This is a genomic window from Nonomuraea sp. NPDC004702 (assembly GCF_053601695.1).
Genome location: NZ_JBSGCE010000048.1, coordinates 1 through 57,671, shown reverse-complemented (window position 1 = coordinate 57,671; position 57,671 = coordinate 1). Strand labels below are relative to the sequence as shown.

The 57,671-nt window shown below is 72.4% G+C and carries 49 protein-coding genes (1 of these 49 running past the window's edge); 17 read left to right on the top strand and 32 right to left on the bottom strand.

What is annotated here, in order from left to right; translation table 11 throughout:
• Positions 1 to 358 carry the 3' portion of a hypothetical protein gene (locus ACWEJ6_RS39830; protein WP_452430657.1) on the top strand. It extends 155 nt beyond the left edge of the window, so 358 of the gene's 513 nt are visible here — the last part of the coding sequence; its start codon lies off the left edge, out of view; it ends in the stop codon at positions 356 to 358.
• Here ACWEJ6_RS39830 and ACWEJ6_RS39825 read toward each other — a convergent pair.
• Both ACWEJ6_RS39825 and dnaE read right to left on the bottom strand, forming a co-directional pair.
• Positions 355 to 1,725, bottom strand: a complete 1,371-nt coding sequence (locus ACWEJ6_RS39825) for an amidase (RefSeq protein ID WP_387666473.1) — start codon at positions 1,723 to 1,725, stop codon at positions 355 to 357. The two genes, ACWEJ6_RS39830 and ACWEJ6_RS39825, sit on opposite strands and share 4 nt — an antisense overlap.
• A 150-nt stretch (positions 1,726 to 1,875) precedes the next feature.
• Positions 1,876 to 5,403, bottom strand: coding sequence for a DNA polymerase III subunit alpha (dnaE, locus tag ACWEJ6_RS39820; protein WP_452430655.1), 3,528 nt, complete (start codon positions 5,401 to 5,403; stop codon positions 1,876 to 1,878).
• 169 nt (positions 5,404 to 5,572) lie between these two features.
• On the opposite strand from dnaE, the gene ACWEJ6_RS39815 reads away from it, so the two are divergent.
• Both ACWEJ6_RS39815 and ACWEJ6_RS39810 read left to right on the top strand, forming a co-directional pair.
• Positions 5,573 to 6,937 carry an amino acid permease gene (locus ACWEJ6_RS39815; RefSeq protein WP_452430653.1) on the top strand — a complete coding sequence of 455 codons (1,365 nt, stop codon included), beginning with the start codon at positions 5,573 to 5,575 and terminating at the stop codon, positions 6,935 to 6,937.
• A gap of 189 nt (positions 6,938 to 7,126) precedes the next feature.
• A complete protein-coding gene (locus ACWEJ6_RS39810) occupies positions 7,127 to 8,305 on the top strand; it encodes an SGNH/GDSL hydrolase family protein (RefSeq protein WP_452430651.1) in 1,179 nt (392 codons plus the stop codon).
• A gap of 35 nt (positions 8,306 to 8,340) precedes the next feature.
• Here the strand turns inward: ACWEJ6_RS39810 and ACWEJ6_RS39805 are convergent, their stop codons facing one another.
• Positions 8,341 to 9,258, bottom strand: coding sequence for a chorismate mutase (locus tag ACWEJ6_RS39805; RefSeq protein ID WP_452430649.1), 918 nt, complete (start codon positions 9,256 to 9,258; stop codon positions 8,341 to 8,343).
• Between the two features lie 286 nt (positions 9,259 to 9,544).
• Between ACWEJ6_RS39805 and ACWEJ6_RS39800 the strand changes: the two genes are divergently transcribed.
• From ACWEJ6_RS39800 to ACWEJ6_RS39775, 6 genes are read left to right on the top strand one after another with little or no spacing between them, the layout of a single operon-like run.
• Positions 9,545 to 11,380: a serine/threonine-protein kinase gene (locus ACWEJ6_RS39800; protein WP_452430647.1), complete on the top strand. Its 1,836-nt coding sequence runs from the start codon at positions 9,545 to 9,547 to the stop codon at positions 11,378 to 11,380.
• A gap of 10 nt (positions 11,381 to 11,390) precedes the next feature.
• The gene (locus ACWEJ6_RS39795; protein ID WP_452430645.1) at positions 11,391 to 13,208 is read left to right on the top strand and encodes a protein kinase domain-containing protein; all 1,818 of its coding nucleotides are present in this window, start codon (positions 11,391 to 11,393) and stop codon (positions 13,206 to 13,208) included.
• Positions 13,205 to 14,068, top strand: coding sequence for an AraC family ligand binding domain-containing protein (locus ACWEJ6_RS39790; RefSeq protein ID WP_452430643.1), 864 nt, complete (start codon positions 13,205 to 13,207; stop codon positions 14,066 to 14,068). Before ACWEJ6_RS39795 ends, ACWEJ6_RS39790 begins: the two co-directional genes overlap by 4 nt.
• 10 nt (positions 14,069 to 14,078) lie before the next feature.
• Entirely contained in the window at positions 14,079 to 14,741 is a 663-nt protein-coding gene (locus ACWEJ6_RS39785; RefSeq protein WP_452430641.1) for an AzlC family ABC transporter permease, read from the top strand.
• Positions 14,738 to 15,049, top strand: a complete 312-nt coding sequence (locus ACWEJ6_RS39780; RefSeq protein WP_358293921.1) for an AzlD domain-containing protein — start codon at positions 14,738 to 14,740, stop codon at positions 15,047 to 15,049. The genes ACWEJ6_RS39785 and ACWEJ6_RS39780 overlap by 4 nt, the downstream gene beginning before the upstream one ends.
• Before the next feature lie 9 nt (positions 15,050 to 15,058).
• Entirely contained in the window at positions 15,059 to 16,363 is a 1,305-nt protein-coding gene (locus ACWEJ6_RS39775) for a protein kinase domain-containing protein (RefSeq protein WP_452430639.1), read from the top strand.
• Between the two features lie 8 nt (positions 16,364 to 16,371).
• Here ACWEJ6_RS39775 and ACWEJ6_RS39770 read toward each other — a convergent pair whose 3' ends face one another.
• The 3 genes from ACWEJ6_RS39770 to ACWEJ6_RS39760 are packed head-to-tail and all read right to left on the bottom strand — an operon-like array spanning position 16,372 to position 18,279.
• Entirely contained in the window at positions 16,372 to 17,301 is a 930-nt protein-coding gene (locus ACWEJ6_RS39770) for an RluA family pseudouridine synthase (RefSeq protein WP_358293923.1), read from the bottom strand.
• The gene (lspA, locus tag ACWEJ6_RS39765) at positions 17,294 to 17,926 is read right to left on the bottom strand and encodes a signal peptidase II (RefSeq protein WP_452430636.1); all 633 of its coding nucleotides are present in this window, start codon (positions 17,924 to 17,926) and stop codon (positions 17,294 to 17,296) included. Before lspA ends, ACWEJ6_RS39770 begins: the two co-directional genes overlap by 8 nt.
• On the bottom strand, positions 17,890 to 18,279 hold the full coding sequence (locus ACWEJ6_RS39760; protein WP_357705396.1) for a TraR/DksA family transcriptional regulator: 390 nt from the start codon (positions 18,277 to 18,279) through the stop codon (positions 17,890 to 17,892). Before ACWEJ6_RS39760 ends, lspA begins: the two co-directional genes overlap by 37 nt.
• 439 nt (positions 18,280 to 18,718) lie before the next feature.
• Between ACWEJ6_RS39760 and ileS the strand changes: the two genes are divergently transcribed.
• From ileS to ACWEJ6_RS39745, 3 genes are all read left to right on the top strand, one after another.
• Entirely contained in the window at positions 18,719 to 21,859 is a 3,141-nt protein-coding gene (ileS, locus tag ACWEJ6_RS39755; protein WP_452430634.1) for an isoleucine--tRNA ligase, read from the top strand.
• Positions 21,860 to 21,958: 99 nt separating this feature from the next.
• A complete protein-coding gene (locus ACWEJ6_RS39750; RefSeq protein WP_452430632.1) occupies positions 21,959 to 22,465 on the top strand; it encodes a hypothetical protein in 507 nt (168 codons plus the stop codon).
• Positions 22,466 to 22,529: 64 nt separating this feature from the next.
• On the top strand, positions 22,530 to 22,949 hold the full coding sequence (locus ACWEJ6_RS39745; protein ID WP_452430630.1) for a hypothetical protein: 420 nt from the start codon (positions 22,530 to 22,532) through the stop codon (positions 22,947 to 22,949).
• Positions 22,950 to 22,996: 47 nt separating this feature from the next.
• Here ACWEJ6_RS39745 and ACWEJ6_RS39740 read toward each other — a convergent pair whose 3' ends face one another.
• The 18 genes from ACWEJ6_RS39740 to mraZ form a co-directional block, all read right to left on the bottom strand.
• Entirely contained in the window at positions 22,997 to 24,742 is a 1,746-nt protein-coding gene (locus ACWEJ6_RS39740) for a hypothetical protein (RefSeq protein WP_452430628.1), read from the bottom strand.
• Between the two features lie 41 nt (positions 24,743 to 24,783).
• Positions 24,784 to 25,659 carry a DivIVA domain-containing protein gene (locus tag ACWEJ6_RS39735; RefSeq protein ID WP_352325076.1) on the bottom strand — a complete coding sequence of 292 codons (876 nt, stop codon included), beginning with the start codon at positions 25,657 to 25,659 and terminating at the stop codon, positions 24,784 to 24,786.
• 108 nt (positions 25,660 to 25,767) lie between these two features.
• Complete coding sequence (locus ACWEJ6_RS39730) at positions 25,768 to 26,061, bottom strand: YggT family protein (RefSeq protein WP_125630468.1); 294 nt, start codon at positions 26,059 to 26,061, stop codon at positions 25,768 to 25,770.
• Between the two features lie 80 nt (positions 26,062 to 26,141).
• Positions 26,142 to 26,642, bottom strand: coding sequence for a cell division protein SepF (locus tag ACWEJ6_RS39725; RefSeq protein ID WP_357968056.1), 501 nt, complete (start codon positions 26,640 to 26,642; stop codon positions 26,142 to 26,144).
• A gap of 138 nt (positions 26,643 to 26,780) precedes the next feature.
• Positions 26,781 to 27,473, bottom strand: a complete 693-nt coding sequence (locus ACWEJ6_RS39720) for a YggS family pyridoxal phosphate-dependent enzyme (protein ID WP_364331409.1) — start codon at positions 27,471 to 27,473, stop codon at positions 26,781 to 26,783.
• A 151-nt stretch (positions 27,474 to 27,624) separates the two neighbouring features.
• The gene (gene ftsZ / locus ACWEJ6_RS39715; protein ID WP_452430624.1) at positions 27,625 to 29,130 is read right to left on the bottom strand and encodes a cell division protein FtsZ; all 1,506 of its coding nucleotides are present in this window, start codon (positions 29,128 to 29,130) and stop codon (positions 27,625 to 27,627) included.
• A 335-nt stretch (positions 29,131 to 29,465) separates the two neighbouring features.
• Complete coding sequence (locus tag ACWEJ6_RS39710; RefSeq protein ID WP_452430622.1) at positions 29,466 to 30,128, bottom strand: cell division protein FtsQ/DivIB; 663 nt, start codon at positions 30,126 to 30,128, stop codon at positions 29,466 to 29,468.
• A 73-nt stretch (positions 30,129 to 30,201) separates the two neighbouring features.
• Entirely contained in the window at positions 30,202 to 31,599 is a 1,398-nt protein-coding gene (murC, locus tag ACWEJ6_RS39705; protein ID WP_352358436.1) for a UDP-N-acetylmuramate--L-alanine ligase, read from the bottom strand.
• Positions 31,596 to 32,672 (bottom strand): undecaprenyldiphospho-muramoylpentapeptide beta-N-acetylglucosaminyltransferase, encoded by a 1,077-nt coding sequence (murG, locus tag ACWEJ6_RS39700; protein ID WP_452430620.1) that lies wholly within the window; start codon positions 32,670 to 32,672, stop codon positions 31,596 to 31,598. Before murG ends, murC begins: the two co-directional genes overlap by 4 nt.
• A gap of 12 nt (positions 32,673 to 32,684) precedes the next feature.
• A complete protein-coding gene (gene ftsW / locus ACWEJ6_RS39695) occupies positions 32,685 to 33,995 on the bottom strand; it encodes a putative lipid II flippase FtsW (RefSeq protein ID WP_397162155.1) in 1,311 nt (436 codons plus the stop codon).
• The gene (murD, locus tag ACWEJ6_RS39690; RefSeq protein ID WP_452430618.1) at positions 33,985 to 35,355 is read right to left on the bottom strand and encodes a UDP-N-acetylmuramoyl-L-alanine--D-glutamate ligase; all 1,371 of its coding nucleotides are present in this window, start codon (positions 35,353 to 35,355) and stop codon (positions 33,985 to 33,987) included. The genes ftsW and murD overlap by 11 nt, the downstream gene beginning before the upstream one ends.
• On the bottom strand, positions 35,352 to 36,410 hold the full coding sequence (gene mraY / locus ACWEJ6_RS39685) for a phospho-N-acetylmuramoyl-pentapeptide-transferase (protein ID WP_352325068.1): 1,059 nt from the start codon (positions 36,408 to 36,410) through the stop codon (positions 35,352 to 35,354). Before mraY ends, murD begins: the two co-directional genes overlap by 4 nt.
• Entirely contained in the window at positions 36,407 to 37,837 is a 1,431-nt protein-coding gene (locus ACWEJ6_RS39680; RefSeq protein WP_452430615.1) for a UDP-N-acetylmuramoyl-tripeptide--D-alanyl-D-alanine ligase, read from the bottom strand. The genes mraY and ACWEJ6_RS39680 overlap by 4 nt, the downstream gene beginning before the upstream one ends.
• Entirely contained in the window at positions 37,834 to 39,366 is a 1,533-nt protein-coding gene (locus ACWEJ6_RS39675) for a UDP-N-acetylmuramoyl-L-alanyl-D-glutamate--2,6-diaminopimelate ligase (protein WP_387667465.1), read from the bottom strand. The genes ACWEJ6_RS39680 and ACWEJ6_RS39675 overlap by 4 nt, the downstream gene beginning before the upstream one ends.
• 40 nt (positions 39,367 to 39,406) lie before the next feature.
• Positions 39,407 to 41,137, bottom strand: coding sequence for a peptidoglycan D,D-transpeptidase FtsI family protein (locus ACWEJ6_RS39670; RefSeq protein WP_452430668.1), 1,731 nt, complete (start codon positions 41,135 to 41,137; stop codon positions 39,407 to 39,409).
• Between the two features lie 1,079 nt (positions 41,138 to 42,216).
• Positions 42,217 to 42,708 (bottom strand): hypothetical protein, encoded by a 492-nt coding sequence (locus ACWEJ6_RS39665; protein ID WP_387666400.1) that lies wholly within the window; start codon positions 42,706 to 42,708, stop codon positions 42,217 to 42,219.
• Positions 42,698 to 43,663, bottom strand: a complete 966-nt coding sequence (gene rsmH / locus ACWEJ6_RS39660) for a 16S rRNA (cytosine(1402)-N(4))-methyltransferase RsmH (protein ID WP_452430613.1) — start codon at positions 43,661 to 43,663, stop codon at positions 42,698 to 42,700. The genes ACWEJ6_RS39665 and rsmH overlap by 11 nt, the downstream gene beginning before the upstream one ends.
• Before the next feature lie 219 nt (positions 43,664 to 43,882).
• Positions 43,883 to 44,314, bottom strand: a complete 432-nt coding sequence (mraZ, locus tag ACWEJ6_RS39655) for a division/cell wall cluster transcriptional repressor MraZ (protein WP_352326976.1) — start codon at positions 44,312 to 44,314, stop codon at positions 43,883 to 43,885.
• A gap of 466 nt (positions 44,315 to 44,780) precedes the next feature.
• Between mraZ and ACWEJ6_RS39650 the strand changes: the two genes are divergently transcribed.
• From ACWEJ6_RS39650 to ACWEJ6_RS39640, 3 genes are read left to right on the top strand one after another with little or no spacing between them, the layout of a single operon-like run.
• On the top strand, positions 44,781 to 45,758 hold the full coding sequence (locus ACWEJ6_RS39650; protein ID WP_352326975.1) for an AAA family ATPase: 978 nt from the start codon (positions 44,781 to 44,783) through the stop codon (positions 45,756 to 45,758).
• Complete coding sequence (locus tag ACWEJ6_RS39645) at positions 45,755 to 47,017, top strand: DUF58 domain-containing protein (protein ID WP_358293949.1); 1,263 nt, start codon at positions 45,755 to 45,757, stop codon at positions 47,015 to 47,017. The genes ACWEJ6_RS39650 and ACWEJ6_RS39645 overlap by 4 nt, the downstream gene beginning before the upstream one ends.
• Positions 47,014 to 49,440, top strand: a complete 2,427-nt coding sequence (locus ACWEJ6_RS39640; RefSeq protein WP_397162159.1) for a transglutaminase family protein — start codon at positions 47,014 to 47,016, stop codon at positions 49,438 to 49,440. The genes ACWEJ6_RS39645 and ACWEJ6_RS39640 overlap by 4 nt, the downstream gene beginning before the upstream one ends.
• A gap of 103 nt (positions 49,441 to 49,543) precedes the next feature.
• On the opposite strand, the gene ACWEJ6_RS39635 is transcribed toward ACWEJ6_RS39640, so the two are convergent.
• From ACWEJ6_RS39635 to ACWEJ6_RS39600, 8 genes are all read right to left on the bottom strand, one after another.
• Positions 49,544 to 49,939 carry a DUF3040 domain-containing protein gene (locus ACWEJ6_RS39635; RefSeq protein ID WP_358293952.1) on the bottom strand — a complete coding sequence of 132 codons (396 nt, stop codon included), beginning with the start codon at positions 49,937 to 49,939 and terminating at the stop codon, positions 49,544 to 49,546.
• Between the two features lie 240 nt (positions 49,940 to 50,179).
• Positions 50,180 to 51,421, bottom strand: coding sequence for a DNA polymerase IV (dinB, locus tag ACWEJ6_RS39630; RefSeq protein ID WP_452430610.1), 1,242 nt, complete (start codon positions 51,419 to 51,421; stop codon positions 50,180 to 50,182).
• Between the two features lie 32 nt (positions 51,422 to 51,453).
• Positions 51,454 to 52,209, bottom strand: coding sequence for a methyltransferase domain-containing protein (locus ACWEJ6_RS39625; RefSeq protein ID WP_364331452.1), 756 nt, complete (start codon positions 52,207 to 52,209; stop codon positions 51,454 to 51,456).
• 94 nt (positions 52,210 to 52,303) lie between these two features.
• Positions 52,304 to 52,642 (bottom strand): MmcQ/YjbR family DNA-binding protein, encoded by a 339-nt coding sequence (locus ACWEJ6_RS39620; protein ID WP_452430607.1) that lies wholly within the window; start codon positions 52,640 to 52,642, stop codon positions 52,304 to 52,306.
• Between the two features lie 232 nt (positions 52,643 to 52,874).
• Positions 52,875 to 53,285: a transcription antitermination factor NusB gene (gene nusB / locus ACWEJ6_RS39615; RefSeq protein WP_387666389.1), complete on the bottom strand. Its 411-nt coding sequence runs from the start codon at positions 53,283 to 53,285 to the stop codon at positions 52,875 to 52,877.
• Between the two features lies 1 nt (position 53,286).
• A complete protein-coding gene (efp, locus tag ACWEJ6_RS39610) occupies positions 53,287 to 53,847 on the bottom strand; it encodes an elongation factor P (protein ID WP_352326968.1) in 561 nt (186 codons plus the stop codon).
• A gap of 25 nt (positions 53,848 to 53,872) precedes the next feature.
• On the bottom strand, positions 53,873 to 54,946 hold the full coding sequence (locus tag ACWEJ6_RS39605) for a M24 family metallopeptidase (RefSeq protein ID WP_452430604.1): 1,074 nt from the start codon (positions 54,944 to 54,946) through the stop codon (positions 53,873 to 53,875).
• Positions 54,947 to 55,029: 83 nt separating this feature from the next.
• Positions 55,030 to 56,586: a protein kinase domain-containing protein gene (locus ACWEJ6_RS39600; protein ID WP_452430602.1), complete on the bottom strand. Its 1,557-nt coding sequence runs from the start codon at positions 56,584 to 56,586 to the stop codon at positions 55,030 to 55,032.
• Positions 56,587 to 56,765: 179 nt separating this feature from the next.
• Between ACWEJ6_RS39600 and ACWEJ6_RS39595 the strand changes: the two genes are divergently transcribed.
• Positions 56,766 to 57,365 carry a DUF2975 domain-containing protein gene (locus tag ACWEJ6_RS39595; RefSeq protein WP_452430600.1) on the top strand — a complete coding sequence of 200 codons (600 nt, stop codon included), beginning with the start codon at positions 56,766 to 56,768 and terminating at the stop codon, positions 57,363 to 57,365.
• Positions 57,365 to 57,574, top strand: a complete 210-nt coding sequence (locus tag ACWEJ6_RS39590; protein ID WP_357993401.1) for a helix-turn-helix domain-containing protein — start codon at positions 57,365 to 57,367, stop codon at positions 57,572 to 57,574. The genes ACWEJ6_RS39595 and ACWEJ6_RS39590 overlap by 1 nt, the downstream gene beginning before the upstream one ends.
• Positions 57,575 to 57,671: the final 97 nt, after the last annotated feature.

Genomic DNA, 57,671 nt, shown 5'->3' with positions numbered 1-57,671 from the left:
GATCGCGGCCGACGGCTGGTTCGCGGTGATCACCGGCGCGCTGGGGCTGCTCTGCGGCGGTCTGGCGTGGTTCGCCGGGCGGCGCTGGATGCTGGCGGTGCTGCTCGGGCTGTGCGCGGGCGGGGTGGCGGGCAGCTTCCTCACCTTGTGGGCCGGGTCCACGTTCACGGTCGGCGCGGTGGTGGTGGAGGCCGCGGCCGAGCCCGGGGTGCGGATCGTGCCCGGGGCGCTGAAGCTGACCGCCGAGGGGGTGCTGGTGGCCTGGCCGCTGCTCGCGGTCGGCCTGTTCGGGCTGCTGGAGGGCATGCACGGCTACCGAGAGTCGCCGTTGCGGCACCCGTACGGCCTCGAGCCCTAGACCGGCGGGCGGCGCAGGCCGTGGCCGGTGGCCTGCTCGAACGCGCGGGCCACGCGCAGCACCCGGGCGTCGGCGAACGGCCGCCCGACGATCTGCACCCCGACCGGCAGCCCCTCGGGCGTGAACCCGGCCGGCACCGAGGCCGCCGGCGCGTGCAGCACGCTGATCCAGTACGCCGAACGCATCCAGGCCAGGTAGTCGGGCAGCCGCTCGCCGTTGATCTCGCTCACGTGCGGCTGCTCCACCGGGAACGGCGGCACCTGGCTGACCGGCGCGAGCAGCACGTCGTAGGTGTCGAAGAAGCCGGCCATGCGCTGGTAGAGGCCGCTGCGCAGCCGTTCGGCGCGGGCCAGGTCGGCGCCGGTGACCGTGCGGCCCCGCTCGACGTTCCAGCTCGTGTTGGGGCCGAGGCCGGTCAGGTCGCCGAAGGACAGGGCGTAGTACCAGGCGCGGTAGATCCGGAAGGCGTCCTCGGCGTCGGACAGGTCGAGCGCGACCTGCTCGACGTGCGCCCCCAGCTCCTCGAACACGGCCGGCGCCGTCGCGGTCACCGCGGCCGTGCGCGGATCGACCGGCAGCCCGCCCAGGTCGGGGCTCCATGCCACCCGCAGCCCGCGCACCCCCTGCTCGGGCTCGGGCGCGAACTCCTCCTTGATCGCGAACGGCGACCGGGCGTCGAACCCGGCGACGGCCCCGAGCATCAGCGTGAGGTCGTCGACCGTGCGCGCCATCGGCCCCGGCACCGCCAGCGTGTACCAGGCGGCCGTGTCGGAGGGGTCGGGGACGCGGCCCGGCGTGGGGCGCAGGCCCACGACGTTGCAGAACGAGGCGGGGTTGCGCAGCGAGCCGCCCATGTCGGAGCCGTCGGCCAGCGGGACCATGCCGGTGGCCAGGGCCGCCGCGGCCCCGCCGCTGCTGCCGCCGGCCGACCTGGCCAGGTCGTAGGGGTTCCTGGTGGCGCCGAACACCTCGTTGACGGTGTGCGAGCCGGTGCCGAACTCGGGCGTGTTCGTCTTGCCGATCGTGATCGCCCCGGCGGCGCGCAGCCGGCGCACGATCAGGTCGTCCTTGTCGGGGACGTTCCGCGCGAACAGCGGCGAACCGTACGTGGTGCGGATGCCCGCGGTGTCCACCAGGTCCTTGTGGGCCACCGGGACGCCGTGCAGCGGCCCCTCGGGCTCGGCCGCGTCGGCCGCCCTGGCCGCCTCCAGCGCCCGCTCGGCCACCAGCGTCACGATGGCGTTGACCTGGGGGTTGACCTGCTCGATGCGGTCGAGGTGGGCCTGGAGCAGCTCCACGGCGCTCACCTGCCCGGCCCTGATCAGGCGGGCCATCTCGGTCGCGGTCAGGTAGTGCAGTTCGCTCACCCTGCGATCCTGCCCCACCCGCGCGCCGGGACACGACGGCGACCTTTGCCCACCTCCCCCGCCCGCCTTGGCACCCGCCCACAAGCCGGTCCGGCGAGCCCCGGCGCGGTCACGCGCCGAGGCGGGCCGCGCCGAGGAGGCTCCGGAGGGTCAGGCGCCCAGGCAGGCGGGGCCGAGGAGTTGCTTGAGGTCGCCCATCAGCGCCGGTGACGGCGACACCCGCAGGCGGTCGTCGACCCGCATGACGGTCGTCTTCGGCCCGTTGTGCACCTGGAGGTGCACCTCCGAGGTGCCCGGATGCGTGGTGAGGATCTCCTTCAGCCGCCCGACCACCGGCGGCGTGCACCGGGTCAGCGGCAGGCTCACCAGCAGCGGCCCGCCCGCCTCCTGGGTGAGGTCGGGCGCGGTCACCTCCATGGCGATGACCTTCGCGACGTCCTCCCGCTTGTCGATGCGCCCCTTGACGAAGACGATCGCGTCCTCGGCCAGGATCGTCGAGCACAGCTGGTACGCCGACGGGAAGATCATCACCTCGATCGCGCCTTCGAGGTCCTCAAGCTGGGTGAGCACCCACGTGTCACCCTTCTTGGTGACCTTGCGCTGCACCCCGCTCAGGATGCCGCCCAGCGTCACGACCTGCCCGTCGGCCCGGCTCTCGTCCTGGACGGCGGCGATCGAGCAGTCGGCCCCCGCGGCCAGGATGTGCTCCACGCCGAACAGCGGGTGGTCGGAGACGTAGAGGCCGAGCATCTCCCGCTCGAACTGCAGCAGCGTGTTCTTGTCCCACTCCCCGGGCGGGATCTGCACGTCGAAGGTCTGGTCCTCGCCGCCGTCGATCGCGCCGAACAGGGAGTCCTGGCCGATGGCCTCGTTCTTCTTGATGTCGATGATCGCGTCGACGGCCTGCTCGTGCACCATGACCAGGCCCTTGCGCACGTGGCCGAGCGAGTCGAAGGCCCCGGCCTTGACCAGCGACTCGATCACGCGCTTGTTGCACACGATCGCGGGCACCTTGCGCAGGAAGTCCTTGAAGTCGGCGAAGCGGCCCTTGGACTTGCGCGCCGAGATGATGCCGTCGACGACGTTGCCGCCGACGTTGCGCACCGCCGAAAGGCCGAAGCGGATGTCGGTGCCGCGCGGGGTGAAGTCGAAGTCGGAGTCGTTGACGTCGGGCGGGAACACCTTGATGCCCATGCGGCGGCACTCGTTGAGGTAGAGGGCCGACTTGTCCTTGTCGTCCTTGACGCTCGACAGCAGCGCCGCCATGTACGCGGCCGGGTGGTTGGCCTTGAGGTAGGCCGTCCAGTAGGAGACCAGGCCGTAGGCCGCCGAGTGGGCCTTGTTGAAGGCGTAGTCGGAGAAGGGCAGCAGGATGTCCCAGAGCGTCTTGACGGCGTCGGCCGAGTAGCCGTTGTCCTTCATGCCGCTCTCGAAGGACTCGAACTGTTTGTCCAGCTCGGCCTTCTTCTTCTTGCCCATCGCCCGGCGCAGCAGGTCGGCTTTGCCGAGCGAGAACCCGGCGACCTTCTGCGCGATGGCCATGACCTGCTCCTGATAGACGATCAGGCCGTAGGTCGTGTCGAGGATCTCGGCCAGCGACTCCTTGAACTCCGGATGGATCGGGGTGATCTCCTGCTGGCCGTTCTTGCGCAGGGCGTAGTTGGTGTGGGAGTTGGCGCCCATCGGGCCGGGACGGTAGAGGGCGCCGACGGCCGAGATGTCCTCGAAGTTGTCGGGCTTCATCAGCCGCAGCAGCGAGCGCATGCCGCCGCCGTCGAGCTGGAACACGCCCAGCGTGTCGCCCCTGCCCAGCAGCTCGTACGTCTTCCGGTCGTCGAGCGGCAGCTTCAGCAGGTCGATCTGCTCGCCGGTGGTGGACTCGATCATCTTCAGGCAGTCGTCGATGATCGTGAGGTTGCGCAGGCCCAGGAAGTCCATCTTCAGCAGGCCGAGCGTCTCGCAGGTCGGGTAGTCGAACTGCGTGATGATCGCGCCGTCGGAGTCGCGGCGCATGATCGGGATGTGGTCGGTGATCACCTCGCGGGACATGATCACGCCGGCGGCGTGCACGCCCGTCTGCCTGATCAGGCCCTCCAGGCCCTTGCCGAGGTCCATCGTCGCCTTGACGTCGACGTCTTCCTCGTAGAGCCGGCGCAGCTCGCCGGCCTCGTTGTAGCGCGGGTGGTCCTTGTCGAAGATGCCCGACAGCGGGATGTCCTTGCCCATCACGGCCGGCGGGAACGCCTTGGACACCTTGTCGCCCAGCGCGTAGGGATAGCCCAGGACGCGACCGGCGTCCTTGATGGCGGCCTTCGCCTTGATGGTGCCGAACGTGGCGATCATGGCGACCTTGTCGGCGCCCCACTTCTCGGTCACGTAGCGGATCACGTCGCCGCGCCTGCGCTCGTCGAAGTCGATGTCGACGTCGGGCATGGAGACGCGGTCGGGGTTGAGGAAGCGCTCGAAGATCAGGCCGTGCGGGAGCGGGTCGAGGTCGGTGATGCCCATCGCGTACGCCACCAGCGAGCCGGCCGCCGAGCCACGGCCCGGGCCGACCGGGATGCCGTTCTGCTTGGCCCACATGATGAAGTCGGCGACCACGAGGAAGTAGCTCGGGAAGCCCATCTGCTCGATGATGCCGATCTCGTACTCGGCCTGCCGCTTGTGCTCGTCGTCGTAGCCCTCCGGCCAGCGGCGGTCCATGCCCTCCCAGACGGTCTTGCGGAAGAACTCGCTCTCCGTCATGCCGTCGGGGATGGGGTAGGTGGGCATGAGGTTCTTGAACTCGAAGAACCCGGTCGGATCGACCTTCTCGGCCACCAGGAGCGTGTTGCGGCAGCCCTCGGCCCACAGGTCGGAGGAGTCGACGGCGCGCATCTCGTCGGCGGTCTTGATGTAGTAGCCGGAGCCGTCGAAGCGGAAGCGGTCGGGGTCGGACAGCTGCTTTCCGGTCTGGATGCACAGGAGGGCGTCGTGGGAGGCGGCGTCGGACTCGTAGGTGTAGTGGGAGTCGTTGGTCACCAGCGGCGGGATGGCGAGCTCTTTGCTGATGCGGGTCAGGCCGTCGCGGACCCGGCGCTCGATGTCGAGGCCGTGGTCCATGATCTCCAGGAAGAAGTTGTCCTTGCCGAAGATTTCCTGATATTTCGCGGCGGCCTTGAGCGCCTCGTCGTACTGGCCGAGCCGCAGCCTCGTCTGCACCTCGCCCGACGGGCAGCCGGTGGTGGCCATCAGGCCGTCGGCGTGCTCGGCCAGGATCTCGGCGTCCATGCGGGCCCACTTGCGCACGAAGCCCTCGGTGTAGGCGCGCGAGCTGAGCTTCATCAGGTTGTGCAGGCCGGTCTTGTTGCGCGCCCAGATCGTCATGTGGGTGTAGTAGCCACCCGCCGAGACGTCGTCCTTCTTCTGGTGCGGCTCGCCCCACAGCACGGGCTTCTTGTTGTGCCGCAGCTCCGGCGCGACGTAGGCCTCGATGCCGATGATCGGCTTGATGCCGGCGCCCGTGGCCTGCTTGTAGAAGTCGTACGCGCCGTGCATGTTGCCGTGGTCGGTGATCGCGATGGCGGGCATGCCCAGGTCGCCGACCTGTTTGAACATCTGCTTGAGCCGGGCGGCCCCGTCGAGCATGGAGTATTCGGTGTGCACATGCAGATGGACGAACGAGTCGCTGGACGACATGGAGCGGCGCCTCCCCGGGTCTGGATGCGATGGTGCGCTCCGACTCTAGTGGGCCCGACCGACATCCCGGAGCCGCCTCGCGCGCCCCGCGGGACCGGCGCGCCGGAAGCGTCGCGGCCACCGGCCTCGATATCGTCTCCCTCACGCAAAGTAATGAAGGAGACACCGGGTGCGCACGCAGTCCGACGAGGGGTACAGCCACGCGCTGGGCAACCGCCAGATCCAGATGATCGCGATCGGCGGCGCGATCGGGGTCGGCCTCTTCCTCGGCGCGGGCGGCCGCCTGGCCGCCACCGGGCCCGCGCTCGTGCTCTCCTACGCCACCGCCGGGCTGGCCGCCTTCTTCGTCATGCGGGCGCTCGGCGAACTGGTGCTCTACCGCCCGGCCTCGGGCTCCTTCGTCGAGTACGCGGGCGAGTTCATCGGCCCGTGGGCGGCCTTCGCCAGCGGCTGGATGTACTGGGTCAACTGGGCCTTCACCGGCATCGCCGAACTGACCGCCATCGCCGCGTACGTCCACTACTGGGCCGGCGGCTTCCCCCAGTGGCTGACCGCGCTGCTCGCGCTGGGGTTCGTGCTGGCGGTCAACCTGCTGTCGGTCCGTCTGTTCGGCGAGCTGGAGTTCTGGTTCGCGATGCTGAAGGTGCTGGCCATCGTGATCTTCCTGGTGGTCGCGCTGGTGCTGGTGGTCTTCGCCGTCGGCGACGCCGGGCCGCGCAACCTGGTCGCGCACGGCGGCTTCTTCCCCACCGGCTTCCCGCTGGTGCTGATGAGCCTGCAGTCGGTGGTGTTCGCCTATGCCTCGATCGAGCTGGTCGGCATCACCGCCGGCGAGACCGCCCGGCCGCACGAGGTCATGCCGCGGGCGATCAACGGCGTGATCTGGCGCATCGCGATCTTCTACGTGGGCTCGGTGCTGCTGCTGGCGATGGTCCTGCCCTGGACGGCCTACAGCGCCGGCACCTCGCCGTTCGTCACGTTCTTCGCCGGGCTCGGGGTGCCCTGGGCGGCCGACGCCATGAACCTCGTGGTGATCACCGCCGCGCTCTCGTCCTGCAACTCGGGCCTGTACGCCACCGGCCGCATCCTGCGGTCGATGGCCACCAAGCGGGAGGCCCCCGCCTTCGCCGCCGCGCTCAGCTCCCGGCACGTGCCGATCGGCGGGATCGTGTTCACCGCGGCCATGTTCCTCGGCGGCGTGGCGCTGTTCTACTACCTGCCCGAGCGCGCCTTCAACATCGCCACGGCGGTCGCCTCGCTGGGGGTGATCACCACGTGGGGGGTGCTCGTCTACTGCCAGACCCGGCTGCGCGCCACCGGGCACCGGTCGGCGTTCCCGATGCCGGGCTCGCCGTACACCAACTGGCTGACGCTCGGGTTCCTGGTGCTGGTGATCCTGCTGATGCCGTTCGCCGACCGCGATCAGCGGGTGGCCTTCTTCCTCATCCCGGCCCTGGTCGCGGGCATCGCGCTCGGCTGGCTGGTGGTACGCCGCCGCCGCCGGACGCGGAAGGCCGCGCAGGAGGCGGGTTAGTCTCGTCCGGGCAGGAGTCGCCGCTCGGGGGAGGCCACACTGGACAAGCTGGACGACACACTCGATCCCGCGCTCGGCCGGGCGGCGACCGCCGTCCCCGCCACCGAGCCACCGGACACCACCGGGCCCGAGCCCGCCACCGCGTCCGCCACCATGCCCCTCACCGTGTCCGCTCAGGGGCCCGCCACCGTGTCTGTTCCCGGGCCCAGCCACGTGTCTGCCGCCGAGCCCATCGCCGGGCCCGCCACTGAGCCCGCCACCGAGCCGTCCGGCGTGCCCGCCGTCGAGCCGTTGGCGCCGGTCGGGGGCGGGGTCGGGGCGGAGCGGCAGGGGCGGGGGCGGCAGGTGTGGCGGGTCGCGGCGGCGGCAGCGGCGGCGGGTGCCGCGCTCGCGCTGATCGGCGTGCCACTGGGCGTCTACCCGAAGCTCGCCTGCGCCGTGCTCTCCCCCGGCTGCGGGCCGCTCCAGGAGCCGCGCGGCGACCTGCCGCGGCTGACCCGGCTGACGCCCGTCCAGGCGGCGCTGAGCGGCACGTACGTCGCGCTCGGCGACTCCTACTCCTCCGGCGAGGGCGTCTACGAGCAGGACGCCGGCCCGGTCAACGACGGCGCCGACCGCTGCCACCGCGCCCGCGGCTCCTACGTCCCGCTGGTGGCGAAGGCGCACCCGTTCACCGGCGGCAGCGCCTTCTACGCCTGCAGCGGCGCCACCACCCGCCAGCTCCTGTCCGGCCAGTACGGCCAGCAGCCCCAGATCACCCGAGTCGGCCCGTCGGCCAGCCTGGTGACCCTGAGCATCGGCGGCAACGACGCGGGGTTCACCGACGTCCTGACCGGGTGCATCGTCAAGCTGCCCTGGTCGTCGGCCTGCGTCGACCAGGACGCCACGGTCGCCCGGCGCATCGCCGAGCTGCGGCCCAGCCTGACCAGGGTGCTCGGCGAGCTGCGCGCCCGCGCGCCGGGGGCCCGGGTCATCGTCCTCGGCTACCCCAGGCCGTTCCCCGCCTCGCCCGTCCGCACGGTCGACAACCTGAGCGTGGCCGACCAGCGGTGGCTCAACACCGTCACGCGCAAGCTCAACGACACGGTGGGCGCCGTCACGGCCGAGCAGGACCGCGGCCTGGCCGGCCTCGGCGCCCCCGGCAGCGTCGAGTACGTCGACGCCTACGAGGCGTTCACGGGCCACGAGGCCGGCACGCCGCAGCCGTACCTCAACAGCCTGGCCGTGGACATGGACCCGCTGACCGTCAACGCCCGCAGCTTCCACCCCACCGGCGACGGCTACCGCCGCTTCGCCGAGCTGATCAACCAGCAGATCGCCACCGGCCCCGGCCGCCCGTTGCACAACTACCGCCTCACCACCCCCTGAGCCGCGAGCGTCCCGCCCCCGGCTCAGGGATGGCCTCAGCGGCGGGCGCGTTCCTCGGCCAGGTGGAGGCCCGCCTCGATGACGGCGTTCATCACCGCCGCCAGCCGCTCCTCCCCCAGCTGGGGCGCCCGCGTCGCCATCCGCGCCACCAGCGCCCGCTCCCGCGCCAGGTCGCGCCCCGCGAACCCGCCCACCGGCTTGAGCCGCTGAACGACGCCCGCCAGGGCGGCGCGCCGCTCCAGGAGGGTGGCCAGCGCCGCGTCGACCCGGTCGATCGCCTCCCGGCACTCGGCCAGCGTCGCCGGCGACTCGGGCCGCAACAACGCGCCGACCAGCGTCACGGCCTCCTCGGCCGCCCGCACGTCCGCAGCCTCGTCCGCCCGCCCGGACGCGCCCGAGCCACCGGAGCCGCCGGTGCCGCCCGAGCCGCCGGTGCCGCCGGGACCGGCGACCACGAGGCCGTCGGCGCCCGCCGCCACGGCCGCCGCCGCCAGCCCCGGGTCGCGCGAGACGTCGGCCAGCACCGGACGCCCCGACGCGGCCCGCGCCGCCCGCAGCACCCCGAGGTCGAGCCGGCCCCCCTCGCACAGGACCACCTGGTCGTTCCCCTCGGCCGCGCAGTAGCCGGCCAGGCCCACCCATTCCTCCACCGACGCCGACGGCCGCCGCTCGACCACCACCGGCAGCCCGAGCCCGGCCGCGGCCCGCACCAGCGGGATGTCGCGCGTCCACGTGGCCCCCACCACCACGGCGTCGGCCAGCGCCGCGATCGCCGGCAGGTCGGCCGCCGAGTACGGCTCCACCAGCGTGGCCCGCTCCCCCAGCGCCTCACGCGCGTCGACCTGCCCCCGATGCGGGCGCAGGCTCACCCGCCCGCCGATCACCACGGCCGGGCCGTGACCCACGCGCAGCCCGCCGATCGTCACCATGTGCCGCTCCAAGGTCGATGTCATCTCGACTCCCCACTCGGGCCGGCCCAGCGAAGCCGGCAGGAAAACCAAAAAGGCAGAGACGGGGCGTCTCTGCCTTGTGCCGACTCCAGGTGGTCGCTAGCTGACGACCGGCCCTCCCGGAGCCGGCTCGGTAAAGGTGTAGCGACAAGTCATGTCTGAAACCTTACACCCGCCTCCACCTGCTGGACGTTCCTTCTCATATGGCGGACTGACCTTCCGGCGAGTCGCCGATGATCCCTCGCTATGGGAGTATTTCTTGGCCGAGAGGGAGGGTTTGAGGCCGTTGATGTCGGATCGCAAGCAGGACGGACGCCGCATCGCCGGCCGGTACGAGCTGCTGGAGCCCATCGGCAAGGGCGGCATGGGCATCGTCTGGCGCGCCCACGACGAGCTCCTCGACCGCACCGTCGCCATCAAGGAAGTCCGCTACGCCGCTGCCCTGGGCGACGAGGTGCAGCTGCTCAACCGGCGCACGATGCGCGAGGCGCGGGCCGCGGCCAGGTTCGAGCACCCCAACGTGATCGTCGTCCACGACGTGATCGAGGAGGACGGCCGGCCCTGGATCGTCATGCAGCTGGTCCAGTCGCGCTCCCTGGGGGCGGTGATCAAGCAGGAGGGGCCGCTGCCGCCCGAGCGGGTGGCCGAGATCGGCGTCGCCGTGCTCGACGCGCTGCACCGGGCGCACGAGGCCGGGGTGCTCCACCGCGACGTCAAGCCCGAGAACGTGCTGCTGGCCGACGACGGCAGGGTCGTGCTGACCGACTTCGGCATCGCCACGCTGGAGACCGAGACGCAGCTCACCGTGACGGGCCTGGCGGGCACCCCCGCGTTCATCGCGCCCGAGCGGCTCAAGGGGCTGCCCGCGCGCCGTGAGTCCGACCTGTGGTCGCTGGGCGCGACGCTCTACACGGCCGTCGAGGGCCGCTCGCCGCACGAGCGCGGCATGGCGCTGGCCACGATGCACGCCGTCCTGACCGACGAGCCCGACCCCGCCCCGCACGCCGGGCCGCTGGCCGGGGTGATCAGCGGGCTGCTGGTCAAGGAGCCGGTGCAGCGCCTGACGTACGAGGAGGCCGCGCGGATGCTGCGCGAGGCCGCCACCGCGTCGAGCCCGGCCGAGACCAGGCGGTTCCCCAGCCGGAAGCTGCGCGCCGCCGTCCCCGCCCCGGACCCCGTCGAGGACGAGGACGACACCCCGACCGACCCCGACCTGCCCGTCCCCCCGCCCAGGCCCGCGCCCCGGACCACGCCCAGGCCCGCGCCCACGCCGAGGAGCAGGGCCGCCGGCACGCCGCCGCCCGTCGGGACCGGCGGGCGGATCCCGCCCTCGACCAGGGACTCCGCGCTCCCCGACGCGCTCCCCGACGCGCCCACCGGCGAGCCCACGGTGAGCAGCCGCCGGCAGGGCCGCAAGTTCGGGCCGATCGCGCTGGCCGCCGCGGCGGTCGTGCTGGTCGCCGGGGTCGGCGGCTATCTCGGCCTGAGGTCGGCCCCCGAGGACCACTCGTCCAGGCCGCCGCAGGCCAGGCAGTCGGCCAAGGCCCACACCTCGTCCTCCGCGCCCACCGCGTCCACCTCGGGCACCGAGTCGAAGCCGCCGGCCACGAGCACGCCCTCGTCCTCGCCGTCCTCCTCGCCCTCGGCCACGCCGGACAAGACCGAGGACGCCGACCCGCTGCCCAGCGGCTGGAAGATGTACAAGGACAAGGAGCTCGGCTTCTCCATCGGGCTGCCCAAGGGTTGGGACGTCTGGGACCGCGGCGGCCGGCAGGTCAAGTTCAAGGGCCCCGGCGCGGCCCCGAACGCCTACCTGATGATCGAGGAGGCGGCCAAGCCCGGCAAGGACCCGTACAAGGACTGGAAGAAGCAGGAGCCGTCGCTCAAGCACAACTTCGGCGGCTACAAGAAGATCGGCATCAAGAAGGTCGACTACATGAAGGCCGCCGCCGACTGGGACTTCACCTGGAACACCAACACGGGCAAGACCCGGGTGCGCGACCGCGGCTTCATCACCGAGAACGGGAAGGCGTACGCCATCTACTGGCACACCCTCAACAGCCACTGGAAGAAGGACTACCACCTTTTCGAGGGCTTCAGCGCGACCTTCAAACCCGCCAAGTAGGCTTCCCTGCGTGGAAAGGCAGGTCAGCAACCGGTATCGCCTCATCGAGCCCCTCGGGGAGGGCGGCATGGGGGTGGTCTGGCGTGCCTACGACGAGCTGCTCGACCGTACGGTGGCGATCAAGGAGGTCCGCTACACGGGCGTGGGCGACGCCAAGCGGGCCGACCTCAACCGCAGGACCATCAGGGAGGCCAGGGCGGCCGGCCGCCTCGACCACCCGTCGGTGATCGTCATCCACGACGTCGTCGAGGAGGACGGCCGGCCGTGGATCGTCATGCAGCTCGTCCGGTCGCGGTCGCTGGCCGAGGTGATCGGCGAGCGCGGGCCGCTGCCGGCGGCGCTGGTGGCGATGGTCGGCGGCCGGGTGCTCGACGCGCTGCGGGCCGCCCACGCCACCGGGGTGCTCCATCGTGACGTGAAGCCCGAGAACGTGCTGCTGGCCGACGACGGCAGGGTCGTGCTGACCGACTTCGGCATCGCCGCGCTGGAGGCCGAGTCGGGGCTGACGGCGACCGGCGGGCTGGTGGGCACGCCGGCGTACATGCCGCCGGAGCGGCTCAACGGCGAGGCCGCCCGTCCGGAGTCCGACCTGTGGTCGCTGGGGGCCACCCTGTACGCGGCGGTGGAGGGGCGGCCGCCGTTCAAACGCGACTCGTGGGCCGCCACGGTGGCGGCCGTGCTGCGCGACGAGCCGGAGCCGCCCGTGCGGGCAGGGGCGTTGCAGCCGGTCATCATGGGGCTGCTGCGGCGCGACCCGGCGGCCAGGATGCCGGCCGGCGAGGCCGCGCGCCTGCTGCACCAGGTGGCGACCGGGCAACCGCTGCTGGCCGACCAGACCCCCATGTGGTCGGCCCCCTTCCCGGCCCCTGGGCCCGCCGCCCCCGGCCCGTCCCCCCAAGGCCCGTACCCCCAGAACCCGGCCCCGCACGGCCCGCACGCCACCCCCAGCGGCCCGCATCCCACCCCGAGCGGCCCCCACCCCACGCCCAGCGGCCCGCACCACAGCCCGAGCGGCCCCCATGCCACCCCCAGCGGCCCTTACCCCGCGCCGCAGGGATCGCCGCCCGTCACCGGCGACGCGCGGCCGCCGCACCGGACGGTCCCGGGAGACCCGCGGCGGCGCGGCCGGACGATGTGGATCGCGGTGCCCGCCACGGTGGCCGTCCTGGCGCTCCTGGGCGGCGGCGGCGTGCTGCTCTACGACCAGCTGTCAGGCTCCGCCACGCCCACCCCGACGGCCGGCGGCCAGCCGCCCGCCACCGGCGACCCCACCCCCGGCCCCTCGACGCCGCCGTCGAAGTCCCCGACGCCCGAGCCGAGCCCCCAGCCGACCAAGAAACCCACCGGCGAGCCGACCCCCACGGCCCCGGCGGTGCCCGCCGGCTGGCGCCCCCTCACCAGCGCCGCCGGCCACTTCTCCATGGCCGTCCCCAAGACCTGGACGGCCGCCAAGAACCCCACCAGGGACAGCATCCGCCTGTCCGGCCCCGGCACCCCCGGCGCGATGATCGTGGAGTGGACCGTCCCCGACATCCCGTGGAAGGACCCGCAACAGCACTGGCTCGGCCTGGAGAAGGAGATCAAGGCCAAGGGCGAGTTCGACCACTACACCCGGATCGGCATCACCCCCACCGAATACCTCGGCCTGCGCGCCTCCGACTGGGAGTTCACCCAGATGCGCAAGGGCCAGCTCATCCACGTGATCAACCGCGGCTTCCACACCGCGGCCGGCCGCCCGTACGCCCTGTACTGGGAGACCCTCGACTCCCGCTGGGCCGCCGACCGGCACTGGTTCGACACCTTCGTCAAGACCTTCCGCCCGGAATGACGCCGGAGCACGACGGCACGCGGGAACGGGCCCGGTTCTGGCGGCATCCGGCCGTTCCCGAGACCGACCTGCTTAAGGCCCGCTACGTCACCCACCGCTTCTCCCGGCACGTCCACGACGGGTACGCCATCGGGCTGATCGTGGCGGGCGTGGAGGAGTTCGACTACCGCGGCACCCTGCACCGGGCGGGCGCGGGCGAGCTGGTGCTGGTCAACCCGGACTCGGTGCACACCGGTCAGGCGGGCACGCCGGGCGGGTGGGCGTACCGGATGCTGTATCCCTCGGTCGAGGCGCTGGCCGGGATCGCGGCCGAGCTCGACGCGCCCCTGGCCACCCCGTACTTCCCCCACCAGGTGGTGCGCGACCCGGAGGTGGCGGCCCTGCTCGAGCGGGCGCACCAGGCGGCCGAGCGCGGCGACGCGCTGGCCGCCTCCACGCTGTCGCGCACGCTGTTCGCCAAGCTGCTGAGCAGGCACGCCGCGCCCAGGCCGGACGCGAGCCCGCCGGGCGCGGGCCGGCAGGCGGTGCGCGAGGCGATGGCGCTGCTGCACGAGAGCCTGCTCGACCCGCCGACGCTGGAGGCGCTGGCGGCGGCGGTGGGGGTGCGGCCGTTCCCGCTGCTGCGCGCGTTCAAGGCCGTGACGGGCCTGCCGCCGCACGCCTACCTCACCTCGCTGCGCGTGCGGCAGGCCCGCCGGCTGCTCCTTGAGGGGGTACGCCCGGCGCAGGTCGCGGCGGACGTCGGCTTCACCGACCAGGCCCACCTGAACCGCCACTTCAAGCGCGTCGTGGGCGTTCCGCCCGCCGCCTACCAAAAGGCTGCAGGAACGTACAAGACCGGATATTTGCCCAGTTCATAAGCTGTTTCCCATGGAACAGACAACTCGCCGTTCCGCCGCGGTGCGTGACGGCCTCGGTGTGGGACTGGCCGTGGGGTTGTCCGGTCTCGCGTTCGGCGCGGCGGCGATCACCGCCGGGCTCAGCGTGCCCCAGGCGTGCGTGCTGAGCCTGCTGGCCTTCACCGGCGCCTCGCAGTTCGCGCTGGCCGGGGCGATCGGCGCGGGCGGCGACCTGACGGCCGCGGCCGCGGGCGCGCTGCTGCTCGGCGGCCGCAACACCCTCTACGGCCTGCGCCTGGCCGACCTGCTGAACGTCCGCGGCCCGCGCCGGCTGCTGGCCGCCCACGGCGTGATCGACGAGACCACGGCCGTCACGCTGGCCCAGCCGGACGAGCCGTCGGCGCGCACCGGCTTCCTCACCACCTTCGCCAGCCTGTACGTCGCCTGGAACCTCACCACCCTGGCCGGCGCGGTCGGCACGTCCCTCCTGGGCGACCCGCGGGTGCTCGGGCTCGACGCCGTGGGCCCGGCCACGTTCCTGGCCATCCTGTGGCCGCGGCTGGCCGCCAGCGGGCGGCTGCGGGTGCTGGCGGTGGCCGGGGCGGCGGTCGCGCTGGCGGCCAGCCCGTTCTTCCCGCCGGGCGTGCCGGTGCTGCTGTCGGCGGTCGCGGTGCTGGTGGTGATGGTGCGATGACGGTCTGGTGGGCGATCGTCGCGGTCTGCCTCGGCTGCTACGCGCTCAAGCTGGCCGGGCTGGCCGCGCCGCGCCGGGTGCTGGACCATCCGGCGGTGCGCCGGTTCGCCGAACTGGTGCCCGTGGCGTTGCTGTCGGCGCTGATCGCGGTGCAGATGTTCACCGAGCAGGGCCGGCCCGCGTTCGACCCGGCGCGCACGGCGGGGCTGGTGGCGGCCGTGGTCGCCCTGGTGCTGCGGGCGCCGTTCCTGGTGATCCTGGCGGCGGCGGCCGTCGTCACCGCGCTTGCCCGGATGTTTCTTGGGTAGTCGCCGTGCATGTCCGATTCTGCGGGGATGGTCGGTGGCCGCTACCGGCTGCTCAGGACGATCGGCCAGGGCGGTATGGGAACCGTGTGGCAGGCGCACGACGAGGTGCTCGGCCGTGACGTGGCCGTCAAGGAGGTGCTGCCACCACCGGATCTGAGCGGCCCTGAGCGCGAGGTGTTCGCCGTGCGCACGTTCCGCGAGGCGCGGGCGGCCGGCCGGGTGGCGCATCCGGGGGTGGCGGCCGTCTACGACGTGCTGGAGGAGGGCGGGCATCCGTGGATCGTCATGCAGCTCGTGCACTCCCGCACCTTGGGCGAGACCATCCGCGCCGACGGCCCGCTGCCGCCGGCCAAGGTCGCCGCCATCGGGCTGCAACTGCTGGAGGCGCTGCGCGCCGCGCACGCGGCGGGCGTGCTCCATCGTGACGTCAAGCCCGACAACGTGCTGCTGACCGAGGACGGACGGGCGGTGCTGACCGACTTCGGCATCGCCACCACCGAGGACGAGGCCCCCGTCACCAGGACCGGCATCCTCATCGGCACCCCCGCCTTCATGGCCCCCGAACGGGCGGCCGGCGGCCAGGCCAGGCCCGCCTCCGACCTGTGGTCGCTGGGCGTGACGCTGTACATGGCGGTCGAGGGCCACTCCCCCTTCCACCGGGACAACGCCCTGGCCACGCTCGGCGCGGTCATGCACGCCGAGCCGGAACCGCTGGCCCGCGCGGGCGTGCTCGCCCCCGTGCTGCTCGGGCTGCTGCGCAAGAACCCCGCGCAGCGCATGTCGCTGGAGGAGGCCGAGCAGCGGCTGAGACTGGTCCTGACCGGGGGGCCGCTGGAGCAGACCGGCCCGGTGCCGGTGCCCCCGATGGCCGTACGCCGCCCGCGCAGGATGCCGATCCTGGCCATCGCGGCGGGCGCGCTGCTGGTGGGCCTGGTCACCGGCGGCGCGGCCTGGTGGACGAAGCAGTCGGACCAGCCGGTGCAGGGCCGCGCCCCGACGATCCCGGCGGTCGTCACCCCGCCCGGCAGCGACGCCCCGACGGACGCGCCGAAGACCACCGTCACCGACTCCGAGCCGCCCCCGGCGACCTCGCATCCCTCGCAGTCCGCGCATCCCTCGCAGTCCGCCGCGCCCCGGCGCAGCGCCCCCTCGCCCACCAGCGGCGAACGGACCAGCACCCCCGCGAAGTCCCCGGCGAAGAAGCCGACGCCCACCAAGTCGGCGGCCCAGCGGGACGAGCAGGACAAGAAGAAGGACGACGCCCCCTCCAGGACCCCCGGCCAGATCGACCCGTCGCAGGACGGCGAGGAGTAGCGGCCGGCTCAGGTGTCGGCGGCGACGGCGTCGAGCGCCTTCTGCAGGTCCTCGGGGTAGTCGGTGCTGAAGGACATCCACTCGCCGGTGGCCGGGTGCTCGAAGCCGAGCGAGACCGCGTGCAGCCACTGCCGGGTGACGCCCAGCCGGGCCGCGAGCGTGGGGTCGGCGCCGTAGAGCATGTCGCCGACGCAGGGGTGGCGCAGGGCCGACATGTGCACGCGGATCTGGTGCGTACGGCCGGTCTCCAGCTTGATGTCCAGCAGCGAGGCCGCCCGGAACGCCTCGATCGTGTCGTAGTGGGTGACCGACGGCTTGCCGCCCGCGACCACGGCGAACTTGCCCTCGCCCGAGGGGTGGCGGTCGATGGGCGCGTCGACGGTGCCCCTGAACGGGTCGGGGTGGCCCTGCACCAGCGCGTGGTAGCGCTTGTCGACCGTGCGCTCCTTGAAGGCGCGCTTCAGCATCGAGTACGCGTGCTCGCTCTTGGCCACGACCATCGCGCCCGTGGTGTTGGCGTCGAGCCGGTGGACGATGCCCTGCCGCTCGGCCGCGCCGCTGGTGGCGATCGTGTGCCCGGCGCCGAGCAGGCCGCCGATCACTGTGGGGCCGGTCCAGCCGACGGTGGGATGGGCGGCCACCCCGATCGGCTTGTTGACCACGATGATGTCGTCGTCCTCGTAGACGATCGTCATGCCGGGCACCGGCTCGGCCACCGGCATCGGCGTGCTGACCGGGGGCGGCAGCGTCACCTCCAGCCAGGCGCCGGCGTGCACGCGGTCGGACTTGGCCGGCTGCCCGCCGTCGACCTGCACCTCGCCGGCGGCGATCAGCTCGGCCGCGCGGGTGCGCGAGAAGCCGAACAGCCGCGAGATCGCCGCGTCGACCCGCTCGCCCTCCAGCCCGTCGGGGACGGGCAGGCTCCGCCGCTCAGCCATCCTTGGGCTCCTTCCCGGTCTCCGCGGTGGTCCCCGCGGTGGTCTCCTCGGTGTGCTCGGTCTCCCTGGTGCCGTCGATCTGCACGTTGCGCCAGGCCAGCAGCACCGCCAGGATGCCGCCGCAGACGATCGCCGAGTCGGCGACGTTGAACACCGGGAAGTAGTCGATCACCGGGAAGTGACCGGGCAGGACCTCGATGAAGTCCACGACGTGCCCCTGGAGCTGCGTGGACCGGCCGAACCCCGACGGGTAGCGCAGCAGCCTGTCGGTCAGGTTGCCGAGCGCCCCGCCGAGGAGCAGCCCGAGGGTGATCGCCCACGGCAGGCTGTGGAGCTTGCGCGCGGTGCGCACGATCGCCACCACCACGCCCGCCGCGATGAACGTGAACACGAACGTCATCCCCGTGCCGATGCTGAACGCCGCCCCCGAGTTGAAGATCACCCGGAACTGCAGGACGTCCTGGAGGACGACGAGCGGCGCCTTGCCTTCGAGCGTTCGCAGCACGATCGTCTTGCTGATCAGGTCAGCCGCGTAGACGACGACCGCCAGCGAGGTGAGGATCGCGAGGAGACGTCCGCGTGGCCTGCCTAGCGGCGTTCCTCCTTCTGCTTGCAGGCCACGCACAGCGTCGCCCTCGGGAACGCCTGAAGACGTTCCTTGCCGATCGGCTTGTGGCACGATTCGCACACTCCATAGGTCCCTGCGTCGATCCTGGCGATCGCACGTTCGTTCTGCGCGACCAGATCGCGCGCATTCAGGGTAAGGGCGATCTCGCGTTCGCGCTCGTACGTCTTGGCGCCGGCGTCCGCCTGGTCGTCGCCCGCGCCCTGGGTGACGTCACCAGAGGCTATCTCCGACTCGTGGCGGAGGATGTCGGCCTCGAGCTCGTCGATCTCGGTCCGCAGCCTGCCGCGTACCTCGGCCAGCTCCTCTTCCGACCACATCGACGGTGTAGCGGTCTGCGTGACTGCCGCCATGGCTGCCTCCATGCTGATCAAGGCCGTGAATGGTGCGGGCAGCTTAGGATCCTCATAACGGAACGGCAAACGACCCGCCGGATGGTTTACCTCACCCGTACTATCCCGCCTCGCCCGTTCAACTCCTCCCCAGGGACGTCCATTCCCACAAATTTCCTCCTTGCGTACCAACGCCTCCGGCTGCGGGAGGAAACCTGGAAGTCTTCGGCTCCACTCTGCGTTATGGTTTGAGACTGCAAGGCGTTGATGGGGCCCCGCTGTGAGGGATATCACCCCGGAGCCGCCGGAAGAACGGCTCGGCAGAGCTCACTAGACCCGGCAGCAAGCGAATGAAGAGGGCCTCCTCGGAGGCCAAGAAGGGTGGTACCGCGGAGCCGCGAGGCTTCGTCCCTTCGCGCACGCCACAACCGGCCGACGACGCGTGGAGGTCCCGCCCGACATGTCTTCCCCATCATTCCGCTCTCTTCCCGCGCAGGTCGACCTGCCCGCGCTCGAGCGCGAGGTCCTCGACCGCTGGCGGGACGGGAAGATCTTCGAGCGGTCCGTCGAGCAGAACGCCGGCAACCCCGCCTGGGTGTTCTACGAGGGGCCGCCCACCGCCAACGGCCTGCCCGGCGTGCACCACGTCGAGGCCCGGGTGTTCAAGGACCTGTTCCCGCGCTACAAGTCGATGCGCGGCTTCAGCGTCCCGCGCAAGGCCGGCTGGGACTGCCACGGCCTGCCCGTCGAGGTCGGCATCGAGCGTGAGCTGGGCCTGACCGGCAAGAAGGACATCGAGGACTACGGCATCGCCGAGTTCAACGCCAAGTGCCGCGAGTCGGTGCTGCGGCACGTCGACGCGTTCGAGCAGATGACCGAGCGCATGGGCTACTGGATCGACCTGTCCCAGGCGTACCGGACGATGGACCCGTCCTACATCGAGTCGGTCTGGTGGTCGCTCAAGGTCGTCTTCGACAAGGGGCTGCTGTTCCGCGACTTCCGCATCACGCCGTACTGCCCGCGCTGCGGCACCGGCCTGTCCGACCACGAGCTGGGCCAGCCGGGCGGCTACGAGAACGTGTCCAGCCCCTCGGTCTACGTGCGCATGCCCGTGACGTCCGGGCCGCTGGCCGAGCTGGGCGCGGCGCTGCTGATCTGGACCACCACCCCCTGGACGCTGGTGTCCAACACGGCCGTCGCCGTGCACCCCGACGTCACCTACGTCGCGGCCAGGACCGCCGACGGCGAGGTGCTGGTGGTGGCCGAGCCGCTGCTGTCGGTCCTCGGCGAGGACGTCACCGAGGTGGCCCGCTACACCGGCCGCGAGCTGGAGCGCACCCGCTACAGCCGCCCCTTCGACCTGGTCGACATCCCCGGCGCCCACTACGTCGTGCTCGGCGACTACGTCACCGTCGAGGACGGCACCGGCCTGGTCCACCAGGCCCCCGCCTTCGGCGCCGACGACATGGCCGTCATCAAGCGGTACGACATGCCGATCGTCAACCCGATCGGCCCCGACGGCCGGTTCCTCGACGACGTGCCCATGGTCGGCGGCCGCTTCTTCAAGGACGCCGACGAGGAGCTCACCGAGGACCTGCGCCGGCGCGGCCTGCTGTACCGGGGCACCCACTTCGAGCACGCCTACCCCCACTGCTGGCGCTGCCACACCGCGCTGCTGTACTACGCGCTCCCGTCCTGGTACATCCGCACCACCGCGGTCAAGGACCAGATGTTGTCGGAGAACGCCAACACCAACTGGTTCCCCGAGACCATCAAGTGGGGCCGGTTCGGCGAGTGGCTGCGCAACAACGTCGACTGGTCGCTGTCGCGCTCGCGCTACTGGGGCACGCCGCTGCCGCTGTGGGTGTGCTCGGCGGACGAGAGCCACGTCACCTGCGTCGGCTCGCTGGCCGAGCTGAGCACGCTGGCCGGCCAGGACGTCTCCGCGCTCGACCCGCACCGCCCGTACGTCGACGACGTGACCTTCGACTGCCCCTCCTGCGGCGAGCTCGCCACCCGCGTGCCCGACGTCATCGACGCCTGGTACGACTCGGGCTCGATGCCGTTCGCGCAGTGGGGCGAGCACGGCAAGCCGGAGGGCGTCTACCCCGCGCAGTTCATCTGCGAGGCCACCGACCAGACCCGCGGCTGGTTCTACTCTCTGATGGCGGTCGGCACGCTGGTCTTCGGCCAGTCCTCCTACGAGAACGTGCTCTGCCTCGGCCTCATCCTGGCCGAGGACGGCCGCAAGATGAGCAAGCACCTGGGCAACATCCTGGAGCCGATCCCGCTGATGGACCAGCACGGCGCCGACGCGCTGCGCTGGTTCATGGCCTGCTCCGGATCGCCGTGGGCGGCCCGCCGGGTGGGGCACAACGCCCTGGAGGAGATCGTCCGCAAGGTCCTGCTGACCCTGTGGAACACCTCCTCCTTCTTCACCCTGTACGCCAACGCCGAGTCCTGGAGCTCGTCCGAGCCCGCTCCGCCGGCCGCCGAGCGTCCGCTGCTGGACCGCTGGGTGCTGGCCGAGCTGCACCGGACGGTCGCCGAGGTCACCGCGTCCCTCGACGAGTACGACACCCAGCGCGCCGGCCGCCGCCTGGCCGACTTCCTCGACGACCTGTCCAACTGGTACGTCCGCCGCTCGCGCCGCCGCTTCTGGCAGGGTTCGCGCGAGGCGTTCGCCACCCTGTACGAGTGCCTGGAGACGGTCACCCGGCTGATGGCGCCGATCACGCCGTTCGTCACCGACTACCTCTGGGACGTGCTGCGCGCGCCCGGCGCGCCCTCCTCGGTCCACCTGACCAGCTGGCCGCAGGTGCGCGAGGACCTGCTCGATCCGGCGCTGTCGGACCAGATGGCCCTGGTCCGCCGGCTGGTCGAGCTGGGCCGCTCGGCCCGCGCCTCCTCCGGCGTGAAGACGCGGCAGCCGCTGCGCCGGGCGCTGGTGGGCGCGCACGGCTGGCCGTCGCTGCCCGCCGAGCTGCGGGGGCTGGTGGCGGACGAGCTCAACGTCCAGGCCCTTGAGGACATGTCCGGATTCGACGCTGATCTCGTGTCGTACACGGTGAAGCCGAACTTCCGGGCGCTCGGGAAGCGGTTCGGGTCGCGTACCAAGCTGGTGGCCGCCGCGGTGACCGCCGCCGACGCCACCCGCGTGGCCCGTACGCTGCGTGGCGGCACCCCCGTCATGATCGAGGCGGACGAGCTGGGCGAGATCATGCTCGGCCCCGACGAGGTGATCGTCACCGAGCAGCCGCGCGCGGGCTGGGCCGTGGAGACCGGCGCCATCGGCACCGGCACCGGCGAGACCGTCGCCCTCGACCTGGAGCTGTCCGACGAGCTGCGCCGCGCCGGCCTGCTGCGCGAGGTGATCCGGCTGGTCCAGGAGGCCCGCAAGTCCTCCGGCCTGTCGATCACCGACCGCATCGACCTGTGGTGGACGGCCTCCTCGCCCGACCTGGCCGCCGCGCTGCGCTCCGGCGGCGGCACGGTCGCCGACGAGGTCCTGGCCGCGTCCCTCACCGAGGGCGCCCAGGACGACCTCCCGGCCCACCACGACGAGGACCTGGGCCTGACGTTCCACCTCCGCCGCGCCTGACCCAGGCCGCGATCCGTGCACGCGGGGGCGCCACCGGTCACCTCGGTGGCGCCCCCGCGCGCGTTCGCCTCCTCTCGCATTCCGAAAGGATCCCGTTCTGTGCCGAATCCGATCCGCCGCGCTTGCGCTCGGGTGTTCGTGGACGCGTCCACCGTCGACCTGACCGGCGAGGACCTCGTGACGGAGTTCGCGTGGGACATGACCGCGACGGGCCTGGTCCAGGCCGATCCCGACGGCGACGGCGCGCGCATCGTGTGCGGCCAGGAGGTCGGCGACATCGTCGTCACCGCCGAACTGTGGGACGCCGCCCCGCCGTTGACCACCGACGGGTGGCAGGACGTCGCCGAGGTGTCCGTCGCCTGGCGATCGGCGTTCATGGACTTCGCGACGACGGGCGACGGCGAGAACCCCGGCGCACAGCTGGAACTGCCCCGCCCCGGCGACTACCGGCTGCGCGTCCACGGGCGCAACCGCGACGACGGCGACCCTCGGGACGACGACGCCCCCGTCGAGGAGTACCTGATCCAGGTGTGGCCCGCCCCGCAGGCCGGTCCCGTCACGGCCAAGTCCACCAGCCGGACGGCGGCCGCGTGGAGAGCCCGGTGAGCTCTGCCCGGTCGCGGGGGCGTTCGGGGTTTCCCGGCGGTACCTCGTCCGGAGAAGGGCGGACATGCCGCGAATCGACACGCCGTGGGGCCCTTGGGAGGCCGCGCCCCTGGAGGAGGTCGTCGCGCCGCCGCGCCACGACCGGCTCGCCGTCCGGCGGCTCCTGACCGGCTGGGACGTGCACGCCGCGATCAGCCCCGGCGCACCCTGGCGCTTCCAGCTCATGCTCGACGAGTCCGCCGAGGACGAGTGGATCTACCGCCGCGACCCGCGGATCCGCCGTCCCCTGACAGCCCTGACAATCATGCGGAACGACTCCCGGCACCTCGTCCCGGAGGTGCGGCTCCCCGCCCCACCCCTGGCTCCTTCGCCTGCGCCCCAGCCCCCACCCCTGACGCCCGCCTTGGCGGACGCCGGACGAGCGCGGAAGGCCCGCTGGTGTGAACGGCCCTTGAGCCGGCCCCATGGAGATGGGCGTCCTTGAGCCCCGAAGGCCCGCGGGTCAAGGCGCGGCGGGTCTGGGGCGGGGGGTTACTTGGCCGTCTCGCGGTCGTGCTGGCAAACCGGGCAGCTGGTCAGACCGGCGTCCTCGGCCTCGGGGATCGTCATGGTCTCCACGCCCGTCTCCCCCGCGCCCCTGATCAGCGGGCAGGTGGCGCTGTGGTAGCGACGGGTGCCGGTGATGACCTTGACCGTCCTCGGACGCCCGGCCGGACCGGACGTGCCGCCGGCCTCGCCCTTCGAGCCCTCACCCGTCTTGCCGGGCTCGGCGCCGGGCGTCTCGCCCTTCGCCGGGCTCTCCTTGCCGGTCGTGCCGGGCTCGGTGTCCTTGCTCCCGGTCTTCGGCGCCGGGGCGGCCGCTCCTGCCGGACGGGCGGAAGGGGCCGGCGCAGCCCCAGAAGGCCGCTCGGACGCCTTGGAAGCCCCACCAGAGGGTTCCGGCTGGACCGGCAGCCCGGAGGCGGTCACACGAGGCTGCGGCGCCGTGTCCGGGTCGGACGCGTCGTCACCGTCATCGACGGGCTGTTCGACGGGCCGTGCGGGCCGTGCGGCGGGCCGGTCGGCGGGCGACGGCCGGGCGGTCGAGGAGGACGGCTTGCCCGGCGCGCTCTCGACCGGCTTGCCGGAACCAGCCGCGTCATCGCCCGTCTGGCCCGAAGCCGCCGCACCCGCACCCGCCTTGGCCGCGGCCGCGCCCTTGGACGACCTGGCCGGAGCCTCACCCTCAGCCGACGGGCTCTTGGACGAACCCTCGGCCGAACTCTTGGACGCCCCCGAAGCCGGCGCCCCCTTGGAGGCGGCAGCAGGGCTCGAAGGGGCGGCCGACGGGCCCTTGGCGTCGTCCGGCGAAGAGGGACGCGCGGGCCGCTCACGCTCAGACGGCGGCCGGAAGTAGGAAGTCTCGATCTCCCCCTGCTCCTCGTCCGGACCGGCCCCGGAATCGGCCCCGGAATTGGGCGCGGAATCGGGCGCGGAATCGGACGTGGCGGCGGAGGGGGACGTGGCCGGGTCGCTCGCCTGCGCGGCGGCGGCCGGACGGCCGAACCACCCGGTGGCGCCCTCCTCGCGGGGGGCGGCGGGCTCCGGGGTGGGGGTGGAAGCCTTCGTGTCGGGCTTCGGCGGTACGACCGGCGGGCGCAGGTCCCGGGTCTCCGCGGAGGTCTCGGCCCGGCTCTCCGCCACGGCGGAGGGGGTGGCACCGGGACCGGGGGCGACGACGGGCTCGGGGTCGGCGGCAGGCGGCAACTGCCGTCCGCCGAGCGCGGCGTCCGGAAGGCACGTGGTGCAGGGCGTGAAGCCCTCCTCGCGTGCCTCCTCGTGGGTGAGCTCCTCGTGATCCCGTCCGGCCAGCTGGCGGCAGCCCGGCACGTGGTATCTCTTGCGGCCCGGGATCACCAGCACGATCGCGTCCGGCGAGATGCCGCTCGCCGCGGGGCGGCGAGGCGCGGAGGCCGGAACGGCGGTCCGCTGAAGCGTCTGCGGGTGCGGATGCGGGTGGGGCTGTGGCCGCGGGTGCGGCTGGGGCCCGGCAGGACCGGTCTGGTTGTACGGCAGGCCGGGCGGCGGGAGCGGGGCCGGAGGGGTGGCCGGCGCAGCGGCCCGCCCACCACCGGGAAACAGCTCGTGACGCCGCAGCAACGCCCCGATCACCAGGAACAGCGCGGACAGCACGCTGACCACGATGGACCACATGATCAGGAACGGCTTAGCCAGTACGAAGCCCGCGATCAGCAACACGACCGCCGCGAGCACCAAACCAGCACTGATAAGGATCACAGGGGGCTCTTTCGAGTGACAGGTCCTAGTGACCCGTTACTTTACCGGCGGTCGTTGTGCGGACCGTCGCCGCCGGGGAAGGCGCCCTGCGGAGCCTCGCCGCCGAACGGGTTGGGGCCACCGGGAAGAGGCTGCTGGCCACCCTGGGGAACCGCGTGCGACATGGCGGGGGCCTGACCCTGCGGACCGGACATGACCGGGAACCCGCCGCTGCCCTCCGCGGAGACGTTGAGCTCGGCGAGCTGGTTCTCCAGGTAGAGCTTGAGGCGGCTGCGGTACTCGCGCTCGAAGCTGCGCAGCTCCTCGACCTTGCGCTCCAGCTCGTCGCGGGTCTGCACCAGCGAGCCCATCGCCTGGCGGTGGCGCTCCTGAGCGTCGCGCTCAAGCGTCTCGGCGCGGGCGCGGGCGTCGCCGATGACCTGCTCGGCCTGGCGGCGGGCCTTGGTGAGGATCTCGTCGGCCTCGCGGCGGGCGCGGGTCACCGTCTCGTCCGCCTCCCGGCGGGCGTCGGCGATCGCCTGGTCGGCGGTCTGCTGGGCGAGGGCCAGCACGCGGGCCGCGGTGTCCATGTTGTCCTCGGCGGGAGGCATGCTCATGGCCACGGGCTGCGGCTCGGGGGCTCGCATCGGCTGCGGCTCGGGGGCCCGCATGGGCTCCGGCTGCGGCGGCGCCATCATCTCCGGCTTCGGCTGCTCCTGGACGGGCGCGGAGGCCATGGGCATGCCCATGCCGCCCGGCACCTTCCCACGCAGGCACTCGGCCAGTTTGGCGCGTAGCTCCTCGTTCTCTTGGATCAGGCGGTCGAGCTCAGCCTCCACCTCGTCGAGGAAGGCATCGACCTCCTCCTCGTCGTAGCCCGGCCGCAGCCGGGTGGTACTGAACTGCTTGTTCCGCACATCAGCGGGCGTCAGCGGCATTTTTTGGTCTCCTTGGCGCGCTTGGAGTCTGTCCGGAGGGACGGTGAACCCGAATCACTTCAGCGCGGACACGAGTTGGATCACGACCGGCCACCCCACCAGCCCGCCTCACCGGCCGCCCAGTGACCCAGCGATCTGGATCAAGATCAGAACGACGATGAACAGGACAGTGAAGCTTAGGTCAAAGGCCACCGTACCCAACCGGAGCGGGGGAATGAAACGGCGGAGGAACTTGAGAGGTGGGTCTGTCGCGGTGTACGTGGCCTCCGCCAGCACCAGCACGACCCCGGAAGGCCGCCACTGCCGGGCGAACGCCTGCACCGTCTCAAAGATCATCCTGCCGATGAGCAGTACCAAATACAGAGACAGGACTACGACCAAGATCCCACTCACGATCTCCACGGCCCGGCCGCGCCTCCACTTCTGGTGTGCCCTCCCGGCCGCGCGTGGACCCGGTTGGGTGCGATGGACATACAGAGACTCTAACTCTGGTTGAAGAACCCGCGTTCCGCGATTCGGGCCTTGTCCTCGGCGGTCACCTCGACATTGGCAGGGGACAACAGGAACACCTTGTTGGTAACACGTTCAATGCTTCCATGTAGGCCGAAGACCAGACCTGCCGCGAAATCCACGAGCCGCTTCGCGTCGCTGTCAACCATTTCGGTCAGATTCATGATGACCGGGGTGCCGTCGCGGAAGTGCTCTCCGATGGTTCGGGCCTCGTTGTAGGTCCGGGGATGGAGGGTCGTGATGCGCGCCAGGTCGGTCGTGCGGCGCTCCAGGATCGTCGTGGCGGGCCTGGGCGCGGGGACCGCGGAGTCGGCCTCCTCGTCGCGGTCCTGGACCGCCACGGGCCGTTCCTCGCCGGTCCGCTGGACATCGTCGTCGTAGGCGTACTCGTCGGTGTAGGTCTCGTACCTCTCGTAGCGGTCGTCCTCCACGAGACCGAGGTAGACCGCCATCTTGCGCATCGCGCCGGCCATCGCTACGTCGTCCTCCTGCTCATGGTCGCACTGGCTCGGACCCGTCGCCGGGGCCGAGGCGGCAGCCGTACCCCCTTGGAGCTCACCGCGGATCGACCTCTACTTGATCATGGGCCTGAAGACCCACTTGAGGGGACATTACCTGACGAAGGGCCTGCGACGACCGAGCAACGCCGTACCGATCCGCACGTGTGTCGCACCGTAGGCGACCGCCTCGTCGAGGTCCTGGCTCATGCCCGCGGAGACCATCGTGGCCCGCGGATGCTGCTCCTGGACGCGGGTCGCGACATCGCGCAGCACGGCGAAGGCGCGGGCGGGCTCCACCCCCAGCGGGGCGACCGCCATGACGCCGCCCAGCCACACTCCGTCGGCCAGCGCCACCTCGTCGGCCAGCGCGAGCACGTCGGCGGGCCGGGCGCCGCCCCTGGAGGGGTCGTCGTCGAGCGCCACCTGGATCAGGCAGCCGACCTTGCGGCCCTGCCGCACGGCCTCCTTGCTGATCGCCTCCAGCAGCCGGAGGCGGTCGAGCGAGTGGATCACGTCGGCGTACCCGACGACGGACCGCACCTTGTTGGTCTGCAGCTGGCCGACGAAGTGCCAGGTCAGCGGCAGGCCGGCCAGCTCGTGGGCCTTGGGCGCGGCCTCCTGGTCGCGGTTCTCGCCGACGTCGCGCACACCCAGCTCGCACAGGATGCGCACGTCGTCGGCCGGTCTGGTCTTGGTGACCGCGATCAGGGTGACCTCGCCGCGGTCGCGGCCCACCGCGTGGCAGGCCGCGCCGATGCGGTCCTCGATCTCGGTGAGACCGGCCGCGATCTCGTCCCTCCGCACGTCTGTCTCCCTCTCCCTGCCTCCATCGCCCCGCAGTTCGGCCTGTACGCCGTACGCCACGATGGCCCCCTTTCCGTGCCGCGGGTCGGATCCCGGCACACACGACGGCGCCGCTCCCGTACGCCTGCGGGGAGCGGCGGTGGGTGGTGAGCTACTTGAGGAAGTCGGGGACGTCGAGCTCCTCCTCCTGCTCCTCGAAGATCACCCGAGGACGTTTGGGAGGCTCCGACATGCGGGAGGTGATGGGCGTGGGCGGGTTGGCCGGTTCGGGCGTGGGCCTCGGGATGGAGACCGGGGCCTGCGGCTCGTCGTCGCCGAGGGCGGCGACGGGCTCGGCGGGCTGGACTGGCTCCACCGGCCGCACCGGCTCGGGACGCGGCTCCGGGCGGGGCTCAGGACGCGGCTCGGGCCTGAACTCGCGCGACTCCGGGCGAGGCTCGGGGCGCGGCTCGGGCCTGAACTCCTGCCTGGGCTCGGGCCTGAACTCCTGGCGGGGCTCCGGCCTGAACTCCTGGCGGGGCTCCGACCGCAGCTCGGCACGCGGCTCAGGACGCGGCTCGGGCCTCGGCTCAGGGCGCGGCGCGGGCGGCTCGGACTTCACGCTGGGCGAAGCCGGCACACCGGGCCGCAGGGCCGAGGACGACACCGGCGCCGCGGGCTGCGCGGCCGGCCGGGCGGCGGGCCTGGGCAGCGGCTTCTCGGCCGGCGGCGGCACGTCGTCGAAGCCCGCCGCGATCACGGTGACCCGCACCTCGTCGCCGAGGGCGTCGTCGATGACCGTGCCGAAGATGATGTTGGCGTCGGGCGCGGCGGCCATCGAGACGAGCTGGGCCGCCTCGTTGATCTCGAACAGGCCGAGGTCGGAGCCGCCCGCGATCGACAGCAGCACGCCGTGGGCGCCGTCGATGCTCGCCTCCAGCAGCGGGCTGGAGACCGCCATCTCGGCGGCGGCGACCGACCGGTCGTCGCCGCGCGCGTGGCCGATGCCCATGAGCGCCGAGCCCGCGCCCGACATGACCGACTTGACGTCGGCGAAGTCGAGGTTGATCAGGCCGGGCGTGGTGATCAGGTCGGTGATGCCCTGGACACCGGACAGCAGCACCTGGTCGGCCGCCTTGAACGCGTCGAGCACGCTCACCTGGCGGTCGGAGATCGACAGCAGCCGGTCGTTGGGGATCACGATGAGGGTGTCGACCTCGTCGCGCAGTGTCTCTATGCCGGCCTCGGCCTGCGAGGCGCGACGCCGCCCCTCGAAGCTGAAGGGCCGGGTCACCACGCCGATCGTCAGCGCGCCGAGCGACCGGGCGATGTTGGCCACGACCGGCGCGCCGCCGGTGCCCGTGCCACCGCCCTCGCCGGCCGTGACGAAGACCATGTCGGCCCCCTTGAGGACCTCCTCGATCTCCTCACGGTGGTCTTCGGCCGCCTTGCGCCCCACGTCGGGGTTGGCTCCGGCGCCCAGTCCGCGCGTGAGCTCGCGGCCCACGTCGAGTTTCACATCGGCGTCACTCATCAGCAGCGCCTGGGCGTCGGTGTTTATGGCGATGAACTCGACGCCCTTGAGTCCCTCCTCGATCATCCGGTTGACGGCGTTCACTCCGCCGCCGCCAATGCCGACGACCTTGATGACCGCGAGGTAGTTCTGCGGTGCTGCCACGACGAGGGGCCTTTCCGCTCGTTGACTTGCCATTTCGGTGCGGATCGTCTCCGCTTTTTCTCAGTTTTCGTAACTCTCAACCTCAGGTTGAGATTTAGATTTATGTCAACCTGAGGATTGATACGGACAGTAGGAGGCCCCTACCAGGCGGGTCAACTAACCGCGCCGCAAGCACGTCCGGCGTGTCGCGGGCTGTCCGATTCGCTCCGGAGTCGCGCCTGGTCGGGGCCTTCCTCTGCCGAAGCTCCGATCTACAGGCTCTCACGCCGCGACCCCCACCTCGCACAGGCACGCGATGCCCTTGCCACGGAGTTGCCAGACCCTGACACTCGTGATCACTTCAAGGTGACGACGTCGGGAGAGCTGACGTCGTACAGGGTGGCCTTGCGGCTCAGGAGCGAGACCAGGATGCGGCCTTTCTCCTGCGGCCTGTCGGCCCCGCCCCACAGGACGGTACGGCCGTCGGACAGCTCCAGCGTCACGCCCTCGGCCGAGGCGGCGCGCACCTGCCGGACCTTGCCCGCCACCACCGGCGGCAACGCCTGGACGACCTGGAGCGCCGCCATGGTGGCCGGGTCGCCCGCGGCCGGCCGGTCGACCTTGAGCAACGGCAGCATGAACGGCGACGTGTCCTTGACCTCGATCACCACGCCCTGCTTGTCGACCACCGCGAACCGGCCGCCCGCGGGGATCACCGCGACCGGCTCGCGCTCGACCACCTCGATCCTGAGCGTGCCCGGCCACACCCGGTCGACCTTCGCCGTCGCGAGCTGCCGGATGCCGAGCACGCGCGCCTGGACGTCGGCCAGGTCGACCGTGGCCAGCGGATGCAGGTCGGGGACGGCGGCCTGCTGCTTAATGTGCTCGCTGGTCACTGTGAGATTTCCCACGATCTCGACCGACCGCACGCCCAGGACCGGCGAGAAGAACACCAGCCAGGCGGCCGAGCCGACCACCCCCGCCGTCAACAGCACCAGGAACGCGTTACGCGCCTTCATCGCCCTCCTCGCACGCCGGCTTCGAACGTACGCCGCCGGGCCGTCCGGCGCCCGCCCGCCACGCCCGTACGGCTCAGGACAGGCGCGCCACGAGCTGCGGCCCGAGCTCCGTCACGTCGCCCGCCCCCATCGTGAGCACGATGTCACCCGGCCGCGCCCGCCCGGCCACCAGGTCCGGCACCGCCGCCCGGTCGGGGGCGTAGGCCACCCGCTCGGCCGGCAGCGGCACGCGCCCGGCCACCATCGCGCCGGACACGCCCGGCTCGGGATCCTCCCGCGCGCCGTAGACGTCGAGGACGATGACCTCGTCGGCCAGCCCGAGGGCGGCGCCGAACTCGTCGGCGAAGAACCGGGTGCGCGAGTACAGGTGGGGCTGGAAGATCGCGATGACCCGGCCGGTGCCCGAGTAGGAGGCCACGACGTCGCGCGCGGCCCGCAGGTCGGCGGCCAGCTCGGTCGGGTGGTGGGCGTAGCTGTCGAACACCGCGACGCCGCCCGCCTCGCCCTTGGCCTCGAAGCGCCGCTTGGCCCCCGTGAAGGCCGCCAGGCCGTCTCTGATGTCCTCGAACGCCAGCCCCAGCTCGTCGGCCACGGCGATGGCGGCGGTGGCGTTGAGCGCGTTGTGCGCCCCGGGGACGGCCAGCCGCACGTCTCCCCTGCCCTCGATGGAGAACACCGTGCCGAAGCCGTCGGGACGCACGCCGGTCACCCGGTAGTCCTCGCCCTGCTCGCCGTAGGTCCTGACCCGCAGCCCGCGCTCGCGCGCCCGCCCGACCAGCTCGGCGGCGCCCGGGTCGTCGGCGCAGACGATGAGCAGCGAGCCCACCCGGTCGGCGAAACGGGCGAAGCTGTCGTGCACCGCGCGCGGGTCGCCGTAGTTGTCGAGGTGGTCGGCCTCGACGTTGGTCACCACGGCGATGTCGGGGGCCAGCATGAGGAAGGAGCCGTCGCTCTCGTCGGCCTCGGCCACGAACACCCGGCCCGCGCCCTCGTCGGCGCCCAGCCCGGTGGTGACGAGCTGGCCGCCCACGCAGTAGGACGGCTCGGCGCCGCACTTCTGCAGCGCCACGGTGAGCATGGAGGTGGTGGTGGTCTTGCCGTGGGTGCCGGCGATGGCCACGCCGGTGCGGCCGGCCATCACCGAGGCCAGCGCGGCGGCCCGCGGGATGATCCGCAGGCCCTGCTTGAGCGCCTCGCCCAGCTCGGGGTTGGAGTCGCGGATGGCGGTGGAGACCACCACGGTGTCGACGTCCCTGATGTGCGAGGCGGCGTGCCCGATGTGCACGGTCGCGCCCAGCTCGCGCAGCTCGGTCACCAGCTCGGAGCTGCGCGCGTCGCTGCCGGTGACGCGGACGCCGCGCTTGAGCAGGATGCGGGCGATGCCCGACATGCCCGCGCCGCCGATGCCGATGAAGTGCACGCGGCCGAGGTCTTCGACGGCTACGGGATCGACCAGCTTGACGAGACTCATCGGGCTATCTCCAACACTTTCCTGGCAAGCATGATATCGGCGTCCTTGCGCCCCAGCCGGGAGGCGGCCTCCGACATGACGGCGACCCGTTCGGGGTCGTGGAGCATGGGCAGCACGTTCTGGATGATCCAATCGGGTGACAGGTCGGAGTCGTCGATCATCAGGCCGCCGCCGCCGCGCACGACGCGCTCGGCGTTGACGGTCTGCTCGCCGTTGCCGTGCGGCAGCGGCACGTACGCGGCCGGCAGCCCCACGGCCGTCAGCTCGGCGCAGGTCAGGGCCCCGCTGCGGCACAGCGCGACGTCGGCGGCGGCGTAGGCGAGGTCCATGCGGTCGACGTAGGGCAGCAGCACGTACTGGGGGTCGCCGGGCGGCGGCTCGTGCTCGACGGTGTTGTTCAGGCCGAGCACGTGGAGCACCTGGATGCCGGCCCGGCGCAGCACCGGCGCGGCGGCCAGCGCGGCCTGGTTGAGCGACCTGGCGCCCTGCGAGCCGCCGAACACCAGCAGCGTGGGCCGGTCGTTCTCCAGCCCGAACCAGGAGCGCGCCTTGTCGCCGGTGGACAGCCGGTCGAGCGTGACGATCTCGCGGCGCAGCGGGGTGCCGATGAACTCGGCCTTGGGCAGCGCGGCGTCGGGGAAGCCGGTGAAGACGTGGTCGGTCAGCCGGGCGCCCAGCCGGTTGGCCAGGCCGGGACGGGGATTGGCCTCGTGGACGACGATCGGCAGGCCCTTGCGCTTGGCCGCCAGGTAGGCGGGCGTGGCGACGTAGCCGCCGAACCCGACCAGGATGTCGGCGCCGACCCGGTCGAGGACGCCCGACACGGCGTTGATCGCCCCGGCCAGCCGGCCCGGCACGGTCAGCAGGCTCGGGGTGATCGCCCTGGGCAGCGGCACGGCCGGCACCAGTTCGAGATCGTAGCCCCTGGCGGGCACGAGCCGCGTCTCCAGGCCGCGCTCGGTGCCCACGCAGGTGATGCCGACGCTCCGGTCAAGATGGCGCAGCGCGTCCGCAAGGGCGAGCGCGGGCTCGATGTGCCCGGCCGTCCCCCCACCGGCGAGGACCACCCTCATCTCGGTCACTCCCTAACGTCTCACTCGGCCTCTGGACGTACCCCCCAGGCCAAGCCAGCTTAGGCCCCGTGCGGCGGGTCCGGGGCCACGCGCGGCCAAGGCTTCGCGCGCGCCGGGCTCGCGTTTGGCGAACGACAGCAGAATGCCCAGCGCGGCGAGCGTGGGGAGCAGGGACGACCCGCCGTAGGAGACCAGCGGCAGCGGGATGCCGGTGATGGGCAGGACGCCGAGCACGGCGCCCATGTTGACGGCCGCCTGCCCGACGATCCAGGCCACCATGGCGGCCGCCGCCAGGCGGACGAAGCCGTCGTTGACCCGGACCGCGACCCGCAGCCCCGCGTAGCCGAGCAGGCCGAACAGCGCCACCACCATCAGCGTGCCCATCAGCCCGAGCTCCTCGCCGAGGATGGCGAAGATGAAGTCGCTCTCGCCGTGGGGCAGCCAGCTCCACTTCTGGCGGCTGCTGCCCAGGCCGAGCCCGAACCAGCCGCCCGAGCCCATCGCGATCTGCCCCTGCACGGCCTGGTAGCCGGCGCCCTGGGCGTCGGCCCACGGGTCGAGGAAGGCCCCGATGCGCTTCATCCGGTACGGCTCCACCTTGATCATGATGGCCGCGGCCAGCACCGCCAGCGCCAGGATGCCGCCGAACAGCTTGATCGGCGCCCCCACCACCCACAGGAGCGCCAGGAAGATCATGAAGAGCACGAGGGTGGTGCCGAGGTCGCGGCCGAGCAGGACCATGACGACCAGGATCGCGGTGCCGGGCATGAGCGGGATCAGCATCTGCCGCCACTCGATCCGGCCCTGCCTGGCCCGTCTGGCCAGCAGGTCGGCCCCCCACAGCACGAGCGCCAGCTTGGCCGGCTCGGACGGCTGGAGGGTGAACGGGCCGAGGTAGATCCACCGCTGCGCGCCCAGCTCGGACTCGCCGATGAACAGCACCATGACCAGCGCCAGCACCGCCAGCGCCATGAGCGGGTAGCCCGCCCAGCGGAAGAACTTTGGCGGCAGGCGCGAGCAGGCGTACATCACGGGCACGCCGACGCCGGCCGACAACGACTGCTTGATGAACCACGAGAACGGGTTGCCGGTCTTCTGCTGGGCCTCGATCGCCGAGGCCGACAGCACCATCATGAGCCCGAGCGCGAGCAGCAGCGCGCTGCACATGATGATCAGGTAGTAGGTCGTCAGCGGCTTGTCGAGCAGTTCCTTCAGCACGGCGCGCTGCTCGCGGACCCAGCTCGCCGGGCCCTCCTGGGCCTTGGACCGGGTGGGCTCGCCGGCGGCCGGGCGGGCGCCGGCGGTGCCGGTGCTACTGCTCACGCCGCCGCCTCAGCTCGTGGACGGCACGGGCGAAGGCCTCCCCTCGTGCCGGATAGCCGGGGAACATGTCGAGCGAGGCGCCCGCTGGGGAGAGCAGCACGGTGTCCCCGGGGGAGGCCAGCCGCGCGGCTTCGGTGACGACGGTGTCCATCACACCAGTGTCTTGGCCCGGGATGTCCACGACGGGGACATTCGGCGCGTGTCGCGCGAGTGCTTCGGCGATCGCCGCGCGGTCGGCGCCCAGCAGCACCGCGCCGCGCAGCCGGGGCGCGGCCCGCCGGACCAGGTCGTCGACGTCGGCGCCCTTGAGCTGACCGCCCGCCACCCACACGATCGACGGGTAGGCGCTCAACGCGGCCGCGGCGGCGTGCGGGTTGGTGGCCTTGGAGTCGTCGACGTAGTCGACGTCGCCGACCCGGTCGACGTGGGACAGGCGGTGGGGGTCGGGCTTGAAGGCGCGCAGGCCCAGCCGTACGGCCTCGGACGGCACGCCGAGCGAGCGGGCCAGGGCGGCGGCGGCCAGGGCGTTGGCCACGTTGTGGGGGGCCAGGGGCCGGATGTCGGCGAACGTGGCCAGCTCTTCGGCCGCCTCGACCGGGTCCGCCACGAACGCCCGGTCGACCAGCAGGTCTTCGACCACGCCGATCTGGCCGCTGCGCGGCGCCCGCAGCGTGAAGCCGACGGCGCCCTGGTAGGGCTCGGCCAGGCGGGCGCACTCGGGGTCGTCGGCGTTGTAGATCACGGTGCCGGCGCGTTCGAAGATGCGGCCCTTGGCGGCGGCGTACTCGGCCATGGAGCCGTGCCAGTCGAGGTGGTCGGGGGCGATGTTCAGGATCGCCGCGGCGTGCGGGGCCAGGGTGCTGGACCAGTGGAGCTGGAAGCTGGACAGCTCGACGGCCAGGGCGTCGTACGGCTCGGCGACGGCACGGACGACCGGGACGCCGACGTTCCCCACGGCCAGGGCGTCGAGCCCGGCGGCCTGGAGGATCGAGGTGAGCATGCGCACGGCCGTGGTCTTGCCGTTGGTGCCGGTCAGCGCGAGCCAGGGGGCGGCGTGCGGCGGGCGCAGCCGCCAGGCCAGCTCCACCTCGCCGACGACCTCGACGCCGGCCGCCAGCGCGGCGGCGACCAGCGGGTGGTGCGGGGCCCAGCCGGTGGTGACGAGCCTGGTCGTGCCCTCGGGCAGCACCATCTCGCCGAACCTGGTCTCGACCCCGGCGCGGGCCAGCTCGGCCGCGGCGGCCAGCTGCCGCTCACCCTCCACGGCCTCCACGACCACGACCCGCTCGCCGCGTCCGGCCAGCGCCCCGGCCACCGCGGTGCCGGAGACGCCGAGCCCGGCCACGCACGTCAACGTCATGGCTTGGGCATCCACTCGACGTAGAACAGCCCGAGCCCGAGCGCCGCGCAGAGCCCGGCGATCAGCCAGAACCGCACCACGATCGTGGTCTCGGCCCAGCCCTTCAGCTCGAAGTGGTGCTGGAGCGGCGCCATCCTGAACACCCGTTTCCCGGTCATCTTGAAGAACCCGACCTGGATGATGACGGACGCCGTGATGATCACGCACAGCCCGGCCAGGATGATCAGCAGGAGCTGCGTGCGGGTGGCGATGGCCAGGCCGGCCAGCACGCCGCCCAGAGCCAGCGAGCCGGTGTCGCCCATGAAGATCTTCGCCGGCGGGGCGTTCCACCACAGGAACCCGACCAGCGCCCCCAGCACGGCCGCGGCCACCACCGACAGGTCCAGCGGGTCGCGCACCCAGTAGCAGTTGGGCCCGAGCTGGTCGATGCAGTTGTTGCGGAGCTGCCAGTTGCCGATCAGCACGTACGCGCCGAGCACGACGCCGGTCGCGCCGCTGGCCAGGCCGTCGAGGCCGTCGGTGAGGTTCACGGCGTTGGAGAAGCCGACGATCATGAACAGCACCCAGATGGTGAAGCCGACGATGCCGATCGAGGGGCCGATGTCGCGCAGGAACGACAGCCGGGTCTCGGCGGGGGTGATGCCGTAGACGTTGGGCTGGCGGGTGATCAGCACGGCGAACACGGCGCCGACGACGAGCTGGCCGAGGGCCTTGGCGCCGCTGCGCAGGCCCAGGCTGCGCTGCTTGTAGATCTTGATGAAGTCGTCGAGGAAGCCGACCGCGCCGAGGCCGGTCATCAGGAACAGCACGAGCATGCCCGACACCGTCGGCGGCGACAGCGTGGCCAGGTGGGAGCCGCCGTAGGCCAGCAGCGCGGCCAGCACGAACACGATGCCGCCCATGGTGGGGGTGCCGCGCTTGCCCAGGTGGGCCTGCACTCCCTCCTCGCGGATCTCCTGGCCGTAGCCGCGCCGCGAGAACAGCCTGATCGCCAAGGGGGTCCCCAGCATCGACAGGACGAGGCCCACCGCGCCGGCGATGACGATGTTGATCACTGAGCGGCACCTCCGAGAAGGAGCTCCGCCGTGCGTTCCAGGCCCATCGCGCGGGGGCCCTTGACGAGCACCGCGTCGCCGGGGCGCAGCAGGCCGGCCAGTGCGGCCGCCGCTGCCTCGGCATCAGGGACATGTACGATCCGGGTCATCTGGGGAGCATATGGCCCTCCGCCACCTGGCGGTCCCGCGGCGGCCGAGGCCGCCTCGTTCGCGCCCTCCAGCACCGGGCCGGCGTCGGGACCGACGACGACCAGGCCCGTCAGGCCCGAACCGCCCGCCAGCCGCCCCAGTTCGGCGTTGAGCGCCGCGCTCTCCTCGCCCAGCTCGCGCAGCGCCGCGATGACCGCGAACCGCCGCCGCTCCTGGCCCATCACGCCGAACATGTCGAACGCGGCCCGCATCGAGTCGGGGTTGGCGTTGTAGGCGTCGTTGACCACCGTGACGCCGTCGGGCCGGTCGGTGACCTCCATGCGCCAGCGGCTGCGCGGCGTGGCCTCCGACAGCTCCTCGGCGATCGTGGCGACCGGCAGGCCGAGCTCGTAGGCCGCGGCGGCGGCGGCCAGAGCGTTCTCCACGGCGTGGGCGCCGTAGAGCTGGAGCGTGACCGGCGCGGCCCCGGACGGCGTGCGCAACGTGAACGAGGCCCGCCCGCGCCCGTCGACCGTCTCCTGCTCGGCCCTGATGGCCGCGCCCTCGCCGCGCCCGAAGTACGTGACGCGCGCGTCGGTGCGCGAGGCCATCTGCGACACCAGCGGGTCGTCGGCGTTGAGCACCGCAACCCCGCTGCGCGGCAGCGCCTCCACCAGCTCGCCCTTGGCCTTGGCGATGGCCTCCTTGCCGCCGAACACGCCGAGGTGCGCGGTGCCGACGTTGAGCACCACGCCGATCGTCGGCGGCGCGATGCGGGTGAGGTCCGCGATGTGGCCGATGTTGCGGGCGGCCAGTTCGAGCACCATGAACCGGGTGTCGACGTCGGCGCGCAGCACGGTCAGCGGGTGGCCGAGCTCGTTGTTGAAGCTGCCGACGGGCGCGATGGTCGGGCCCATCCGGCCGGCCAGCCTGGCCAGCAGGTCTTTGGTGCTGGTCTTGCCCGCCGAGCCGGTCACGCCGATCACGGTGGCCTGCGGCAGCGCGGCGGCCTGCGCGGCGGCCAGCGCGGCCAGCGCGACCGCGGCGTCGGGGACGATCACCGCCGGCGCGTCGACCGGCCTGGAGGCCAGGACGGCGACCGCTCCGGCCCGGATCGCCTGCGCGGCGTAGTCGTGGCCGTCGACCCGCTCGCCGGCGAGGGCGACGAACAGCGATCCCGGCTCCACCGCGCGTGAGTCGATCACTACGGGCCCGCGCACCACGGCGCGGGGGTCTGCCATGCCCGACAGGGCGCCCGAGGTTATCTCGGCGATCCTGGCCAGCGGCAACGGGATCATCGGTGCTTCCTGCTTTCGTTGCGTGCGTCGATCGCTTCGGCGACCACTTCGCGGTCGTCGAACGGGATCACTTCGCCGGAGACGTACTGGCCCTGCTCGTGACCCTTGCCCGCGACGACGATCACGTCGCCGCGGCCGGCCCGGCCGACGGCCAGGTCGATCGCGGCCGCGCGGTCGGGCTCAATGATCACATGGGCGCGGTCGCGGGGCGGAACGCCGAGCGCTCCCTCCATCATCGCGGCCAGGATGGCGAGCGGATCCTCCGAGCGCGGGTTGTCGTTGGTGAAAATCGCCACATCGGCCAGCCGGGCGGCGATCTCGCCCATGATCGGGCGTTTGCCGGTGTCGCGGTCGCCGCCGCAGCCCAGCACGATCGTCAGCGTGCCCGCGGTCACCTCACGCAGCGAGCGCAGCACCGACTCCACGGCGCCCGGCTTGTGGGAGTAGTCCACGAGCGCCTGGAACTCCTCCTCGGCGGAGGTGATGCGCTGCATGCGCCCGGGCACCCCGGTGAGGCTGCCCACGCCGTGCACGGCGGTCTGGAGCGGCACCCCCGACTCCACCAGGCAGACGATCGCGCCGAGCGCGTTGGCGACGTTGAAGGGGCCGGGCAGCGAGATCTGCGCGTCGGCCTCGACCCCGCCGGGACCGGCCACCCGGAACGCGCTGCCGTCGGCGCCGAGCCGGACCTCCAGCGCCCGCCACTCCGCCTCCGGGTCGCCGAGCGCCGAGAACGTGGTCATCGGCACCTTGGCCCGGTGCAGCAGCTCCCGGCCGTGCGGGTCGTCGATGTTGGTCACGCCGACGCGGCTCAGCTCGGGCTGGAACAGCCTGGCCTTGGTGGCGAAGTAGTCCTCGAAGTCCTTGTGGAAGTCGAGGTGGTCCTGGGAGAGGTTGGTGAACAGGGCGACGTCGTAGAAGATGCCGTCGACCCGGCCGAGCGCCAGCGCGTGGCTGGAGACCTCCATGGTGGCCGCGGTGACCCCCTGCTCGCGCATCAGCGCGAACAGCGCGTGCAGCTGCGGGGCCTCCGGCGTGGTCAGCGTGGGCTCGAAGCGGAGGTCTCCGGCGGCGATCTCGACGCCGCCGACCAGGCCCGTCGTGTGGCCGGCCGCCCGCAGGCCGGCCTCCACCATGAAGGTGGTGGTGGACTTGCCGCTCGTGCCGGTCACCCCGATGACCTGGACGTCGTGGGCCGGCTGGCCGTAGACCCAGGAGGAGACCTGCCCGAGCAGCGCGCGCGGATCGGGCACGATCAGCACCGGCAGGCCGGTGGCCACGGCGGCCTCCCGCCCGGCCGGGTCGGTGAGGACGGCCACGGCTCCGCGCGCCATCGCCTCGGCGGCGAAGGTCGCGCCGTGCACGCGGTTGCCCGGCAGCGCCACGTAGAGATCGCCGCGCTGCACGGCGCGGGAATCGATGGTGACGCCGGTCAGGGCGGCATGGGGCGACCTCGACGTGCCGGAATCGGCGTCGAGCATGGTCGCGAGCCCGGTCAGCGGACGGGGCGGGCTGGTCTTGGGACGCATAGACGACGGGGGACGCACGGCGAGAGCGTACCTTCCCTGCTCACTGTCCCGCGCGCGTACGCACCGGCGGCGCGTCCGAGCCTGTGGGAGGAATCTTCCTGCTCTTGATGGCGAACGTCATCACATCCTTGAACACGGGGGCCGCGAGCTGGCCGCCGAAATGGCCGTTCTTGGGGTTCTGGAGCACCGAGAGCACCACCAGCCGGGGCGCGTCCGCGGGCGCGAACCCGGCGAAGGAGGCCGTGTAGCCGTCGTAGCGGCCCAGCTCGGCGTCGTAGCGGTCGGCGGTGCCGGTCTTGCCCGCCACCCGGTAGCCGGGGATGGCGGCCAGCGCGCCGGTGCCCTCGGCGCTCACCGCGGTCTCCAGCATCGTCGTGATCTCCTTGGCCGTCGTCTCGCTCACCACTCTGGTCTGCCTGCCCGCGGGAGCCGGGACGAACCTGCCGGACGCGTCGGTGGTGCCCGCCACGATCTGCGGATCGACGCGGACGCCGCCGTTGGCGATGGTCTGGTAGACGCTGGCGGTCTGCAGGGCGGTCACCGACACGCCCTGGCCGTAGGCGACCGTGCAGCTCTGGCTGCCCGACCAGTTCTTGTAGTTGGGCAGCAGGCCCGCCTCGGCGTTGGGCACGCCGCCCGCCGGGGTGCTGCCGAACCCGAACGCCCTGAGCATCGCGTACAGGCGCTCGCTGCCGACCTTGCGGGCGGCCATGATCGTGGCGACGTTGCTGGACTGGGCCATGGCCTGCCGGAAGGTCATCGCCTCGGGCTTGTGGGCGTGGGCGTCGCGCAGCACCCGGTCGGCGCACCTGATGTTGTCGGGCACCTGGAACACCGTGTCGGGGGTGACCTCCTTGGCCTCCAGCGCGGCGGCGGCGGTGATCACCTTGTTGGTGCTGCCGGGCTCGAACACGTCCGCGGCGGCCTTGTTGACGTAGGAGGACGCGGGGGCCCTGCGCCAGTTGCCCAGGTCGAGCTCGGGCGCGTTGGCCATGGCGATGATCTGGGCGGTCCGCACGTCCATGACGATGACCGCGCCGCTGCTCGCGCCCGACTCGCGCACCTGCTCGGCGACCGCCTTCTGGGCGGCCCACTGGATGTCGCGGTCGATGGTGAGCCGCACGTCCTGCCCGTTGACGGGCGCGGTGCGCTCGCTGCTGGTCATGGGGATGCGCAGGCCGTCGCGGCCGGTCTCGACGCGCTGCTTGCCGTCGCGGCCGGCCAGGATCGTGTTCTTGGCCTGTTCCATGCCGCCCAGGCCGTTGCCCTCGTCGCCGACGAAGCCGATGAGGCTGCCGGCCAGGTCGCCGGCCGGGTAGTCGCGGCGGTAGGTCTTCTTCGTGCTGAGAGCGGGCACGCGGGCCTGGAGCAGGCGGGTGGCCACGACCGGGTCGACGTCTCGGGCCAGGAGCTGGTAGCGGCTGCCGGTCCTGGACAGCTTGGCGGTCATCTCCTCCACGGTCTTGCCCAGTTGCCTGGCCAGGATCGCGGCGACGTTGGCGCGGACGTCCGCGGGGACCTTGGAGGGGTCGATGGACACCTCGCGGGCCTCCGACGTACGGGCCAGCGCGTTGCCGTTGACGTCGGTGATCGTGCCGCGCTTGGCGGGGATCTCCTCGACGTGCTGGCGCTGGCCGACGGCGGCGGCCTCGTAGACCTTGGAGTCGAGGCCCTGCATCTGGATCAGCCGGCCGGCGAAGATCGACAGGATGAACGTCATGCCGATCAGGCCGATGTTGATGCGCCGGCGCGGGCTGCCCAGGCGCAGCACCAGCGGGGGCCGCGGCGGGCGCGGCGGGGTGGGCGGGCGGCGCGGGCCCCTGGGCGGCGGCACGTCCGCGCCCCGGCGCAGCATGCCGCGCTCACGGCCGCGCGCCTGGTCCAGCCCGGAGGCGCGCCCCTGGCCGGACGCCGGACCGCGCGCCTGACCGGCCCCGGGACCGCGGGTCTGACCGGGCCTGCCGCCGCGCCCCTGGTCGGGCCGGGAGCTTCGGCTCTGGCCCGGCCCCGAACCGGGCCGCGCAGGCTCGGACCGCGAGCCACGCGCAGGTTCGGATCGCGAGCCGCGCGCCGGGTCGGGCCGCGAGCCACGTCCTTGGTCGGATCGCGAGCCGCGCGCCGGGTCGGACCGGGAGCCGCGCCCCTGGTCAGATCTTGAGCCGCGGGCCTGGTCGGGGCCGGGGCCGTCGCCGCGACGGCGTGACCCCTCCTGCGGCGCCCTGTCCCTGGCGCCGTCGTCGCGCCCCTGGGACGCGCGCCCGCGCGCCCGGTCGCTCTCGTCCCGCCCCTGGGCACGGCCCCGCGGACGGTCGCCCTCGTCGCGTCCCTGGGCGGCACGGCCACGCGGACGGTCGTCGCCGTCGCGGCTCTGCGGGGTGCGCCCGCGCGGGCGGTCGTCGTCGTCGCGCCCCTGGGAGACGGCGCGGTTGCGGGAATCGTCGCGGGAGTCGTCGCGCGGACGGCGGCGCGGGCCGTCGCCCGGGTCGCGGCGCGAACGGGTGCCCTCGTCGTCGTCGCGGGGCCGGGCGCGGTCGCCGTCGTCGCGGCGCTGGCGGCCGCGGGAACCGCCCGCGGAGTCGCGGCGGGCGCTGCCGCGCGCGTCGTCGTCGGGGTCGTGGGGCCGGCGGCCCCTCAGGTCGTCGTCGAACGGCAGGTCGAACGGGTCGGGGGGACGCTTGCGCGGCGAGTCGTCCGGCGCCCCCGGGCGGCCCGCCCCGTCGGAACGGGCAGAGCCCCCTCGTCCTGCCCGCCCCGGACCGCCCGGCGTACGACGAGCGGCGCCGGGCCCTCCAGGAGAGCCGGCGCCGCCAGCGCCGCGGCCGGGACCCTGTCCCCTGCCGCCTGAATCCCTCACCGCTCCGGGACCGCCGGGACAGTCGGCTCGCCCTTGTCCCAGGGCCGCAGGTTCTTGTCCAGGTGGTAGCCCTGCGCCTCGGCGCGGTCGGCGATGTTCTGGGGCTGCATCTTGCGCTCGTACTCCAGCCGGAGCGCTTCCTTCTCCTGCTGGGCCACCGCGATCTCCTCGCGCAGCTTGGCGTCGGTGATGGCGTCGCGGTTGAGCATGATGTTGAGCAGCAGCAGGCTCACCAGCCCACCGCACATCAACCCGACGACGAGCAGCACGAACGGCGCCCGCTGCCGCTTGGTCGAGGGCCGCCGCGCGGCGGGACGGCGCGCGGGCGCGGCGCTCTCGCCTGGACGCGCGGCCGCCGGCCGCCGGCCGCCGGTGTCAGGACGGGGCCGCGGCTTGGTCTGGTGCGAAGCGCCCGGCCTGCGCGTGCCCGGCTTGGGCATGGCGCGGCGGACGGGCGCGACCCGGCCGGTCTCCTGCTCAATCGTCAACGCGGATCCTCTCTGCCGCCCGTAGCCGGGCCGAGGCCGCCCGCGGGTTGCGGGCGAGCTCTTCATCGCTGGGGAGCTCGGCTCCCCTCGTCAGCAGGCGGAACCTCGGCTGGTGTGCCGGTAGCGGGACAGGCAGCCCTGGCGGGCTGGTGTCCTTGGTTCGCGCCGTGAGGGCCTGCTTGGTGAGCCGGTCCTCAAGGGAGTGGTAGGAGAGCACGACGACCCGCCCACCCAGCGCCAGCGCGTCGAGCGCCGCGGGCAGCGCCGCCTCCAGGGCGGACAGCTCCGCGTTGACCTCGATGCGCAGCGCCTGAAAAGTCCTCTTGGCGGGGTTGCCGCCGGTGCGCCTGGTCGCCGCGGGGATCGCGTCGCGCACGATGTCGGCGAGTCTCTTGGTGGAGGTGATGGGCTCCTTGGCGCGTTCCTTGACGATAAGCCCCGCGACCCTCGGCGCGAAACGTTCCTCGCCGTAGTCGCGCAGGATTCGTGCCAGGTCGGCGGCCGGATAGGTGTTGACCACCCGCTCGGCCGTCAGCTCCTGGTCGGTGTCCATGCGCATGTCGAGCGGGGCGTCGTAGGAGTAGGCGAAGCCGCGTTCGGCCTCGTCGAGCTGCGGCGAGGAGACGCCGAGGTCGAACAGCACGCCGTGGACCGTGGGATGCCCGGCCTCGGCGACGATCTGGGCCAGGTCGCCCGAGGAGGCGTGGACCAGGGTGGTGCGCCCGGCGTAGGGGGCGAGCCTGCGGGTGGAGAAGTCGATCGCGAACGGGTCGCGGTCGATCCCGATCAGGTGCAGGGACGGGAAGGCGGCGAGCAGGGCCTCGGAGTGGCCGCCGAGCCCGAGATTGGCGTCGACGACGACCGGCTCCGGCCCCGACAGCGCCGGGCCCAGCAGCTCCAGTACGCGGTCGAGCATCACCGGAACGTGACCGCCCGTGCCTGCGTTGTCGTCCATCTCCAACCCCCCCTCTCGCGTCCTGCTCGCGGATGACGCGTATCGGTCAATCGTCAGTCATTCCTGGGTCCCCACCCGGCGCCGTCCGGCCAGGTCCCCATCCGCACCCTCTTCGTGGACGCCCGCCCTCTGACACCGGGGAAGGTGCATCAGTTGGCAGGCAGTGGTTGCGGGTGGAGACCTCGCCGAACGACATCACCGACGGATCGACCGTGGTCACTACAAGATCCCTGGCAGCACCTCCTCCGACAGATCGGCGAACGCCTGCTCCTGCGCGTTGAGATAGGTGTCCCAAGCCTGCGAGTCCCAGATCTCCAACCGGGTGTTGGCCCCGATGACGACGCAGTCACGCTCCAGGCCGGCGTATTGACGCAGGCTCTGCGGGATCGTGACGCGTCCCTGCTTGTCTGGTTTCTCGTCGGACGCGCTTGCGAAGAAGACGCGGCTGTAGTCACGCACCGCCTTGGCGGTGACCGGGGCGGTGCTGAGAGCCTCGGTTATGCGCTGGAACTCCTCTACTGGAAAGACGTAGAGGCATCGCTCCTGGCCTTTGGTGATCACAAGACCCTCCGCCAGCTCCTCACGGTACTTAGCCGGCAGGAACAGCCGTCCCTTGTCGTCAAGACGCGGTTGATGGGTGCCGAGGAACATCGGCGCCACCTCCCGTGCCTCAGCGAAGCGCTCAGCGCTGGTGCACCGGGCCCTCCACTGCGCACCACCATACTCCACTTCTCCCCACCGTCAACTGATTCGAACCGTCTTCATCATCAGTTTCCGTTGCGTTACCGCAGGTCAGAGCGGTGGAGCGAGGGTGGGGGGCGCCGGGGGGCGGGCCAACCCTCATGGGCGTGTCGAGGGTTGGAAAGACCGGCGGTATAGGGGCTTCCGGCGGGCGCCAAGGCGGCGGTGGGGGAAAGTGGGGCCGCCGAGGGGGTCAGTGTCACGGGATTCGCACTGCTATGCGACAAGAACAGGAACATCAGCGGGGTTCCCTGGAATATCCACAAATGTCGCTCAAGAACCCGCAGCGTCGTAGGGTCGTACAGACAATGGAAAAGGAATGGCATGGCTCCCGTAATGGCACCGTGCGGGACAGCCGTCGCACTATGGAGGCCTGGTGGCACTAACCCATGACGTCCCTCCCCAGCTTGACGAGCTGGTCTCCACCGCCCACCGAATTCGGCAGGCCATCGAGTCGGTGATCGAGGGAAAGAGCGACGCCGTCCGTCTCACGCTGACCGTCCTGCTCGCCGAGGGCCACCTTTTGATCGAGGACGTGCCGGGGGTCGGCAAGACGATGCTCGCCAAGGCTCTGGCGCGGTCCATCGACTGCCCGGTGCGCCGCGTGCAGTTCACGCCCGACCTGTTGCCCAGTGACATCACCGGGGTCAGCGCCTACAACCAGCAGACGCGTGAGTTCGAGTTCAAGCCCGGGCCGGTGTTCGCCAACATCGTCGTGGGCGACGAGATCAACCGCGCCTCCCCCAAGACGCAGTCGGCGTTGCTGGAGTGCATGGAGGAGCACCAGGTCACCGTGGACGGCGTGACGTACCCCCTGGACGCCCCCTTCATGGTGATCGCCACCCAGAACCCCATCGAGATGGAGGGCACCTATCCCCTCCCCGAGGCCCAGCGCGACCGGTTCACCGCCCGGGTCGCCATGGGCTACCCGGAGCCGACCGCCGAGCTGGAGATGCTCGACGTGCACGGCAGCACCTCGCCGCTGGACAAGCTGGAGCCGGTCGCCACGACCGCCGAGGTGCGCGCCCTGATCGAGGCCGTGCGCGGCGTGTACGTCTCGCAGCCGGTCAAGAAGTACGCCATCGACCTCGTCGTGGCCACCCGCCACTCCCCCGACCTGCGGCTGGGCGCCTCCCCCCGGTCCACGCTGCAGCTCGTCCGCGCGGCCAGGGCGCACGCGGCGCTGGCCGGACGCGACTACGTCATCCCCGACGACCTGCAGGACCTGGCCGTGCCCGTGCTGGCGCACCGGCTGCTGCCCAGCGTCGAGGCCCAGGGCCAGCGCCGTCTGCCCGAGCAGGTGGTGACCGACCTCGTCAGGCGTGTGCCGGTGCCGGAGACGCGAGCGTCGTGAGGGCCGGACTGCGGGCGCTGACCTCCCGCGGCAGGTCGTTCCTGGCCTCGGGGATCGCGGCGCTGCTGATGGCGCTGATCCTGGGCGAGAACGACCTGTTCAGGATCGGCGTGCTGGTCACGGCGCTGCCGCTGCTGGCCGCGCTGGTGGTGGCACGTACCAGGTACCGGCTGAGCTGCGCGCGGAGGCTGGACCCGCCCAGGGCGGAGGTGGGCGGGGAGGCCACGGTGACGCTGCGCCTGGAGAACGTGACCAGGCTGCCGACCGGGCTGCTGCTGATCGAGGACACCGTGCCGTACGCGCTGGGCGTGCGGCCGCGGTTCGTGCTCGACCGGGTCGAGTCCAAGGGCGTGCGGGAGATCGACTACCGGGTCCGGTCCGACCTGCGCGGCAGGTACACGATCGGGCCGCTGTCGGTGCGCATCGCCGACCCGTTCGGGCTGGTGGAGCTGACGCGGGCGTTCACGATCAGCGACACGCTCGTGGTGACGCCGCAGGTGGTGGCGTTGCCGCACGTACGGCTGTCGGGCGAGTGGACGGGCGGCGGCGACAGCCGCACCAGGAGCGTGGCCGCGGCCGGCGACGACGACGTGGCGCCGCGCGAGTACCGGCAGGGCGACGACCTGCGCCGGGTGCACTGGCGCTCGACCGCCCGGCACGGCGAGCTGATGGTGCGCCGCGAGGAGCAGCAGTGGCAGAGCCGCGGCGCGCTCCTGCTGGACACCCGCAGGCACGCCCACCGCGGCGAGGGCCCGCGCTCCTCCTTCGAGGTGGCGGTCTCGGCCGCGGCCTCGATCGGCGTGCATCTCGCCCACGAGGGTCTGGGCCTGCGGCTGGTGACCGACCAGGGCGCCGAGCACCTGACCGACCAGGGTCTCAGCTACTCGCTGCTGGACACGCTCGCCGTGGTGCGGCACAGCTCGGCCCGCTCGCTGGAGATGGGCGTCTCGGCCCTGCGCCAGGGCGGCGGCGACGGCCTGATCGTGGCCGTGCTCGGCGCGCTCGACCCCGAGGAGGCCAGGGAGCTGGCCAGGCTGCGGCACAGCGGCGTCACCGGTGTCGCGGTCCTGCTCGACGCCGGCACCTGGGAGGGCGCCGGCCGGGGCTCGCACGAGAACTTCGACGCCGTTCAGGGCGTCCTGGCCGGTTACGGCTGGCGGATCGTCCGCCTGCCCGCCGGCACCTCCATCGCCTCGGTCTGGCCGGACGCCGCCAACCGCGGCAGGTACGCGCTCAACCCCACGGGAGGTGCGGCATGAGGCTGACGGCCGCCTCGGGTGTGGCCGCGTTCGCCGCGGCGATCCTGCTCTATCCGCTCTTCCAGGGCGGCGCCTGGTTCTGGACGTCGCTCGGCGCGGTGCTGGCCGTGATGGCCGCCGGGCTGATCGGCTCCCGCCTGTCGCTGCCCGCCTGGGCCGCGCCGCCGGCCGGGCTGGCCGCGTTATGGATCTTCCTGACCGTGGTCTTCGCCTCCGGCAAGGCGTGGGCGCTGGTGATCCCGACCAAGGAGTCGGTGTGGGAGCTGGGCCGGCTGCTCGGGGTCGGCTGGGCCGACATCCAGCGCTACGCCGCGCCCGTGCCGTCCACGGACGGCATCACGCTGCTGACCGCGGGCGGCGTGGGCGTCATCGCGATCGCCGTGGACCTGCTCGCCGCGCGGCTGCGGCGGGCGGCGCTGGCGGGGCTGCCGCTGCTGGCGCTGGCCACGGTCCCGGCGACGATCCTGGCCGAGCCGATCAGCTGGCCCGCCTTCATCATCGCCGCGCTCGGCTTCGTCAGCCTGCTGATCGCCGACGGGCGCGAGCGGGTGGGCCACTGGGGACGGGCGGTGCTCGTCCGCCGGACCAGGGCGGCGACCGGGCCGCGTCCGGACACCGGCGGGGCCAGGGCCGACACCAGCGGACTGCGGCTGTCGGGCAAGCGCATCGGGTTCGCCGCCATCGCGCTGGCCGTGCTGCTGCCCGCCGCGCTGCCGGTGATGGAGCCGGTCTCCTTCTTCCAGTTCGGCGTGGGCGGCCGGGGCGGCGGCAAGGGCAACTCGATCAGCATCGCGAGCCCGATCGCGAGCCTGCGGGGGCAGCTCGAACTGCCCGAGCGGCGCGTGGTGCTCACCTACAACAACAACGACGACAAGCCCAGGTACCTGCGGATCTACGCGTTGGACACCTTCGACGGCCAGCAGTTCGGCATGACCGAGCCGAAGGGCTCGCCGGACAACAGGACGGAGAACGGCCCGCTGCCGCCGCCTCCGGGGCTGAGCGCGAGCACGAAGGTCAGCAACGTCGTCACCAGGATCCGGATGAGCGACGAGATCGAGCGGCTGCAGTTCCTGCCGCTGCCGTACCCGCCGCGGCAGATCCGGGTGGACGGCGACTGGCGCGCCGACGTGGGCACGCTGATGGTCTTCTCCATCCCCGACGAGGCGGCCGGCCTGGAGTACGAGGTCGCCACCAGCGAGCCGGCCGCCACGCCGGAGCTGCTGGAGTCGCTGGAGGGCGTCCAGCCGAGCGTGGACCGGCGTTACCTGAAGCTGCCGGACAACCTGCCGCCAGAGATCGTCCGGCTGGCGCGTTCGCTGACGGCGCAGACCAACTCCAACTACGAGGCGGCGGTGAAGCTCCAGCAGTTCTTCACCAAGGACGGCGACTTCCGCTACGACCTGCGCACGCAGGGCCACGGCAACTCCGCGCTGCGGGACTTCCTGCTGCGCGACCGCACGGGCTACTGCGAGCAGTTCGCGGCCTCGATGGCGGTGCTGGCCAGGATCGTCGGCATCCCGTCGCGGGTGGCGATCGGCTACACCGGCGGCACGAAGGCCGGCGACAACTGGACGGTCACGACCGGCGACTCGCACTCCTGGCCCGAGCTGTACTTCGAGGGCGTGGGCTGGCTGCCGTTCGAGCCGACGCCGTCCGGGTCGCTGGGGCAGGGCAGCGCGCGGGTGCCGGACTACACGGTCCCGCCGGCGCCTTCGACGACGCCGTCCACCTCGCCGAGCAGCGGCGCGACCGAGTCCGGCGCCGACGACCCGATCAACCCCTCCACCCGGCGCAACCCGCGCGAGCTCGACCGTGAGGGCCTGATCGCCACGGGCGGCCTGCCGCCGGACGACTCGATGCCGCTGATCGGCAAGATCGGCATCGGCGCGGGCGCGTTGCTGCTGCTCCTGCTGGTCCCGGCGGCGCTGCGGCTGCTCACCAGGAACCGGCGGGTGCGCGCGCTGGGCTGGAAGGTCTCGCAACCGGCCGACGACCTGACGGCCAGGATCGCGACCGCCCACCACCCGTCGATCGCGGCCGTGTGGGCCGAGCTGGACGACGTGCTGTGCGACTACGGCATGACCCGCGGCGCCAGCGAGACCCCGAGGGCGCTGGCCCGGCGGCTGAGCCGGCAGTACGAGTTCGACGCCGAGTCGGCGGCCGCCATGACGGCCATCGCGACGACGGTCGAGCGGGTCCTGTTCGCCAGGGACCCGGGCACGATCGGGCCCATGAGAAAGGACCTGCGCAAGGTGCGGCAGGCCCTGGCGGCGACGGTGTCGCGGGGAAGGCGGATGCGGGCGGTGCTGCTGCCGCCCTCGACGCTGCGGCGGCTGCGGGCGCTGGGCGAGCGCCTGCTGGACGGCTTCGACCTGCTGGAGAACATCAGGCTGCGGCGGACGGCGGCCCACAAGGGCGCCTGAGCCGCCTGCCCAGGACCGAGCGTGCGGTCGCTCCCCGGAAGGGGAACGGCCGCACGTTCGCGTTGGGCGGAAGGTTCGGGGCCGGTGAGGAGCGGCGAGGAGGTCAGCGCTCGTCGTGACGACGGCGCCAGCGCTCCTCCATGCGCTCCATGAAGGTGCCCCGGTTGGCGCGCCGGGGCTGCCTGCCCGTGGCGCCGGCGCCTTGGGCCGGCGGCGAGTCGCCGAACCCGTTCATGCGCTTCCAGCTGGACAGACCCCACAGACACGCGGCGAGCATGACCACGAAACCGCCGACGCCGAGCGGGATCTGACTCATGACCACGCCGACCATCATGATCACGACGCCGAGCGCAAAGCCGATGGAGGCTTTGATCAGGCGACGCTTGTAATGGCTGCGCGGGTCACTGATCCTCACGGTGTTGGCCCACTTCGGGTCCTCGGCGTAGAGGGCCTGCTCGATCTGGTCGAGCAAGCGCTGCTCGTGCTCAGAGAGCGGCACGGCGCCTCCCAAGGACAGCCCCAGGACGGGGAAGACGGCAACGGACGACACGGGGTGTCCGAACCTCGCGGTCGGTTATCCCCAGAATACGAGGCTGTAGACGTAGGCGAAAGCAAACGTCCAACGCAGACCAAACCGGAGGTGACGTCATGGCTCCATTGTGGACCATCTCGCACCCCTTCCCCCAAAATCGCGACATCCTTCTCCTACCCGACTGACCGATCGAGTAGGACATGGGCGTCATGTCTCTATTTCATCAAGCTTGCCACGTACCAGCGACGCTGGGAGCACCGCATCGGGGCCAAATCTCCGGATCGCCTTGTCCATCGCCTGTTCGGCCTCGCGCCAGCCGGTCTCGCGCTCGCCCAGACCGAGCTGATGGGTGGCCTCGCCGGCCGGGCGCAGGTTCTCCATCCGGACCCCGACCAGGCGCAGGCGCACCCGCTGGAGACCGGCGGCCTCGAACAGCTCGCAGGCGGTGGCGTAGATCACCTGGGCCACGTCGGTCGGCTCCCGCAGGGTGCGCGACCGGGTGATCGTGGTGAAATCGGCCCGGCGCAGCTTCACACTTACAGTTCTGCCCACGTGTCCGCCCTTACGCATCCGGGCCGCCACGCGCTCGGCCAGGCGCAGCAGCTCGCGCCGGATCACCTCGGGATCGTCGACGTCGGCCGCGAAGGTCTCCTCGTTGCCGATGCTCTTGTCGGGCACGTGCGCGGTCACCGGACGCTCGTCGCGCCCCCAGGCCAGCGCCGCCAGGTGGCCGCCGACGGCCTGCCCGAGCTCGCGCTGGAGCGTGCCCAGCGGCACCCTGGCCAGGTCGCCGACGGTGCGGATGCCGAGCCGGACGAGGGACTGCTCGGTGCGCTCCCCCACGCCCCACAACGCCGCGACCGGCAGCGGGTGGAGGAAGTCGACCACCTGCCCTTCGGGCACCACCAGCAGGCCGTCGGGCTTGCACTGCTTGGAGGCCAGCTTTGCCACGAATTTGCTGGAGGCCACCCCCACCGAGCAGGTGATGCCGTAGCGGTCGAGGACCTGCTCCCTGATCATGGCGGCGATCGCCGCGGGCGGGCCGAGCCGCCGCCGGGCGCCGCCGACGTCGAGGAACGCCTCGTCGGAGGCGATCGGCTCGACCAGCGGGGTGATCGAGTGGAAGATCTCCATGACGCCCCGGGAGACCTCGGAGTACTTGCCGTGGCTGGGCGGGATGATCGTGGCCTGCGGGCACAACCGGCGGGCCCTGCTCATCGGCATCGCCGAGTGCACGCCGAACGCCCTGGCCTCGTAGGTGGCGCTGAGCACGACGCCGCGCCCGGCCGGCGAGCCGACGATCACCGGGCGGCCCCGCAGCTCCGGCCGTTCCAGCAGCTCCACGCTGGCGAAGAAGGCGTCCATGTCGACGTGGAGAATCGGGCAGCCGCTGTCATCGACCCCGGTCCGCGGCGCGGGGCCGATGCCTGTGATCTGCTTGCGGGACACGCCTGCGAGTCTATCCGAACAGACGTTCCAGACTAGGGGCGGTGGCCGAGGACGTGCACCTGGGTGGCGACGTCCCGCAGCACGGGGTGGACGGCGGCGGCCTGCTCCAGCGCCACGAGCGCGTCGGCCGCGCCGGGCTCGCCGTCGACGAGCCGGCTGGGCACCAGGTCGGCGAAGACCCGCACGCCGTGGACCGCGCCGACGGTGAAGCCCGTGGCGGTCAGCAGCTGCGCCAGGGTCTCGGCGGTGAAACGCCGCGGCGTGGGGTCGCGGTCGCCCCACGTGCCGCGCGGGTCGGCCAGCACGGCCCTGGCCTCGTCGAACTGCCCGGCCAGCGCCCGGTGGATCGCGCTGGCCACGGGGTTGGCGGCCAGCACGCTGACGGCGCCACCCGGGCGCAGCAGCCCGGCGACGGCGGCCAGCGCGCCGGTGGGATCGTCGACGTACTCCAGGACGCTGTGGCACAGGACCAGGTCGGCGCTGTCGCGGTCGAGCAGGTCGCCGAGGTCGGCGGTGTCGCCCTGCAGGCCGCGCACGCCCACGCCCTTCTCCTTGGCCCGGCGCTCCAGCGCGGCCAGCGAGTCGGGGCTGGGATCGACGACGGTGACGGTGTGGCCGAGCTCGGCCAGCGGCACGGCGAACCCGCCGGTGCCCCCGCCGGCGTCGACGATGTCGAGCGTGGCCCGGCCGACGGCCTCGGCACGCTCGGCCAGCACCGACCGCAACGCGCCCCACACGACGGCGGTGCGCACCGCCGGGGTCTTCGTGGTGACGCCTTCTGCTCGCAACGTCGGCTCGCCTCTCTCTCCTCCGCGGGCGGCCCTCGCCCTGTGCGGACGGGCCCAGCCTACGCCGTACGCGCCGTCGCCCGCAGGCCGGACCCTAACCGTCGAAGGCCGCCGCGATCCTCTTCGGCGCGCGCAGCCGCCAGGCGTCGGTCAGCAGCTCGGCCAGCTCGCCGGCCGCCACGGCCGCCAGGCGCACCAGCACCACGGCGTGCCCGTCGTAGTGGGGCGAGGAGAAGAACGTGCCGGGGACGGCGGCGATCAGCTCGTGCTTGAGCTCCACGCCGCCCACCGGCACGGCGAGCACGCCGTCCTCCTGCGTGATCCGGGCGAACCACCTGCCGCGCACGTAGAAGGCGGGCGTGCCGTACATGGGTTTCTCGGCGGTCTCGGGGAGCGCCAGGGCGAGGGCGCGCACCTCGTCTTCGGTCACCATGGACCGATGCTCACACAGAAAGCCGGACAAGGCCCGACAGGGCCGGACAGGGCCGGAAAAGGGCGCGTCGCGGCTGGTGACGCGCCACTTCCCCGGACCGGCTCACGGCCCCGCGGCCAGGCCGGGGACCGCACCGGAAGGCCGCGCGCCGGCGCGCCTCCCGCCGCCTCTTCCCGAGCCGTACGGACCGTCTGAGTGGAACGTACTCCGAAACGGCCTTCGCGGCCTTTGTCTAAAGGGTGAGGCTTGGCTTGAGTTGCTTGAACCGGGCCAGCAGGCCGTTGATGAACTGCGGCGACTCGTCGGTCGACAGCTCGCCCGCCAGGTGCACCCACTCGCTGATGACCACGCCCTCCGGCACGCCGGGCATCCACAGCAGCTCGTACGTGCCGCCGCGCAGCAGGTTGCGGTCGACCGCGGGCATGCGGTCGAGGGTCCAGCCCTCGGAGTAGGTGGTGATCAGCTCGTCGATGCGGGCATGGTGGCGGGCGACGCCCTCGACGATGGCCGAGGTGTACTCGTTGACCGGCGGCTCCTGCCGCTCGACGCGCTCGGCGAGGATCTTCAGCGGATCCTCCGAGCGCAGCTCGGCCTCGAAGAGGATGTCAAGGGCGCGCCTGCGTGCTTTGCCGCGTGCAGACACCTCAGGCCCGGCCGAGGTATTCGCCGCTGCGGGTGTCGACCTTGACCTTCTCGCCGGTGGTGATGAACAGCGGCACCTTGATCTCGGCGCCGGTCTCCAGCGTGGCCGGCTTGGTGCCGCCGGTGGAGCGGTCGCCCTGCAGGCCGGGCTCGGTGTTGGAGATCAGCAGCTCGACGGCGGCGGGCAGGTCGACGTAGAGCGCCGAGCCCTCGTTGAACGCGATCGTGGCGAGGGTGTTCTCCAGCATGTAGTTGGCGGCGGTGCCGACGGTGCGGGCGGGCACGTTGACCATGTCGTAGGTCTCGGTGTCCATGAAGACGAAGTCGTCGCCGTCCTTGTAGGAGTACTGCATCTCGCGCTTGTCGACGTTGGCCACGTCGACCTTCACGCCGGCGTTGAAGGTCTTGTCGACGACCTTGCCGGAGAGGACGTTCTTGAGCTTGGTGCGCACGAACGCGCCGCCCTTGCCCGGCTTGACGTGCTGGAACTCGACAACGCTCCAGAGCTCACCGCCCTCGAGCTTCAGCACCATGCCGTTCTTGAGGTCGTTGGTCGTCGCCACTCGTTCTCTCCCGCGTGTGGCCGCTCTAAAGGACGAGCAGCTCCTTGGTGGTCTTGGTGAAAAGTTCCGGCCCGCCCTCACGGGTCACGAGGGTGTCCTCGATGCGAACCCCGCCCCGCTCGGGGAGGTAGATCCCAGGCTCGACGGTGATCGGAACTCGATCCTCTAGTCTACCGGTCCTGGAGGGGCCCAGGAACGGGTCCTCGTGGATCTCCAGGCCGACGCCGTGGCCCAGGCCGTGCCGGAAGTGCTCGCCGTGGCCCGCCGCCTCGATCAGGCCGCGGGCGGCGGCGTCGACGTCCTTGGCCTGGGCTCCCGGGGTCAGGGCGTGCCGGCCGGCCCGCTGGGCGCGCCTGACCAGGTCGTACAGGTCGCGCTGCCAGGCGGCGGGCGCGCCCAGGCAGACCGTCCTGGTCATGTCGGCGTGGTAGCCGTGGTAGCGGGCGCCGAAGTCCATCGTGACCAGGTCGCCGGCGCGCAGCTCGCGGTCGGTGGGGGCGTGGTGCGGGATCGCGCCGTTCTCGCCGGCGGCGACGATCGTGTCGAACGCCGGCTTGTCGGCGCCCAGCTCGGTCATGCGGTTGTCGAGGAGACGGGCCAGGGCGCGCTCGGTGAGGCCCGGCGCGATCAGCGGGAGCACGTCGGCGAAGGCCTGGTCGGTCAGGGCGCAGGCGGTGCGGATGAGCTCCAGCTCCGCCTCGTCCTTGACCGCGCGCAGCTCCTCGACCAGCGGGCCGAGCGGCACCAGGCCCTGGCCCTCGCTGTCGCCTCCGCTCTCTGCCAGGCCCGCCTCCAGGCGGCGGAAGGTCGCCACGGTCATGGCGGCGGCCTCGATGCCCACGCCCGGCGCGGCCAGCCGGCCGGCCACGTCGGGCGCCTCGACCGCGGGCACGTCCAGGGCGCGGGTCTTGTCGATGTAGCGGTTGTCGGTCGCCAGCAGCGCCGAGCCGTCCGCCCTGACCAGGACGGCGGCGTTCGAGCTGACCAGCCCGGTGAGGTAGCGGACGTTGACGGGGGAGGTGACGAGGAGCGCGTGGACCTCGTGGGCGGGCAGCGCGGCGGCCAGGCGTGCCCGGCGCGCCGCGTGGTCGATGGTCATCCCGCCAATGTACGCGCGCCCAGACCCCTCCCCCACCCGGTCAGGAGAGGGGGAAACCACGGGCCTCCCGCCCCCCATCACGGTCAGGAGACGGCGAAGTCGTCCAGGAAGGAGGCGAGGGGGCCCGACAGGGGGACCTCGCCCTTCACCTGGGCGTTGCGCAGGTCCCGGTAGACGCCGGCGATCTGGCCGCGGGCGGGCTCGAAACGGCCGTCCTGGAGCTTCTTGGCGGCCTTCCTGAGCTTGTCGTGGACCTTCTCGGCGACATGGGGGTCGATGTCGCCGATGTCCTCCTGGGCCGTCACCGCCTCGTCGAACTTCACCAGCCAGTGGTCCCAGCCGCCCGCCGGGGTCTGCCCGGAGCCCAGGGTCGTCTTGGGGCCGACGGTCTGGACCAGGCTGGTGGCGGTGTCGCCCGGGGTGAGGTCGGTGGGGCTGGCTCGGGGCGGCTCGGAGGTCGGGCGGGCGGGCGGCGTGACGTCCGGCGTCAGGACGGGCGTGGGGGGCGTGCTCGCGCTCGGCTCGGCCACCGGGGTCTCCTCGCGCGAGCCCGCCCACATCACCATGGCGACGGCCACCACGGCGATGACCGCGACGGCGATCCCCATCTGGATCAGCAGCTTGTTCCCGGTACGCGGCGGCGCCGGGTCCAGCTCGGCGGACTCGTAGACGGCGGTGTCACCGGCCCGCGGGACGCCGTTGAAGTCGTAGACCTGGGTGTCGCCCGGCCGGCCCGCCGGGGCACCGGCGGGACTCTGGGCGGTGTTCGGGGCCGCGCCGGGCCGGGCGATGGCGGCCATGGCCCGGCGGACGGGCTCGCCGCCCGAAGGCCGCCTGGCGGGGTCGGGCGCGAGCATCGCGAGGACGAGCCGGTCCAGCTCGGCCGGGATCTCGGGCCGGATCGCACTGGGCGGGACGACCCCCTGCCCAACACCCCCGGGGGCCTCGGTTCCCGGGGCCGGAGCTCCGGGGGCCTCGGCGCCGGGGGCGGAGGGTGGGGACGGCGGGGTGGCGCGCATGCCGGTCACCGGCAGGTCGGGGGCGGCGGCGGGCGGGCGGCCGCAGAGGAGCTCGTAGCAGACGGCGCCGAGGGCGTACAGGTCGGCGGCGGCCGTGGCGGGACGGCCGGAGGCCCGCTCAGGGGCCAGGTAGCGGCGCTCGGCCTGGGACGGCTCCTCGTCCGGCAGCCCGAACCCGACGACCTTCAGCACGCCGCTGGCCGCCCGCCGGAAGCTGCCGGAGTCGATCTGCCCGTGGAACACCCCGGCGCGGTGCGCGGCGTCCAGCCCGGCGGCCGCCTGGCCGACCAGGTCGCACACCTCGACGATCGGCATGGGCCCCTCGGCCGCCAGGTCCTCCCCCACGCTGGTCCCGGTGAGGAACTCGGTCACCAGGAAAGGGGCGCCCTCCTGGTCGCCCACGTCGAGGACCATGGCCACATTGGGGTGGATCACCCTGGCCACCGCCTGCGCGTGCTGCTTCAGCGCCTCCCTGGCGGCCTCACCGGCCTCACCGGCCTCGCCCGCGCCCAGGATCTTCACGGCCACGACCCAGTCGGCGCGGGTGTCGTAGGCCCGCCACACCTCACCCATCGGACCGCTGCCGATGAGCTCGTCAAGCCGGTACCGGTCGGCGACCATCGAAGGCGTAGCGTCGGACATATCCCCGCCAAAAACTCGAAAAGTGGGCTATTTCCGACCCACCATAGGGCCCTCCAGCCCCTCCCCGCCCCATGATCCACGGTTCGCGCCCCCCGTCACGCCGCGCCCGCCGCCCCTCGACATAACGACTTTCGTTATTTACGATTATCGTTATGCCCATGAAGTGGATCACCCGGCTTGAGGTCCTGTTGAGCATCGGCCTCGTCCTCGGCTGCCTCGGCGCGCTCACCGCCCTGGGGGCCACCGTCCTCATCGCCGCGTTCGGCACGGCCAACGGCATCGGCGTCCCGCTGCACGTCTCCGGCGTGACGCCGCCCGTGACCCCCGTCCCGGGGGTGGAGATCGTCAGCGCCGCGGCCGACGTGACCCTCCGCCCCGTGGGGCCCTCGCCCGCGGCGGCGCTGCTCTACCTCCTGCTGTGGGCGCCGCCCATGGCGACCGGGCTGCTCGCGCTCTACACCGTGGTCCGCGCGTTGCGCAGGGCGCGGTCGGGCGACCGGGCGCTGTTCTCCGCGGTGACGGCCGGGCACCTGCGGCGGCTGGGCTGGATCCTGATCGCCGGTTCGCTCGTGTCGGCCGGGCTCGGCACGGCGGCGCAGGCCATACTGTCCGGCATGCTGCTGACGACCGGTCCGGCGTTCGTCCCGGCGCCGGGCGTGCCGCTCGCGGGCCTCGTGGCCGGCCTGTGCGCGCTCGGGGTCTCGGAGATCGTCCGCCGGGGCGTGGCCCTGCTCGACGAGGTCGAGGCCACGATCTGATGCCCGAAGGCACCATCCGGGTACGCCTGGACGAACTGCTCGCCCAGCGCGGCATGACGCTCACCGAGCTGTCGCACAAGGTCGAGATCACCGTCGTGAACCTGTCGATCCTCAAGAACGGCCACGCCAAGGCCATCCGCTTCTCCACGCTGACCCGGCTGTGCGAGGCCCTGGGCTGTCAGCCCGGCGATCTGCTCACCTACGACTGAGGGCGGGCGGCCGCCGAACGCCAGATGACGGGCGCGCGGCCGGGTGATGTCGAAGACGTCGGGCCGCTCGTGCACCGCCTCGTCGCGGCCGGCCGAG

Bases quoted from the DNA above. Each gene is read 5' to 3' on its own strand.
- dnaE (WP_452430655.1), bottom strand. From the start codon at position 5,403: ATGTCGTCCAGCGACTCGTTCGTCCATCTGCATGTGCACACCGAATAC.
- ACWEJ6_RS39805 (WP_452430649.1), bottom strand. From the start codon at position 9,258: ATGACATCGACCTTGGAGCGGCACATGGTGACGATCGGCGGGCTGCGC.
- ACWEJ6_RS39800 (WP_452430647.1), top strand. From the start codon at position 9,545: ATGTCGGATCGCAAGCAGGACGGACGCCGCATCGCCGGCCGGTACGAG.
- ACWEJ6_RS39790 (WP_452430643.1), top strand. From the start codon at position 13,205: ATGACGCCGGAGCACGACGGCACGCGGGAACGGGCCCGGTTCTGGCGG.
- ACWEJ6_RS39785 (WP_452430641.1), top strand. From the start codon at position 14,079: ATGGAACAGACAACTCGCCGTTCCGCCGCGGTGCGTGACGGCCTCGGT.
- ACWEJ6_RS39780 (WP_358293921.1), top strand. From the start codon at position 14,738: ATGACGGTCTGGTGGGCGATCGTCGCGGTCTGCCTCGGCTGCTACGCG.
- ACWEJ6_RS39775 (WP_452430639.1), top strand. From the start codon at position 15,059: ATGTCCGATTCTGCGGGGATGGTCGGTGGCCGCTACCGGCTGCTCAGG.
- ACWEJ6_RS39770 (WP_358293923.1), bottom strand. From the start codon at position 17,301: ATGGCTGAGCGGCGGAGCCTGCCCGTCCCCGACGGGCTGGAGGGCGAG.
- ACWEJ6_RS39760 (WP_357705396.1), bottom strand. From the start codon at position 18,279: ATGGCGGCAGTCACGCAGACCGCTACACCGTCGATGTGGTCGGAAGAG.
- ileS (WP_452430634.1), top strand. From the start codon at position 18,719: ATGTCTTCCCCATCATTCCGCTCTCTTCCCGCGCAGGTCGACCTGCCC.
- ACWEJ6_RS39745 (WP_452430630.1), top strand. From the start codon at position 22,530: ATGCCGCGAATCGACACGCCGTGGGGCCCTTGGGAGGCCGCGCCCCTG.
- ACWEJ6_RS39735 (WP_352325076.1), bottom strand. From the start codon at position 25,659: ATGCCGCTGACGCCCGCTGATGTGCGGAACAAGCAGTTCAGTACCACC.
- ACWEJ6_RS39725 (WP_357968056.1), bottom strand. From the start codon at position 26,642: ATGGCCGGCGCGATGCGCAAGATGGCGGTCTACCTCGGTCTCGTGGAG.
- ACWEJ6_RS39710 (WP_452430622.1), bottom strand. From the start codon at position 30,128: ATGAAGGCGCGTAACGCGTTCCTGGTGCTGTTGACGGCGGGGGTGGTC.
- murC (WP_352358436.1), bottom strand. From the start codon at position 31,599: ATGAGTCTCGTCAAGCTGGTCGATCCCGTAGCCGTCGAAGACCTCGGC.
- murG (WP_452430620.1), bottom strand. From the start codon at position 32,672: ATGAGGGTGGTCCTCGCCGGTGGGGGGACGGCCGGGCACATCGAGCCC.
- murD (WP_452430618.1), bottom strand. From the start codon at position 35,355: ATGACGTTGACGTGCGTGGCCGGGCTCGGCGTCTCCGGCACCGCGGTG.
- ACWEJ6_RS39680 (WP_452430615.1), bottom strand. From the start codon at position 37,837: ATGATCCCGTTGCCGCTGGCCAGGATCGCCGAGATAACCTCGGGCGCC.
- ACWEJ6_RS39675 (WP_387667465.1), bottom strand. From the start codon at position 39,366: ATGCGTCCCAAGACCAGCCCGCCCCGTCCGCTGACCGGGCTCGCGACC.
- rsmH (WP_452430613.1), bottom strand. From the start codon at position 43,663: ATGGACGACAACGCAGGCACGGGCGGTCACGTTCCGGTGATGCTCGAC.
- mraZ (WP_352326976.1), bottom strand. From the start codon at position 44,314: ATGTTCCTCGGCACCCATCAACCGCGTCTTGACGACAAGGGACGGCTG.
- ACWEJ6_RS39640 (WP_397162159.1), top strand. From the start codon at position 47,014: ATGAGGCTGACGGCCGCCTCGGGTGTGGCCGCGTTCGCCGCGGCGATC.
- ACWEJ6_RS39620 (WP_452430607.1), bottom strand. From the start codon at position 52,642: ATGGTGACCGAAGACGAGGTGCGCGCCCTCGCCCTGGCGCTCCCCGAG.
- ACWEJ6_RS39605 (WP_452430604.1), bottom strand. From the start codon at position 54,946: ATGACCATCGACCACGCGGCGCGCCGGGCACGCCTGGCCGCCGCGCTG.
- ACWEJ6_RS39600 (WP_452430602.1), bottom strand. From the start codon at position 56,586: ATGGTCGCCGACCGGTACCGGCTTGACGAGCTCATCGGCAGCGGTCCG.
- ACWEJ6_RS39595 (WP_452430600.1), top strand. From the start codon at position 56,766: ATGAAGTGGATCACCCGGCTTGAGGTCCTGTTGAGCATCGGCCTCGTC.
- ACWEJ6_RS39590 (WP_357993401.1), top strand. From the start codon at position 57,365: ATGCCCGAAGGCACCATCCGGGTACGCCTGGACGAACTGCTCGCCCAG.